This window comes from Propionispira arboris, assembly GCF_900109225.1.
Lineage (GTDB): Bacteria > Bacillota > Negativicutes > Selenomonadales > Selenomonadaceae > Propionispira > Propionispira arboris.
Window position 1 is genome coordinate 1 of record NZ_FNZK01000022.1, and the last position, 57,671, is coordinate 57,671.

59 protein-coding genes (1 of these 59 running past the window's edge) are annotated in these 57,671 nt (G+C 37.8%); 8 read left to right on the forward strand and 51 right to left on the reverse strand.

Features of this window, described 5'->3' with window-relative positions; all coding sequences use genetic code 11:
* A partial coding sequence (locus BMY14_RS17425; protein WP_177177586.1) for an ATP-binding protein occupies positions 1-269 on the forward strand: 269 nt, incomplete at its 5' end.
* Between the two features lie 160 nt (positions 270-429).
* On the opposite strand, the gene BMY14_RS17430 is transcribed toward BMY14_RS17425, so the two are convergent.
* The 4 genes from BMY14_RS17430 to BMY14_RS17445 all read right to left on the reverse strand — a co-directional run bounded on the left by BMY14_RS17430 (position 430) and on the right by BMY14_RS17445 (position 2,683).
* Positions 430-945, reverse strand: coding sequence for a hypothetical protein (locus BMY14_RS17430; RefSeq protein WP_091834678.1), 516 nt, complete (start codon positions 943-945; stop codon positions 430-432).
* 134 nt (positions 946-1,079) lie between these two features.
* Positions 1,080-1,463, reverse strand: coding sequence for a DUF4279 domain-containing protein (locus BMY14_RS17435; protein ID WP_091834680.1), 384 nt, complete (start codon positions 1,461-1,463; stop codon positions 1,080-1,082).
* Between the two features lie 324 nt (positions 1,464-1,787).
* On the reverse strand, positions 1,788-2,411 hold the full coding sequence (locus BMY14_RS17440) for a DUF3885 domain-containing protein (protein ID WP_091834681.1): 624 nt from the start codon (positions 2,409-2,411) through the stop codon (positions 1,788-1,790).
* A gap of 50 nt (positions 2,412-2,461) precedes the next feature.
* On the reverse strand, positions 2,462-2,683 hold the full coding sequence (locus BMY14_RS17445; RefSeq protein WP_091834682.1) for a DUF6966 domain-containing protein: 222 nt from the start codon (positions 2,681-2,683) through the stop codon (positions 2,462-2,464).
* Between the two features lie 149 nt (positions 2,684-2,832).
* On the opposite strand from BMY14_RS17445, the gene BMY14_RS17450 reads away from it, so the two are divergent.
* Complete coding sequence (locus BMY14_RS17450) at positions 2,833-3,282, forward strand: hypothetical protein (protein WP_091834683.1); 450 nt, start codon at positions 2,833-2,835, stop codon at positions 3,280-3,282.
* Between the two features lie 347 nt (positions 3,283-3,629).
* Entirely contained in the window at positions 3,630-4,817 is a 1,188-nt protein-coding gene (locus BMY14_RS17455; protein WP_091834685.1) for an arabinose transporter, read from the forward strand.
* Positions 4,818-5,273: 456 nt separating this feature from the next.
* Here BMY14_RS17455 and BMY14_RS17460 read toward each other — a convergent pair whose 3' ends face one another.
* Complete coding sequence (locus BMY14_RS17460; RefSeq protein ID WP_091834687.1) at positions 5,274-6,440, reverse strand: iron-containing alcohol dehydrogenase; 1,167 nt, start codon at positions 6,438-6,440, stop codon at positions 5,274-5,276.
* A gap of 248 nt (positions 6,441-6,688) precedes the next feature.
* On the opposite strand from BMY14_RS17460, the gene BMY14_RS17465 reads away from it, so the two are divergent.
* From BMY14_RS17465 to BMY14_RS21080, 3 genes are all read left to right on the forward strand, one after another.
* Complete coding sequence (locus BMY14_RS17465) at positions 6,689-7,063, forward strand: MerR family transcriptional regulator (RefSeq protein ID WP_091834689.1); 375 nt, start codon at positions 6,689-6,691, stop codon at positions 7,061-7,063.
* Between the two features lie 317 nt (positions 7,064-7,380).
* The gene (locus tag BMY14_RS17470; RefSeq protein WP_091834692.1) at positions 7,381-9,375 is read left to right on the forward strand and encodes an oxidoreductase; all 1,995 of its coding nucleotides are present in this window, start codon (positions 7,381-7,383) and stop codon (positions 9,373-9,375) included.
* Between the two features lie 160 nt (positions 9,376-9,535).
* Positions 9,536-9,670 carry a hypothetical protein gene (locus BMY14_RS21080; RefSeq protein ID WP_281246467.1) on the forward strand — a complete coding sequence of 45 codons (135 nt, stop codon included), beginning with the start codon at positions 9,536-9,538 and terminating at the stop codon, positions 9,668-9,670.
* Between the two features lie 45 nt (positions 9,671-9,715).
* On the opposite strand, the gene BMY14_RS17480 is transcribed toward BMY14_RS21080, so the two are convergent.
* On the reverse strand, positions 9,716-10,756 hold the full coding sequence (locus tag BMY14_RS17480) for an aldo/keto reductase (protein WP_091834695.1): 1,041 nt from the start codon (positions 10,754-10,756) through the stop codon (positions 9,716-9,718).
* 193 nt (positions 10,757-10,949) lie between these two features.
* Here BMY14_RS17480 and BMY14_RS17485 point away from each other — a divergent pair, with 193 nt between their 5' ends.
* Positions 10,950-11,588 carry a TetR/AcrR family transcriptional regulator gene (locus BMY14_RS17485; RefSeq protein WP_091834697.1) on the forward strand — a complete coding sequence of 213 codons (639 nt, stop codon included), beginning with the start codon at positions 10,950-10,952 and terminating at the stop codon, positions 11,586-11,588.
* A gap of 143 nt (positions 11,589-11,731) precedes the next feature.
* On the opposite strand, the gene BMY14_RS17490 is transcribed toward BMY14_RS17485, so the two are convergent.
* From BMY14_RS17490 to BMY14_RS17690, 41 genes are all read right to left on the reverse strand, one after another.
* Positions 11,732-12,457 carry an SAM-dependent methyltransferase gene (locus BMY14_RS17490; RefSeq protein WP_091834699.1) on the reverse strand — a complete coding sequence of 242 codons (726 nt, stop codon included), beginning with the start codon at positions 12,455-12,457 and terminating at the stop codon, positions 11,732-11,734.
* Between the two features lie 245 nt (positions 12,458-12,702).
* Positions 12,703-13,299, reverse strand: a complete 597-nt coding sequence (locus BMY14_RS17495) for a dienelactone hydrolase family protein (RefSeq protein WP_091834702.1) — start codon at positions 13,297-13,299, stop codon at positions 12,703-12,705.
* A 99-nt stretch (positions 13,300-13,398) separates the two neighbouring features.
* Positions 13,399-13,674, reverse strand: a complete 276-nt coding sequence (locus tag BMY14_RS17500; RefSeq protein WP_019554768.1) for a helix-turn-helix domain-containing protein — start codon at positions 13,672-13,674, stop codon at positions 13,399-13,401.
* Positions 13,667-14,032 (reverse strand): type II toxin-antitoxin system RelE/ParE family toxin, encoded by a 366-nt coding sequence (locus tag BMY14_RS17505; protein WP_091834705.1) that lies wholly within the window; start codon positions 14,030-14,032, stop codon positions 13,667-13,669. Before BMY14_RS17505 ends, BMY14_RS17500 begins: the two co-directional genes overlap by 8 nt.
* 289 nt (positions 14,033-14,321) lie before the next feature.
* Complete coding sequence (locus tag BMY14_RS17510) at positions 14,322-15,746, reverse strand: glycoside hydrolase family 1 protein (RefSeq protein ID WP_091834708.1); 1,425 nt, start codon at positions 15,744-15,746, stop codon at positions 14,322-14,324.
* 13 nt (positions 15,747-15,759) lie between these two features.
* Complete coding sequence (locus tag BMY14_RS17515) at positions 15,760-17,226, reverse strand: glycoside hydrolase family 1 protein (RefSeq protein ID WP_091834711.1); 1,467 nt, start codon at positions 17,224-17,226, stop codon at positions 15,760-15,762.
* A gap of 25 nt (positions 17,227-17,251) precedes the next feature.
* Complete coding sequence (locus BMY14_RS17520) at positions 17,252-18,565, reverse strand: PTS sugar transporter subunit IIC (RefSeq protein ID WP_091834714.1); 1,314 nt, start codon at positions 18,563-18,565, stop codon at positions 17,252-17,254.
* Positions 18,566-18,629: 64 nt separating this feature from the next.
* A complete protein-coding gene (locus BMY14_RS17525; protein WP_019554773.1) occupies positions 18,630-18,935 on the reverse strand; it encodes a PTS sugar transporter subunit IIB in 306 nt (101 codons plus the stop codon).
* Positions 18,936-18,956: 21 nt separating this feature from the next.
* The gene (locus BMY14_RS17530; protein ID WP_019554774.1) at positions 18,957-19,310 is read right to left on the reverse strand and encodes a PTS sugar transporter subunit IIA; all 354 of its coding nucleotides are present in this window, start codon (positions 19,308-19,310) and stop codon (positions 18,957-18,959) included.
* 2 nt (positions 19,311-19,312) lie between these two features.
* Complete coding sequence (locus BMY14_RS17535) at positions 19,313-21,217, reverse strand: BglG family transcription antiterminator (protein ID WP_091834717.1); 1,905 nt, start codon at positions 21,215-21,217, stop codon at positions 19,313-19,315.
* A 560-nt stretch (positions 21,218-21,777) separates the two neighbouring features.
* Positions 21,778-22,428 (reverse strand): hypothetical protein, encoded by a 651-nt coding sequence (locus BMY14_RS17540; RefSeq protein ID WP_091834719.1) that lies wholly within the window; start codon positions 22,426-22,428, stop codon positions 21,778-21,780.
* A 132-nt stretch (positions 22,429-22,560) separates the two neighbouring features.
* Entirely contained in the window at positions 22,561-23,178 is a 618-nt protein-coding gene (locus tag BMY14_RS17545) for a hypothetical protein (protein WP_091834720.1), read from the reverse strand.
* A 131-nt stretch (positions 23,179-23,309) separates the two neighbouring features.
* The gene (locus BMY14_RS17550; protein ID WP_091834721.1) at positions 23,310-23,972 is read right to left on the reverse strand and encodes a protein RhiA; all 663 of its coding nucleotides are present in this window, start codon (positions 23,970-23,972) and stop codon (positions 23,310-23,312) included.
* Positions 23,973-24,182: 210 nt separating this feature from the next.
* Positions 24,183-24,443 (reverse strand): hypothetical protein, encoded by a 261-nt coding sequence (locus BMY14_RS17555; RefSeq protein WP_143063194.1) that lies wholly within the window; start codon positions 24,441-24,443, stop codon positions 24,183-24,185.
* A 282-nt stretch (positions 24,444-24,725) separates the two neighbouring features.
* Positions 24,726-24,920: an AbrB/MazE/SpoVT family DNA-binding domain-containing protein gene (locus BMY14_RS21230; protein ID WP_091834723.1), complete on the reverse strand. Its 195-nt coding sequence runs from the start codon at positions 24,918-24,920 to the stop codon at positions 24,726-24,728.
* Positions 24,921-25,375: 455 nt separating this feature from the next.
* Positions 25,376-25,819: a GNAT family N-acetyltransferase gene (locus BMY14_RS17565; RefSeq protein ID WP_091834724.1), complete on the reverse strand. Its 444-nt coding sequence runs from the start codon at positions 25,817-25,819 to the stop codon at positions 25,376-25,378.
* 90 nt (positions 25,820-25,909) lie between these two features.
* A complete protein-coding gene (locus BMY14_RS17570; RefSeq protein WP_091834725.1) occupies positions 25,910-26,374 on the reverse strand; it encodes a GNAT family N-acetyltransferase in 465 nt (154 codons plus the stop codon).
* Positions 26,375-27,283: 909 nt separating this feature from the next.
* Entirely contained in the window at positions 27,284-27,820 is a 537-nt protein-coding gene (locus tag BMY14_RS17575; RefSeq protein ID WP_091834726.1) for a hypothetical protein, read from the reverse strand.
* A 32-nt stretch (positions 27,821-27,852) separates the two neighbouring features.
* Entirely contained in the window at positions 27,853-29,949 is a 2,097-nt protein-coding gene (locus BMY14_RS17580) for a type VI secretion system Vgr family protein (RefSeq protein ID WP_091834727.1), read from the reverse strand.
* 44 nt (positions 29,950-29,993) lie between these two features.
* Positions 29,994-30,305: a DUF4280 domain-containing protein gene (locus BMY14_RS17585; RefSeq protein WP_218144929.1), complete on the reverse strand. Its 312-nt coding sequence runs from the start codon at positions 30,303-30,305 to the stop codon at positions 29,994-29,996.
* 29 nt (positions 30,306-30,334) lie between these two features.
* Positions 30,335-30,862: a hypothetical protein gene (locus BMY14_RS17590; protein WP_091834755.1), complete on the reverse strand. Its 528-nt coding sequence runs from the start codon at positions 30,860-30,862 to the stop codon at positions 30,335-30,337.
* A 54-nt stretch (positions 30,863-30,916) separates the two neighbouring features.
* A complete protein-coding gene (locus tag BMY14_RS17595) occupies positions 30,917-31,528 on the reverse strand; it encodes a hypothetical protein (protein ID WP_091834758.1) in 612 nt (203 codons plus the stop codon).
* Positions 31,525-33,045 carry a hypothetical protein gene (locus tag BMY14_RS17600; RefSeq protein ID WP_091834761.1) on the reverse strand — a complete coding sequence of 507 codons (1,521 nt, stop codon included), beginning with the start codon at positions 33,043-33,045 and terminating at the stop codon, positions 31,525-31,527. Before BMY14_RS17600 ends, BMY14_RS17595 begins: the two co-directional genes overlap by 4 nt.
* Positions 33,045-33,674 (reverse strand): hypothetical protein, encoded by a 630-nt coding sequence (locus BMY14_RS17605; protein WP_091834764.1) that lies wholly within the window; start codon positions 33,672-33,674, stop codon positions 33,045-33,047. The genes BMY14_RS17600 and BMY14_RS17605 overlap by 1 nt, the downstream gene beginning before the upstream one ends.
* Before the next feature lie 112 nt (positions 33,675-33,786).
* The gene (locus BMY14_RS17610) at positions 33,787-34,563 is read right to left on the reverse strand and encodes a hypothetical protein (protein ID WP_091834767.1); all 777 of its coding nucleotides are present in this window, start codon (positions 34,561-34,563) and stop codon (positions 33,787-33,789) included.
* A gap of 124 nt (positions 34,564-34,687) precedes the next feature.
* Entirely contained in the window at positions 34,688-37,336 is a 2,649-nt protein-coding gene (locus tag BMY14_RS17615; RefSeq protein ID WP_091834769.1) for an Hsp70 family protein, read from the reverse strand.
* 21 nt (positions 37,337-37,357) lie between these two features.
* The gene (locus tag BMY14_RS17620; RefSeq protein ID WP_091834772.1) at positions 37,358-38,053 is read right to left on the reverse strand and encodes a hypothetical protein; all 696 of its coding nucleotides are present in this window, start codon (positions 38,051-38,053) and stop codon (positions 37,358-37,360) included.
* Positions 38,050-39,333: a hypothetical protein gene (locus tag BMY14_RS17625; RefSeq protein ID WP_091834775.1), complete on the reverse strand. Its 1,284-nt coding sequence runs from the start codon at positions 39,331-39,333 to the stop codon at positions 38,050-38,052. The genes BMY14_RS17620 and BMY14_RS17625 overlap by 4 nt, the downstream gene beginning before the upstream one ends.
* A 31-nt stretch (positions 39,334-39,364) precedes the next feature.
* A complete protein-coding gene (locus BMY14_RS17630) occupies positions 39,365-41,488 on the reverse strand; it encodes a PP2C family protein-serine/threonine phosphatase (protein WP_091834777.1) in 2,124 nt (707 codons plus the stop codon).
* Positions 41,489-41,516: 28 nt separating this feature from the next.
* Positions 41,517-42,359 (reverse strand): PP2C family protein-serine/threonine phosphatase, encoded by an 843-nt coding sequence (locus BMY14_RS17635; protein ID WP_177177654.1) that lies wholly within the window; start codon positions 42,357-42,359, stop codon positions 41,517-41,519.
* A 15-nt stretch (positions 42,360-42,374) separates the two neighbouring features.
* Entirely contained in the window at positions 42,375-42,881 is a 507-nt protein-coding gene (locus BMY14_RS17640) for an FHA domain-containing protein (RefSeq protein ID WP_091834783.1), read from the reverse strand.
* A 15-nt stretch (positions 42,882-42,896) separates the two neighbouring features.
* Positions 42,897-43,505 carry a hypothetical protein gene (locus BMY14_RS17645; protein ID WP_091834786.1) on the reverse strand — a complete coding sequence of 203 codons (609 nt, stop codon included), beginning with the start codon at positions 43,503-43,505 and terminating at the stop codon, positions 42,897-42,899.
* Between the two features lie 13 nt (positions 43,506-43,518).
* Complete coding sequence (locus BMY14_RS17650) at positions 43,519-43,962, reverse strand: J domain-containing protein (protein ID WP_091834789.1); 444 nt, start codon at positions 43,960-43,962, stop codon at positions 43,519-43,521.
* Between the two features lie 83 nt (positions 43,963-44,045).
* Positions 44,046-44,486, reverse strand: coding sequence for a membrane-associated protease 1 (locus tag BMY14_RS17655; RefSeq protein WP_245741467.1), 441 nt, complete (start codon positions 44,484-44,486; stop codon positions 44,046-44,048).
* 51 nt (positions 44,487-44,537) lie between these two features.
* Positions 44,538-44,963: a membrane-associated protease 1 gene (locus BMY14_RS17660; protein ID WP_091834794.1), complete on the reverse strand. Its 426-nt coding sequence runs from the start codon at positions 44,961-44,963 to the stop codon at positions 44,538-44,540.
* Positions 44,964-45,059: 96 nt separating this feature from the next.
* Complete coding sequence (locus tag BMY14_RS17665; RefSeq protein ID WP_091834797.1) at positions 45,060-47,231, reverse strand: transcriptional regulator; 2,172 nt, start codon at positions 47,229-47,231, stop codon at positions 45,060-45,062.
* A 1,454-nt stretch (positions 47,232-48,685) separates the two neighbouring features.
* Complete coding sequence (glmS, locus tag BMY14_RS17670) at positions 48,686-50,515, reverse strand: glutamine--fructose-6-phosphate transaminase (isomerizing) (protein WP_091834800.1); 1,830 nt, start codon at positions 50,513-50,515, stop codon at positions 48,686-48,688.
* 33 nt (positions 50,516-50,548) lie between these two features.
* Entirely contained in the window at positions 50,549-50,731 is a 183-nt protein-coding gene (locus BMY14_RS20760; RefSeq protein WP_218144930.1) for a hypothetical protein, read from the reverse strand.
* Between the two features lie 285 nt (positions 50,732-51,016).
* On the reverse strand, positions 51,017-52,192 hold the full coding sequence (locus tag BMY14_RS17680; protein ID WP_091834805.1) for an MFS transporter: 1,176 nt from the start codon (positions 52,190-52,192) through the stop codon (positions 51,017-51,019).
* Positions 52,193-52,259: 67 nt separating this feature from the next.
* Positions 52,260-53,177: a PHP domain-containing protein gene (locus tag BMY14_RS17685; protein WP_091834808.1), complete on the reverse strand. Its 918-nt coding sequence runs from the start codon at positions 53,175-53,177 to the stop codon at positions 52,260-52,262.
* Between the two features lie 15 nt (positions 53,178-53,192).
* Positions 53,193-54,200, reverse strand: coding sequence for an ROK family protein (locus BMY14_RS17690; protein WP_245741470.1), 1,008 nt, complete (start codon positions 54,198-54,200; stop codon positions 53,193-53,195).
* A 170-nt stretch (positions 54,201-54,370) separates the two neighbouring features.
* Here BMY14_RS17690 and BMY14_RS21085 point away from each other — a divergent pair, with 170 nt between their 5' ends.
* The gene (locus tag BMY14_RS21085) at positions 54,371-54,496 is read left to right on the forward strand and encodes a hypothetical protein (RefSeq protein ID WP_281246468.1); all 126 of its coding nucleotides are present in this window, start codon (positions 54,371-54,373) and stop codon (positions 54,494-54,496) included.
* A 185-nt stretch (positions 54,497-54,681) separates the two neighbouring features.
* On the opposite strand, the gene BMY14_RS17695 is transcribed toward BMY14_RS21085, so the two are convergent.
* The 4 genes from BMY14_RS17695 to BMY14_RS17710 form a co-directional block, all read right to left on the reverse strand.
* A complete protein-coding gene (locus BMY14_RS17695) occupies positions 54,682-54,960 on the reverse strand; it encodes a hypothetical protein (protein WP_091834814.1) in 279 nt (92 codons plus the stop codon).
* Positions 54,961-54,993: 33 nt separating this feature from the next.
* Positions 54,994-55,602: a hypothetical protein gene (locus BMY14_RS17700; RefSeq protein WP_091834820.1), complete on the reverse strand. Its 609-nt coding sequence runs from the start codon at positions 55,600-55,602 to the stop codon at positions 54,994-54,996.
* Positions 55,603-55,620: 18 nt separating this feature from the next.
* The gene (locus BMY14_RS17705) at positions 55,621-57,162 is read right to left on the reverse strand and encodes a type VI secretion system Vgr family protein (RefSeq protein ID WP_091834822.1); all 1,542 of its coding nucleotides are present in this window, start codon (positions 57,160-57,162) and stop codon (positions 55,621-55,623) included.
* A gap of 125 nt (positions 57,163-57,287) precedes the next feature.
* Positions 57,288-57,671, reverse strand: the 3' portion of a protein-coding gene (locus BMY14_RS17710) for a hypothetical protein (protein ID WP_091834824.1). The gene runs 282 nt beyond the window's last position; the window shows 384 of its 666 coding nt (coding positions 283-666); the start codon falls outside the window, past its right edge; its stop codon occupies positions 57,288-57,290.

Genomic DNA, 57,671 nt, shown 5'->3' on the forward strand with positions numbered 1-57,671 from the left:
AGTTTGATTTGTTAATCTGTGATGAATGGGGTTATGTGCCATTGGACAGAGAAGCTGCACAATTGCTGTTTCAAGTTATTTCCGACAGCTATGAGCGCAGGAACGTTGTTTTGACAACCAATCTTGAGTTCAGCCGCTGGGTGAGTATTTTTTATGATGAACAAATGACCGCAGCCATAATTGATCGGCTGGTACACCATAGTTATCTCTTGCTTTACGATGGCCCTAGCAACCGCATGCGCGATTCGCTTATGCGGCAAGATGGATAAAATTCCCCACCCATATAGGTGAGGAAAAACTTTTGCAAAAGTGAGGAATTTTCACTTGCAAAATACAGGCTTTTCCTTAAATACTGAATATGTTTTCTTTACATTGAATCCAGCATATTTATCTTTGGAATAATCAAACCTGGAAATTATTAATGTTTCTTCATACTTTATAATTTAACATTTTATGTAATTCTCTAAATCTCTCTATAAACCCTTTACAATTTCTATCTCTTGAATATCCCTTATTTCTTGATAAAAGAAATTCCTTTAATAATTGGCAATATATCGTTTTTATAAAATAATCCTCATATATTTCAAAACTATATTCCAAAAATATATCCTCTTCTTTTGCTTTATAGTAATTTTTCAATTGTTTCAAATTAATGTTCAATTTATGATGTTCTTTAGAGTTTCTATTTATTATCCATAAAATACTTCCTGGTTCCTCATACCAAATTATTTTTATTTCATTTTCTCTATTAACCAACTTAATTAATCCATCAATCAAATCGTAAGTTGGGTCTGAAAAAACATGAGTAATCAGAAATTCTATTGCAATATTATTACAAACTACTTCACACTCTGTCCAACCATGTTTCTTGATTGAATAATGAAATTCAAATTCTTCAATAAAACCAAAATCTCTATTATTGTCTTTTTCATCAAATAACCCCATTTTTTAATACCTCGTATTATTCATATATTTTAGATGCAAGCAATATACACCCCATTAATTTCCAGATGCCATTTTTGATGTATCAATATTGCATCTCACATCCATATCTTCTTTTCATGATTCAGTTTTACCATTTATTCGAGGTCATTGCCACCTGCATATAAATCAATGTCAATATCTAATCCTAAATCGGATAATTTCTTAATGATTTTCTTATCAAAATGAAAACCCCACATCTCATCTTTATATCCATAATATGTAACCTGTATTTCAACAGATGCAACATCTGAAAGCTTGCTAATCTCTTCTTTATAGGGTAACAATCTATTTAATAAATTGGTTAGCTTATCTTCTACTTCTCCAGTCTTTTTTTCTATAGGTTGATATATAATTCCGCTTTTCTTCCTTTTTCCACCAAACTTTGTTTTATCGTTTATATTCCATCTTTCAGTTGGCTCAAACCCTAAATAACCAACTAATTCTTCAGTACAAGAATTTCTGAACAAGCAAATAAGCAAACTCTATTTCCTGCTGACATACCCATCCAATTTACTTCTAGGTTTTCAACATAAATTACAAAATAGAAATTTTCTTTTTTTATCGGAAAGTAAACAGCCGCTGTGTTTGCATCTCTGTCTATTTCAACATCATCAATCTGAGGGATATTGTTAGAAAAGCATCATTCATTCGCTTGCAAATATTGTTTAGTTAATTCAAATGTTGGATTTAATACTTCATTAATAGCAATTTCTTTTAATCTACTAATATCCATCATATCTCTTCTTTCCACAACAATTTAGAGAAAATTATTTGTGATTAAAGCTCCAGTCTACAAATCTGAGTTATTTGCCATTAAATATACTATCGATAGAATCGCGCCAATAATTGACTATCCAGTTATTATATTTATGATACATATAAGCTAATTTATCCGATGAATTCGAATAAACAATACAGCCTCTATCATCGTACATATGAAATAAAATGTCTTTCTCAAGATTAATGAAATAAACAGCTTGGCTGATTGATGGTTCCCGTCCTTGTTCATAATGTGCCATACCTTTAAGTATTTCTTTATACGGAATTCCTCCTAAACGTTCATACAATAACCTGACATTGTATTCTTGCGTAATTTGTACTGTGTTACCCATTTCATCAATATCTTCATCAACTTTGTACAAAACCTTTTCCTCAAGAACATGGTTTGCAAGCAAACGATATATATAGTTTGGTGTTGTATTACCAAACATTGGGTCATTTATTATATCCCAATCCTGAATATAAATATATATATCATCTTCCGCATCAAATAAATCTTCAAATATTGAAATCACTCTTGTCATTACTTGATTGATTCTCTCCTCAGAACCATTTTTAAAAGGTTCACCTAGTTCATATCTTATATTAATTTCATTATGTAAGTTAGGAAAATTCTCATCTATATATTTAAACAAATTATCTTTCATTTGATTTCTCTTATTAAAGAATTACGCTTACTTCCGAACCTATAAAAACATTATAAATGTCCATTTTGGGTACAAATAATCAAATCACTTAATGACCCCATTCCACCGTAAGCAGAAATATGATGATGAACAGACTTTTCATTTTCACATTCATCTAAATCTTTCTCAATCCATTTTGCCCAATAATGCACTTCTGTTTGCTCAAAAATAAATTTCAAAGCACGTAACGATTGACAATAATGTATTTCAATATCATTTCTGTTAAAGTTCATTTTAATTACCTCCGAATCATTCCCATTCCTAATTCCAATATTAAACAAAACTGCATATTAATCCTGCAAATATAAAAATCAGCACGCAAATGCTGATTTTTACTAAATGTATTATAATATAAATAAAGTCTAAGTATATGGGGGCAAAAATGAAACCGAACTATTCTAATTATGGGTTGTCCATTTCTATGGGAAAACGTTTGAGAAAAGAAGTTGAAACACAACTAATAAATGATTTAACAAAATACGGTATAGATAATAACGAGCTACTTTTTGATTGGTCTGATAGTTGTATTGAAGGCCGTTGTGCAAACTATTTAGATGGTTCAGTTGACTGTTTTTCTGGAATAAAACTATTTGATACAAATGATAATTTAATTGTTGACGGATGGATGGACTTTATATCTGAAAAATCTTACGATATCTTTATCGTATACTGGGACTTTCTAAGTATCTACGAAAATGAGAAAAGATTAAAAATAAAAGAGACCTCAGAAATTCCATCTCATATCATTGAAATATTGCCAGCTAAATTAAGAGAAAATTTTGCGCGCTGGGATGGAAATGTACATGTTCGTTGCAAGCAAGTTTATCCTTAACGGCCCAAGTAGCAGTATCGGTGTCATGTACTGAAAAGCAGTAGCGCTCATATCGGCAGTTCGCTGCTGAGCATACAAATTATTGACCACTTCCACTGCTTTGCCTGATGTGTTATTTTATAGATATTATCAACATAGTTGAAAGCTTTGAACGGTTTTTTTTAATATTCGATTGCAAAACAGCTGTATGTAAAAAATGATTGCTTTTTTGCAAGAAAAGAACTATAATTTATATCATATTTAATAACGTAAGCGTTCACGTAAGCCAACGCACTGTTTGCCATGTGGCAGATGGTGCGTTTTTTTTGTACCATTTTACTAGGTGGTTTATAGTCTAAGGGGGTCATATGTCTCAAGTATCATTAAAGCAAAGTCTCGCAAAACTTGGTTTTGCAATTTTCCTCACCTATTTATCCGTCGCGATGGCACTTCCTGTTGTTTCTGTATTCGTAACAGAAGAGCTCAAACTTCCTAACTGGTTAGGGGGAGCCGCTGTCGGTGTCTCCTTCGTTGCAACGATTCTTTCCAGAAAGCACGCGGGAAATTTTGCTGATGCGAAAAGTAGCAAAAAATGCTTTATGCTCGGTTTTTTCTTCTACATGGCTGCTGCACTTGTTTGCATGGCTGCCGATACAAGTGGAATGAGTGCCTCAATCGCATTCGCAATTCTTATCGCAGGACGGCTCCTGCTCGGCATAGGAGAAAGTATGGCAACCGTCGGGCTTCTAAGTTGGCATTTCTCACGCCTCGGCCCTAGCCAGTCAGGAAAGATACTCTCGATTTTGGGGATGGCAATGTACGGTACATTTGCATTAGGCGGTCCTGTGGGACTTACACTCTATAAGTATTTCGGTTTTAGTTCGGTCATGCTAGCGTCATCCATTGTGCCAATTCTCGGCGTTATCATGTTTCTCACCTCTCCTGAAGTTGTTCCTCATAAAACTACCGAAGCGAAAAAATCGTTTCTCAATCTTTTGGGAACAATCTGGAAACAAGGATTTGCCGTTATGCTTCAAGGAGTCGGTTTTGCGGTTCTCGGAGCGTTTATCTCGCTTTATTTTAAAGATCAAGGATGGCCATATGCCGGTGTCGGTCTTTCGTTATTCGGAATCGGATTTGTGATAAGCCGGATTCTTTTCGGTGCTCTACCCGATAAAATTGGAGGAGTAAAAGTCGCTCTCGTTTCGCTTGTAGTTGAAACGGTTGGGCAAAGTTTACTCTGGCTTGCACCTCATTATAGTCTTGCATTGATTGGTGCTCTACTTACCGGTCTCGGCTGTTCAATGATATACCCGGCTATGGGTGTAGAAGTTATAAAGATGGTTAGCCCTGAACAGCGCGGCACCGCTTTCGGAGGATTCTCAATGTTTCAGGATATTGCTTATGCCTTTTCTGCACCGATTGCAGGCCTTCTTGCCGATAAATTTAGCTATTCTTCAACCTTTCTTTTCGGTTTTATTGCTGGAGTCGTTGGTATTATTATAGTTCGTTCAATGCGCATCAACAATTTGCCAAGCAACAGTACCGCGAATTAGCATTCTCGGTATTGTTGCTTTGACTCTTGCGTTGATTTTCGTCCGAGAATACGGCAATTGAACATTTCTTCCCGTACATGGCATTAAAAATCACATTTTTCAGGCTCTGATCCCATACGTTGTATGGTTTCGAGTCTTTATCAATGTACTTCCATGACATTCCAATCTGCATAATTGAATCAAAAAATAGACATTAGACAATCATTTGCCTAATGTCTATTTATATTGGCATCAACAAGATTATTATCTGTAAGCCCCAGACACCCCAAAGGTACTTGTGCCCATTCCACTAATAAAAACTTATAATACCTCTATATTTGAGTTAGGTGTTGTTTTTTTGTCTTTTAAGTAGCTTAAAAGTGACTTTCTTCCCGTTACACATTAACCAATTACTACTGTTTCGGTTGAAAAAAGCGAACCCACAATCACAGCTTTTTTTGCATTTTTTGCTCTTTTCTATAGCGCATTCTCTAAAATTTTACGGCTCACATCCAGCGAAAGATCTTGGGTTTCTGAGAGTGCGGTCATGCCATGCGCCTTTAACTGTTTAATGATAACCAGTAGTTGATCTTTGCTAATATTATAGTCGGACAGCCGTGTTTTTACACCTAGGCTTTCAAAGAATTCACGCGTTTTTTGTATCGCTGAATTTATTCGAACAGCTTCGCTTCCTTCCGTTATGTTCCAAACACGTTCGGCATATTGTAGAAGTTTAGCATGTTTTTGCTCACGGCGGATTTCCAGCAATGACGGTAATAGGATGGCTAATGTTTGCCCGTGATCAATGCCGTATAAGCTGGTCAATTCATGTCCAATCATATGAGTTGCCCAGTCCTGCGGAACACCTGCACAGATTAATCCGTTGAGTGCCAGTGTTGCGCTCCAGACCAGGTTGGCACGCGCATCATAATTTTCCGGTTCGGCGATTGTGTTTTCACCTATTTCGATCAATGTTTGCAGGATACCTTCCGATATACGATCCTGAATTCTGCCATCTACAGGATATGTGAGATATTGCTCCGTCGTATGTACAAAGGCATCAATTACGCCGTTTGCTACTTGGATCTTGGGTAGTGTAAAGGTGAGATTTGGATCCAATACCGAGAAACGAGGAAAGACTAATTCACTGAAAACTGGGTATTTACCTTGTCCGTAACTAATTACACCACCGCAGTTCATTTCTGAACCGGTAGCGGGTAGTGTCAGTACGGTACCAAGTGGAATCGCTGTTTTTATAGTATCCGGGCCAATGGGCGTAAAACCGTAATGCAAAAGATCAAGTGGTTCTCCTTCGTATGAAGCGGCAAGAGCAATGAATTTTGTTCCGTCAATGACAGAACCGCCGCCGATAGCAAGTAAAAAATCAATGCGGTTATGGCGCACTGCCTCTACGGCTTTTAACAGGGTTTCATAATGAGGATTTGGCTCTATACCTCCAAAGTAATGAATTCTTCTGTTTCCCAGTGCGGTTTTTACTTTTTCCAGCGTCCCGTATTTTTTTGCACTTTCGCCTCCATATGTAATTAAAACATTTGCGTCGGCTGGAATAAGTTGATCAATGTTGTTAAGCATGTCCTTACCAAATAAAATGCGCGTTGGATTGTAAAAATTAAAATTTAACATAATAAGCACTCCCTTTCTTTATATATATAAGGATAAACCGTTATAGAAGCTCTAAGTCAAGCATCTTTTTTTAGTAAAAAAACAAAAACAAAAAATCCCCACGAATTATATATATCATAGCAACTGATATATATAATTCGTACTTACAAATCCAAGTTTATCGCATATATTCTTGTTGGAAGATTCATTTTATGATAATATCTACATAGAGTCACTCTAAGATATCCTTTCGATTAGGAGATGAATCAATGGCAATTTCCATCAAGCAATTTGCAAAAGAAACAGGTGTTTCCGAGTATACTTTACGTTTTTATGAAAAGGAAGGCGTATTGCCTTTTGTAGAGCGTAATAAAAATGGCAATCGAATATACGACGAACAAAATTTCGAGTGGATATACTTTATTATATCTTTGCGCGAAACAGGCATGCCTCTTTCCGAAATCAAAAGGTATGCGGAATTATTTAAACAAGGGGATAGTACAATCTCGGAGCGCAAACAGATGATGCTGGAGCATAAAACGAAAGCAGAGGAACAACTGACGCAGATTCTAAAGCATCTGGAAAGAATCAACTATAAGCTAGCATTATATGATGTAATGGAAAAGACAGTTAAATTCCCATAATCCAGGTTGGTTTACTCCATATAATTATTGTTCGGTCTTAATGATGGATACAATAATAGCACTTATTGTTCAAATATAAAATGTTACTTTGATGGATGTGGCACCAATGACATGTAATAGACTGCCTCAAAATTAGTCACCAATCAACCAGTTTCTAATAGAGCACTAGCTACTACTAGCAGCACACCTGTCCCTTTGTTTTAAATTACTATAATTATGGATTCCACTTGCAAAACCCTTAATTGACAGAATAATTATATTATTATAACATTAACTCATCTCACTGAATGCATTCAATTAAATAGGGGGAGTATACAGTGCAAAAATACCAAAAGTTATTCGAACCAGTAAAAATAGGTTCCATCAAAATTAAGAACCGTTTTGCCATGGCTCCAATGGGCCCTTTGGGCCTCGCAGACTCGGAAGGCGGCTTTAATCAGCGTGGCGTCGAATATTATACGGCGCGGGCACGTGGCGGAGTAGGCCTTGTTATTACAGGCGTTACCTTTGTTGATAACGTAATCGAAGAACACGATGTCTGTCATGTTCCTTGCTCTACTCATAATCCTGTTCATTTTATCCGTACCGCCAGAGAAATGACGGAACGTATCCATGCCTATGACGGCAAAGTCTTTCTTCAACTAAGTGGCGGATTTGGCAGGGTAACCATTCCTACAAATTTAGGTGATCATCCTCCGGTTGCACCATCTCCTATTCCTCACCGCTGGCTTGATAAAGCCTGCAGAGAACTAGCTGTTGATGAAATTAGACAGATTGTACATAAATTCGGCGAAGGCGCTTACAATGCCAAAAGAGCTGGCTTTGACGGTGTCCAAATTCATGCTGTACATGAAGGATACTTAATCGATCAGTTTGCCATTGCTTTTTTCAATCAGCGTACGGATGAATACGGCGGTTCTTTAGAAAATCGCCTGCGTTTTGCCAAAGAGATCGTCGAAGAAATCAAAAAAACCTGTGGAGCAGATTTTCCGGTAACGATGCGTTACAGTCCTAAGAGCTTTATCAAAGATTGGCGTGACGGAGCGCTTCCGGGGGAAGAATTTGAAGAAAAAGGCAGAGACATCCCTGAGGGAATTGAAGTAGCCAAGCTTCTAGCAGCGTTTGGTTATGATGCCCTTGATATCGATGTAGGCTCCTATGATTCCTGGTGGTGGAGTCACCCGCCGATGTACCAGGCAAAGGGTCTTTATATTCCTTATGCTAAGATTATAAAGGACGTAGTCGATGTGCCTATTATCTGTGCCGGGCGCATGGATAATCCTGATTTAGCATTAGGTGCGGTAGAGGATGGCGCTTGTGATATGGTAAGTCTTGGGCGTCCCCTACTAGCTGATGAAAGCTATGTAAACAAGTTGCGTAGCGGAAAAATAGCTAATATTAGACCATGCTTGTCCTGTCAAGAAGGCTGCATTGGACGTATTCAGGAGTTTTCTTCCTTAAACTGTGCGGTCAATCCTAGAGCTTGCCGGGAAAGAGAAACGGAACTTATGCCGGCACTGAAAAGCAAAAAGGTACTGATTATAGGTGGTGGAGTAACAGGTTGTGAAGCAGCCAGAGTTTTAGCCCTTCGCGGACATACACCCGTAATTTATGAAAGCACCGGGCGTTTAGGCGGCAATTTGATCCCAGGCGGTGTGCCGGATTTTAAAGAAGACGACCATGCTTTAATCGCTTGGTATGAAACTACGTTAAAAGAACTCAATGTGGAAGTTCACCTCAATACCAAAGCTACCGCTGAATTGATCCGTAAAAATCAAATAGATGGGCTAATTATTGCCACAGGCTCCAAACCAAAAATGTTTAACCTTGGCGATAATAGTAAAGTTTACTCTGCTGCCCAAGTGTTGCTGAAAAATGTGGATGCTGGCAACAAGGTCGTAATTGTTGGTGGCGGACTTGTTGGCTGCGAGCTAGCTCTTTGGCTGGCTGATCAAGGGAAAAAGGTTACAATCGTAGAAGTACAAAATAAGTTGCTGGCAATAAATGGTCCACTGTGCCATGCTAACTCGGAAATGCTGAAAAGATTGGTTCCCTTTAAAGGCGTGGAAGTACTAACATCCGCTAAAATCATAAAAACTACAGACAAGGGTGTCTTGTTGGAAGTCAACAACCAAACAGAAGAACGCCCTTGTGACAGCGTAATCCTAGCTGTTGGGTATAGCTCTGAAAATTCTCTTTATAATGAACTTAAGTATGAATTTTCCGATATTCATGTAATTGGTGATGCCCGTAAAGTTTCAAATATCATGTATGCCATTTGGGATGCCTTTGAAGTAGCCTCAAGAATGTAACCCCTTATAATTTAAATATCCCCTGATAAGATCTTTTGCTTATCAGGGGATATTTGTGTGCTGCTATTCTTTTATTTATTGAAAATGAAATTTGAATTATATATAATTAGGCTAATTGTAAAAAGCCCCAAGCAGTTCTTACTATATTACGATGTCTTCAATGGAGCTAACCAATATGCTTTTCCTGGTTGGCCGTGGTGTGGTATTTGATTGGTGTCTGCGTGATGGTGATATGAATCTAAGGGAAAAGATGCGAAAAGTGATAGCTATTATGACAACGAGTCACTTGTTTTAATAGTTATATGTTCTATTTTCACTTAGAAACTGCTTCAAAAAAGGCTCATAAGATTTCATTGGTTCGTTTCCGACGGGAAGAATCCAACCATTCCGGTGTCCAGGTTTGTTCTTTGTCGTCAATTCTTTTGCCTGGAGGCACGATTGTATCAATAATATCCAATAAATCTGAGCTGAGTCGCAGGTCTACTCCAGCAATGTACTGACGTAACTGCTCTGGCGTACGTGGTCCCAGAATCGTTGACGTTATAGCTGGATGATTTTGAATAAATGCTACAGCCATATGTGCAAGTGTTATACCCGCCTGATCGGCAACTTGTTGCAACTGCAGGATTATATCAAATTTATGCTTATTTTCCGGCAGTTCTGGATTAAGTGTAAGGCCAACTGCTCCTTTTAAAAATACAGCCCGCGAATGACTATCTGCTGCATGACCGGCCGTATATTTGCCCGTCAACAGTCCCCCTGCCAGCGGTCCATAAGTCAATATCGCCAGATCATAGCGCCGTGCCACTTCTGTAATGTCTTGCTCAATACTGCGATTGATAAGTGAGTACGGCGATTGTTCACTGACAAACCTCTGCAGATGATGACGCTCACTCACCGCTTGTGCTTCAATTATTTGCCATGCTTGGTGGTTAGAGGTACCAATATAACGAACCTTACCCTCCTGAACCAGATCGGTCAGCACGCCCAATGTTTCCTGAAATGAAGTGTCTGAAAAGGGATGATGCAGCTGATAGAGATCAATATAGTCCGTCTGTAGTCTTTTCAGGCTTTTCTCTACCACTTGCCGTACCCAGCGACGTGAAGATCCATTTTGATTTAACTTGTTGTTAGGTTCAGCTCCAAATTTGGTAGCAAGAATAACATCATCTCGTCTGCCTTTAATCGCTTGACCAATGATTTGTTCAGATTCTCCATCTGCATACCGACTAGAGGTATCTATCAGATTAATTCCAGCATTTATAGCCTCATGAATCATTTGTATGCTGTCCTCTTTTGTTGTCAGTGACCCAAACATTCCTCCACCTAAGGCATATTGACTAACCTGTACACCTGTGTGTGCTAAATTTCGATAGTTCATATAATTTGCTTCCTCCAATTATTTCTTGACCTCGTGTCCTTTTATGAACACATGTTGATTATTATTTCTTAATTAATTATAATAAGAATAACTTACTAATACAATCATCACTAAAGGTAGAGTGTCCCATAAAATACACAATCCTAATATTGTTGATTAACTCACATTCTTGAAACCTGGAGGAAATACAAATATGATAACTGAAAAAACCGATCTACGTGTGATCCGCAGTCGTAAGCTAATTGAGCAGGCCCTACTAGATATACTTAGCAAGAAAGGGATTAAAGAATTAAACGTTAAGGCTTTAACACAGGTAGCTGGAATTAACCGTGGTACTTTTTATCTGCATTATAAAGATATTTTTGATCTGATTGAGCAGACCGCATTGATGCGTGGGCTGCTGGATATTTTCAAGCCAATTCAGTTAAATGAACTAATGCAGCAGACGTATGAGGAATCACCTTATCCTTCAATCACCGAAGCTTTTGAGTATATGAATCATCATTCTTATTTTTTTAAAGCATTATTCCATTCGTCCGCTCCCACCGAATTAAGAGATCGGCTACAGTTCTTAGTTGGAACCCGTTTATATGAAAATCTGAAAGAGGATCATCCGAGATCTTATTGGTCCGTTCAGCCTGCTAGTTATGTTATAGCTTATCTGGGTAGTGCTCAGTTCGGTTTGATCCAGCACTGGTTTATGATGGATAGATCTCTTCCTCCTGCTGAGATTGCACTGCTCCTAACTAGATTTATTCGGACAACACCATGTATTTCACATCATTTACCTGCAGTAGAACAAACTAGCGAGAACTTGACTCATCCTATTTAATATCCTTGCTTTAATCTATTGCATTATAAAAGAATATAATAGATAATGTTTAATAAAATTCATTGTGATCAATATTAGGCATAACGTAGTGTCAAAGACTGTTATATGGTTAGGAGTGTATATATATAACCTAAGCACGCCATTCAAAGGACTTTAGCAATCAACTGAACAAGATTAAAATACTTTCCACCCTCAGCCTTCATCATTTTGATGTCCTCTGCGACAATGGGATGATCCCCTGTTTGCCATTCTTCCCAGGCCTGTCTGCAGCAAGCCATTTCACGACTGTCCACCATTTCAATGCCCTCAGTTCTCTGCCACAAATCTTTCCACCAAGCAAGAGAGTGCAGGGTTCTTTCCATCTCGCTATTCCAAAACGGCTGCATATCATCGGGAACATTTTTCCCAAATTCGTATTTTAATCCGGGAATAGCCACGGCGATATAGCCGCCCTTTTTCACAAAAGGAATAAGTGACGGGAGCATTTCTTCTGTATCACCGAAATAATGGTAAGCATCCACGGTAAACAGCAGGTCAAAATATCCGTTTGCGAAAGGCAACCCTTTGGTCGCGTCTACTGAAATCGGAACGGCTTTATCGTCAATCCCGATCGCTTTGAAACGCTCATAGTTTTCAGTCGGTGAAATCCACAAGTCGGCGGCAAAAACTTTTGCGCCGTATTTTTGTGTCAGCAAGAGCGTGGAAAGACCACACCCACAACCGAGGTCCAGTATACGCATATTCTCATTGATGTTTAGGTAGGACGCTAATTCCTCTGCTACTCGCATGGCATTAGGCCCCATCATGGAAGCTTTCAAAAATTCCATGTTATTCTGACTGGAAATAAATTGATTTGTAAATGTGTACATACTATTCTTCCTCCAATAATCTTTTATCTTACTGCTATAAATCAATTATAGGAGTTGTATTATGACAATGCACCCTGTAAGATATTTCAGAAACAAAAAAGCGACACGGCAAAATCACCATGTCGTTCTCACTTTTCATATAAAACTGCATTTAAAGATTCTAACGCTTAACAATTCCCCGTAAAATCAGTTACATTACATGGCACGTTCCTAATAGTATATACAAAAAAAGTATCAGCATTACGCTAAAACTTTTTAAGAAATAATAAAATATCTTTACTGGCTATAAGAGTTGATTTATTATTATAGTTCTTCGAAAATTGGTTGGCAAAGCCATGCTTACCATATATTTTTATAACCTTGGTATTATTTAAACAATTTAATTTCACAGTCAAATCGTTCACATCGAAAGCTATTTCTTCAGTAGGAAAAAACAGTAAGACAGGGCATTTAGGCTCTATCTCAAGATAATCTCGTATCCTTGAACCATAAAATCCAACATTAAAATTACATAAACCAGTTTCACTACACAACCACGCAAGTGTAGCACCTACGCTATAACCAAGCACGTAAACCTTTTTATAATTGGCTCGTATATTATGTAGAACTTCTTTTACTTGATTAAACGCACTCTCAATACCAATATTATTCATAAAATAATGATATGCTACCATTTCTTGGTCATAACTAAATGCCCCTCTACCATTAAGCAAGTTAGGAGCAATGACATCATATTTATATTTTGATAATTTTTTACATACATTCACGATATGTTCATTAATCCCATAAATTTCATGAAGAACAATAATTACTGTATCTGATTGATTATTATGAGTCAGCATTGATAACACCTCACTCTAAGAAAAGTTTGAATCGTCAAGCCGTTCGCAATGTATTCAGCGATGATTTTCGTCCACTTTTGCAGACGATATCGATGATGTTTAAACAAAATCAAATTTAACACGTTTGTTAAATTTGCTAGCAATTTCTGTAAGTGTTTTTGTGGATGGACTCATATTGCCGTTTTCTATTCTGGCAATTGTTGATTGTGGTTTAGCAACAATATTAGCAAATTCTCTTTGAGATAATCCATAGGATTGTCTAAAGTTCTGCAGAGCAATTGCTATATCAAGATTACTTGATTCTTTAACAATTCTATCGTAAATTTCCGGATCAGTTTTAGCTTTTTTATCTATATATTTTCTAATGTCATTCATTTAATAGTTCCCCCTTTAAATAAGCATCCAGTATTTGTTTAGCATGTTTTATATCTTCAGCAGGTGTCTTTTGTGTTTTTTTAGTAAGTCCATGCGTAATAATATATCGATTATTCACAACATGAAAATAAAAAGCTCGTTGAATGTTACTAGCACGTTTAGAGCGAACTTCAAAAACATTATCAGTAAGTTTTTTAACCCATTCCATTTTACTTGCTGTTATAATACCAACTTCCTCAATTTTTAATATTAATGCTAATAGTTTATCTCTATCTGGATTTGGTAAACTATCTAAAAAATCTTCAAATTCACAGGACCCATTTTTTTTACGTGCAAACTCAAAATTAATATTTTCCATAACTTAATGATAGCATATACGCTATCATCAAGCAACAAATAATCTATATTTAAACTAAACAATTGACGAGAGAAACATTTATTGTGAAAACATTTCCCAGAAAAATTCGTATTAAACAGACATAATTAAATGGGAATTTTTAGAAATCAATTATAGGAGTTGTATTATGACAATGCACCCTGTAAGATATTTCAGAAACAAAAAAGCGACACGGCAAAATCACCATGTCGTTCTCTCTTTAGCATCACTTTTCATATCAGCCCAATATTTAGGAAGACAATAGGGCTGTTTATTTTTCCGGCAAAGCAAGATCCGCACCATTTGTACTAATAATTTTTTTATAGTAGTCAAAAGAGGCTTTTTTACGACGTTTCAATGTGCCATTTCCATCGTTGTCTTTGTCAACATAGATAAACCCATACCGTTTCTTCATCTCGCCGGTACCAGCACTTACGATATCAAATGGACCCCACCATGTATAGCCAAGAATATCACAGCCGTCCGCTATCGCTTCACGCAATGCAGCGACGTGTTTCGCAAGATATTTCATGCGGTCGAGGTCGTAGATACTGCCATCTGCAGCTATGGTATCCACTGTGCCAAGACCGTTTTCGACAACAAAAATCGGCTTTTGGTAGCGGTCATAGAGTTCATTGCAGGTATATCGGAAACCAATCGGGTCAATAGCCCATCCCCAATCAGATTTTTCAAGATAAGGATTGTCAATACCGACGCTGCCACCCGTATTGTATTTCATCTCCACGTTAGAAGCAAAGTTAGAGGTACGATAATAGCTGAAGCCAAGATAGTCATTTGTATATTTTGCGATAAGCTCAAGTTCACCTGTTCTGATATCTAGCTTGACACCCATTCCCTCCATCATTCGCAGTGAGTATCCAGGATATTTACCTCGCATCATAACATCCGAGTAAAAAAGCGAGCGCCGGCGAAAATTATAAGTTTCAAAGATATCCTCCGGTTTGCAGGTATTAGGATAGACGTTACTCAACGACAGCATGCAGCCAATACGTGCATTAGGCATAAGTTCATGGCATAGTTTCACCGCCTTAGCGTTAGCAACAAACATATTATGACTGGCCTGAAAGGCATCTCCAAACCAAGAAGTATCGTTGTTTTTAATATCGATGGCTGCCGCCAAATATGGAAGACGAAGCGTATTATTAATTTCATTAAAAGTCATCCAATACTTGACCTTGCTTTTATAACGTTTAAAAATAGTTTCACAGTAATGTTCAAAGAGCGGAATGAGCTTTCGGCTTGCCCAGCCATTATATTTTTGTGCGAGATAAAGCGGTGTTTCATAGTGTGAAATCGTGATGACTGGCTCGATGCCATATTTCAGACATGCGTCGAAAAGTTCATCATAGAATCTCAGGCCCTTTTCATTTGGCTCTGTTTCCTCACCAGTTGGGAAGATACGTGCCCAGGAAATCGAGGTGCGAAAACATTTAAATCCCATCTCTGCCATGAGTTTAACGTCTTCTTTATAATGATGGTAGAAGTCAACAGCTTCATGCGATGGATAGTAATTTTCCTCGTCAATTTCCGCTACAATGTGCGCAAAACGATCACTGCCACCCGGAAGTACATCTGAGATATTTAATCCCTTGTCATCTTCCAGATAAGCTCCTTCACATTGGTTAGCAGCAACTGCACCACCCCAAAGAAAGTCTTTTGGAAAAGTTGTTGTCATTTGAAACCCTCCTCTACTCCAGATCATCACCATTGGAAGCGATGACTTTTTTGTACCAGTAAAATGATTTTTTGCGTGAACGGTTATAGGTTCCCCTGTTCTCATCGTCGAGATCAACATAGATGAAACCATAGCGCTTGCTCATTTGGCAGGTTGACATACTCACCATATCGATACAGCCCCAGGGTGTATACCCCATAATATCAATGCCATCATCAATGGCATCAGCAATAGCCTGAGTGTGCTGACGGAAATAATCAATACGATCATCATCTATAATGCTGCCGTCCGGCTGCAAAACATCTTTGCTGCCAAGTCCGTTTTCTACTATAAAGAGTGGTCGGCGATAGCGATCATACATATCGATAAGTGCATAGTGCAGCCCTGTCGGATCGACCTGCCAATTCCATTCGGTTATGTCAAGGAATGGATTCTTAACCCCTTGTGAAAGATTGCCATTAACCTTTTCTTTTTTTGCAGCGTCGATACTCGAAACCATTGACATATAATAGCTAAAGGAAACGAAATCGACTGTATAGCATTTGATAATCTCTTCATCACCCGGTTCCATATGAATATGGATGTTTTCTTTTTTCCAATAATTTTTTATGAAAACCGGATACTCACCGAAGACCTGTACATCGGAATAGAAATAGTTATTACGATTGTCTTTAAGTGCCAAAAGGCAATTCTTGGGATTGCAGTTTTCCGGATAAGTAAGTGTGCGCGTTACCATGCATCCCATTTTGGCATCCGGAATAATTTCATGCAGGTATTTCGTAGCGAGCGCACTACCGACAAATTGATGATGTAGTGCCTGATAGATAATTTCCTCCTGCTTTTCCTTCGGATAACGGTCTGTTACCACGCCTATGGTCGTAAATGGATGACGGAAGACGCTGTCGATTTCGTTGAAGGTCAACCAATATTTGACAAGATTTTTATAGCGCTTAAAAACAACCTTGCAATACTTTACAAACAGATCCGTGACAGGACGCTGGTACCAGCCGTCATAATGGTTAACGAGGTATAGAGGCATTTCGTAATGATGCAGCGTAACCAGCGGCTCAATGCCGCGCTTTTTCATTTCGCTAAAAAGGCTTTCATAGAAGGTCAGTCCCTTTTCGTTGGGTTGATCCTCAATTCCATTCGGAAAAATACGTGTCCACGCAATCGAAACACGCAGAACTTTAAAGCCCATTTCAGCAAATAAATCAAGATCCTCTTTATAATGATGGTAAAAATCAATGCCATGACGTTTCGGATATTGCATAACATCATCTGTCTTCATAGCCTTTTCAATATCAGCGGCGGTAATGCCGTGCTGAGCCTTGTAGTCTTTGGGATCTGCCTTTGGTTTGTAGTTGCTGCAATCAGCAACAGACATACCCTTGCCATCTTCATTCCAGGCACCCTCGCATTGGTTGGCCGCTGTAGCGCCACCCCATAAAAATTCTTCTGGAAAATTATTTTTTCTCATGCTATATATTCTCCTTTTGATGTTTTTAGACTTCTTCCGCTTCAGCAGCCTTCTTCATTACTTCTTTCTCCGCTTCCTTATTTGCCATAAGAACAAAAGGAATCCATGTAACGACAGCTACTGCAATACTGATAATTTGAACGATCGTTCCCTGCCAACCGTGGCCTATAAAGGCTCCTAGAATTAATGGCACACCGAAGGGAACGTCAACAATATTACATGGCATGAAGCCAATTTTAGTAAAGAAAAGTGCAATGGCACAGGCAATACCGGAGTTGAAAATAAACGGAATAGCAAAAGTTGGGTTTAATACCAGCGGCAATCCAAATACGACCGGTTCACTAATGTTGAAAATCGCCGGGCCCAAACCAAGTTTTGCAATCATACGGTGGTCTTCGCGTTTCGAAAACATAAAAATTGCCAAAATGAGTGAAAAAATCATGCCCGCGCCACCTGCTACAACAAAGTTCATCCAAAAACCATAAGTAACGGCCTGATCAGGAACCTGACCATTGGCGGCCGCGGCAATGTTTGCAGCGATAGCAACAGCCATGAGCGGATTACGGATTGGTGAAATGACGAGCCCGCCATGTATACCGAGGAACCAAAAAAGCTGAGAAAAAATGACAATAGCAAGAATACCAGCCGGACTCTGAAAAACAATCTCAAGCGGTGCTTGCAAAACCTGATAAACAAACTCATTTATGTAGACACCGGTTGCAAGATGAAAAAGCGCTCCGGCGACACTTGCTGTGACGAGCGTAACCATAATAGGAATGAGCGTATTAAATGAAGTTGTAATGCCTACCGGCACAGATGGCGGCATCTTAATCTTAATAGCATTTATTTTGGTAAGTTTCGAGAACAGTCTGACAATTACAATCGTAAGCAGCATACCAACAAAAAGACCTTGTGCGCCAAGCGCTGCACTGGGAATGCCAGCGGCTTTTCCCGTTACACTATCCACGGTTATAGTTACAACTTCCGGGATAACGGAACAGTAGGAAGCTACAGCAACAACACCTGTGATGTATTCCGGATTTTTATCGTGTTTGGCAAGATTCATTGCAATAAGAAAAATAACAGGAATACTCATAATACCTAATGTAGCAAAATTCATTGCCGTAAAAGCTACACTCAAATTGCTCAACCAGGGAATCCACTGTGCAAGGCCCGTTTTCGGGCTGCAGAGAACCGAATTGAGCAACACGGCAAACGAACCGGCGATAACAAAGGGCATAAATACAGTGAAGGAATCTTTTACACTATTGAGATATTTATTCTCATCGACTTTTTCAGCAATAATCATCAAAGTATCTTCAAACTTTTTTGAAAACATGATATCATCTCCTTTTTTCAGTGACTTAAAGCAGAACCGTATGCTTCTTTGTAACCATATTTTATTATTTTTTATTTACTAACTTCTCTGCTTGTTCGAGTACCGCTGCCCCATCACAGCGTCCATAAGATACAGAATCAATAACATCGACCGGAACTTGTCCGTCAAGGATTTTTGTGACTCTTCGCAGCATATGGCGTACCTGCGGTCCAAGAAGCAATACATCGAAATTACCAAGTTCTGCTTCGATTTTTGTCTGGTCAACAGCCCAGATTTTATAGACCTTCCCTTGTGCCTTAGCGGCTTCTTCCATTTTACTGACAACAAGATTTGTCGACATTCCTGCACAACAAGCTAACATAATATTCATAATGAACACCCTTCCTTTTTGTTAATCTTCCACAATATTTTCTATTCCTAATTTATCGGTTACTTTTTTAAGCATTTTATAGATATGAATAAATTCTTCAGCATTCTTGGTAGTTTCAATAGCCATCGTCAAATGATCCTGCGCATGAACGAGAATAATATTAAGGACAATAGGCTTCCCAGCGGCCTCTTGCTGGAGCATTTCAGTCTGGATACGATGCGCCTCGCAGATGGCCTCCGAGGCTTCTTTCATATTGTTTTCTGCTCCGACAAAATCAAATTCTCGAGCCGCTTCGATGGCCATAAGAGCCGACGAACGTGCAGTACCAGCACTCGTGATCAGCTGAAACGCAACGGTATAATTTTCTTCTTCCATATTCATTCCTCCAGTTCGTTTTCTACCTCGGCAAGCAGCTGCTGCAATGCCGAATAGCTTTTTTTCTTGATAAGCTCTGTAATGCCTTCTTTATTTAGAAGAAATTTTGATGTTACACGATAGAATTTTTGCAACTCTTTATCGGGTTGCTGTCCGATGGATACAAGAAATACAACTTGGACCTCCTTGTCATCCCACCATACAGGCTTTTTAAGAATACCAACACAGACAAATGTATACCGGGTAAGTGCCTTGTAAGGATGTGGCATTGCTACACGATTACCAAACGCTGTACGGGCGAGTTTTTCACGCTTAAGAATAGCCTCCAAAAAGTTTTCCGGAAGCTCTTGATATTTTTTAATATGCCTGCACATAAAGTCAAGAATTTCTTCTCGCGAGCCTGTTGGAACCTCTGCTATAAATATTTCTGGACTGAAATAACGTTCACATATACCGGATGGTCCTTGTGCAAGAGCTTTCTTCATAACCTTGATATCCTGATCATCCAGGAAATATTTAATTTCCATAATTGGAACAGGAACCTTGGCAGCAATCGGTACCGTAGTAAATATATAATCAATGTCGGAAAAATCAACGTTGGCTACAGAATTGACATTTGATGTTCTGACTTTTTTAATCTGGTCCTTGAATTTTTCCTGGTATTGATATGCCAGAAGCTTTGCGCTGCCCTTGCCAGAAGAACAAACAAGCAAAATGTTTTTCTTTTCCCTCTTCCTATTTTGGCGTTCCAACGCCAATGCAAAGGAAAGAGCAATATAGCCGATTTCGTCATCCTTAAGTAGCTTTTGATAACGATCAGCAATAATGCTGCTGGCCTGGCTCGCCATCGCATAAGCAAGGGCAAAACGTTCTTTGATATCCTTTAAAAGAGGATTGCGAAAATTCATGCCACATTGCACACGAACCTTAAGCGGTATAAGATGCTGGCAGAGTGCCATTCGAAGCTCAAGATCCCCGCTAAAATCGAACTTGAAGGCCTCATATACGGACCTCAGCATTTGAATAACCATTTCACTTGTTTCATGATCAATTACGATGTTATTACTGCTTTCGTCACCCAACGTGCGCTTCCCGGCTAAATGCAGTGCAGCATAGCGCACTTCTGACTCTGGAAAAGTTAGTTGAAATTTATCCTGGATTTTCCCAACAATATCTTTAGCGATATTATACTCTTCCTGCCCGTAGATTACAGTAAGCCATTCCTCTTCGAGCAGCACATAATGATCTGTTTCAATTCTTTTCACGGCAATAAATAAATGCACGATGAGACTTTGCATGGCTACGTCCGAAAGATGGTAGCCAGATTTTTCCAGACAGCTTAGCACGCATTCAGTTATTACATTTATACCGCTTCCCCGAATAATTTTTGTGAGCGAGTTCTGTGCAACGTAGTTCGCGAGGCAAAGTCGAAGATTTACTTCTTTTCCCTCAATTTTGATACCATGCTTTGGCCTGCGAATGAGCTCAATCTGATATTCATGCAAAATAGCTTCGATTTCTTTTATATCATTTGTCAGAGTACGCTTAGCGACATAAAGTGCTTCGCTCAAATCATCAATCCGTATGTATTCCTTTCGATGCGATAAATATTCCAGAATATACTGAATTCTTTCCTTATGCGATTGTGGCAGCCCAAGCTGCTCAAACTGCTGGCGGGATGTAAGGAAAAATTGATCCCAAAGGTCTTGGTTATAAACCTCAAGCCTATAGCCCACACTAGCCTTGGATTTAACTCCGGCTCCATGATGTTTAATTTCCTTATCAAGCTCCTTTAAAAGGTTTCGTACAGTTTTACTGCTCACATGCAGCTTTTCGGCAAAACATTCTGCCGTCTGGTACTGGTCTGAAAGAGCTCTAATTAATACATACAGGCGATTGTCACTCATTTAGACCCTCCCCTTATCTTTTCCGTAATTTTATTATAGCAAATAAAAAAATGAAACTCTACGACGACTTTTTCCATTATAAAGGTGGAAAAACATGCGCGCATAATTCCATTCACTCTATCAGTTAAACCTTAATTATTCACGTAAATTACAAAATTCAATGCAATACCAATAAATTCAATCATTATACGGTTTGTCGTTTTCCTAAATATTTACATTTTGCCCAACACAAAAATAGGCGACTGAAACCATACCCGCTAGCCATTCAGTCGCCTTATAAAAGCCCTATGATAAAAGCTGCTGCATCGTTAATTCTCGAAAGGATTCTTACTGTCCGTAACCTCTGAGTTCCAAATATTGTTTTCATTGCTAAAGGAACTATCCCATGCCATGTTCTTGATATCAATTTTTATTAAGTCTCTTATTAAACATAATTCATCCTGAATTATTCATCGTGAAGCTAATCGAAAAAGCAGTGCCTTCGCTCGAATATATCGAAGATCTGCGAACTGATTATCATCATATGGAAAGTTCATCTGTAATTTTTGAAACCATATATGTTAATTAATTTCCCAAGTATTGTCCTCTTTAAGTACTGCTGTCAACTTATAAATATTTTCACCAAATGTAACTTGTATACTTTGAGGAATTGTCTGCTCTAAAATAGTTCCTTTCTCAAGATCATTATTACTTACAGCCACATAATACATAATCTTAGGATTATATTTTTGAGGTGTATTTATGAAAGCCGCCTGTACAATGGTACCTATTTCAGACATCCCAATTCCTGTAGCAAAATCTCTATTAGGAATCATTTTACCTCCCTGAATTGTAAAACTCCCTGCTTCTCCTTTATTTGTCGGTACAGAAAATTTAGGAACCCCATTTAAAAGATCAAATGTAGTGAAATTCTCATTATTTACAGAACAAGACTCATACCCACCTGTAAAAAATGTATTTCCAGGCTGCAGCATTGTCATTTTAGCATCATACCAAACAAAACAGTATTCTTCTGTCCATTCAAATCTTATTTCACTATTAGGTGCCATTTTATAAGGACTTACAAGCCATGCAAGTGAAAAAACATCGTCTGACTGCTGTAATAGTTTTTGGTACATATAAAATGTCCAATCACATGAACTGCTGTTTTTGCAAGTTAAACTATATACAGGACTGTCCGTATTGGATAACGTAGCATTTAAAATATACATAAAATTTCTCCTTTAAGTTGCTAAATTAATTACAGTCATAACCAAAAAAGTTTATGTAATATTTAATTACACAAACTTTTTCAAAATCCTATTAATTTGTTACAAATAACACTAATAGAAACGTTTTTTCTATTAATCACATTGTAAATAGTTCTTAAGTAGTATACAGTTACCATCGGATTTAGTCTTCATATAAAACCCTGTTCCATTTCCCGTTCCATTGCCACATACGTAACTATTGTGATGCTTACAAATAGGGATTAAATTTACTGTACCACCTGAACCCACTTGGGTAGCAATTTTTTGACCTAAAAGGACATGCCCACCTACCATATTTAATGAACCCGTCGAACACTCACATTTGGCTCCACTTTTATTCTTATCATATTTAGTATCATTACTGGGATCATAAAATTTACCATCTGTAACACATTCCGTACAGGCAATACCATTATTCGTCAAAAGTTTTAGCCATGACGAGCTTGGGTTCGGATCAAGATTACTGCCAATAATATTTGCAAAAATGCTACCAACAACATACTTTTCAGTATCTCCAAAAACGGAACGAACTGGCACAATAATATATTCTTCATTATAATCATTGATCGGATTCCATAAATCATGAAACCTGTATATTTTGGGATCATCCGTCTTTTTATAAACTACTTTACATAAATGTTCTTGTTCATGAGTTAATTTTAAGCTTTCCCCCGCTTCGGTTGAAGGTAAATAAATATGTTTATTTTCCATAATAATTACTCTCCTATATTCGTTTTTAAGATTAATAATTGATTTAATGGTCATATGGTATCAAATCAAATAGAGCCTTGTTATTTTAACAAAACTCTATTCAATTCAATTCGATTTTATTTAATTTTATTTTATTTTTTCATAGCTGCAAGTAATCTTGCATTACTTGCTTTTAGAGTTGTACTTTCCGACCAAGTATTATCTTCATTAAATGTCAAAGACTTAGAATATACATTTATCGGATATGCAACTTTCATTGTTTCGCTAACCGCATTTAAATCGATAACTACACCTTCTTCATAACGACCAAATGCAACCCAATATTCTGGATGCGGCAAGAAAGAAAAGTTGAAGTTTGGTGTTGCCGGTATCGCAAAAGTAGGATTTCCAGACATTCCTATACCAATAGAAGCTTCACCATCTGGTATTGTCGCATCTGTAAATATAGCTAAAGATCCCGCATTGGCTGATTTTGTAGCAGCAGTAAACAAATATGCACCATTTTGTTTTGAAAATCCAGTGGTATTCTTACTTGTATCTGATGGATCACAATCTTTTAATTCTGAAGCATCAAAATAAACGCCTGGTGACAATATCCCCGTTTCACTCCACGCAAAACTATAATCAATTGTCCATCTAAATTTAAGGCTTGTTCCAGGATGGCATGATTTTGAAAACCACGCAAGTGAATATAAGTTATCATACTGATCTTGATTCGGGCATTTCTGATAAACAACGACACTTCCACTTTGTTTAGAACTGTTTGTTACATTTAAAGTATACTGGGTTGACATAATAAACCACTCCTTTTAAAATAAAATTATTTTTATAAAAAATGAGTTTCCCCATTTTCTAACAGGATAAGACTAAATCTTTTAAATAATCTTTTTTATTAAGGTTTATCTATTATCAAAATAAAATCAGTAATGATTATATTTATTACTTACTCTCTATGCATGCAGTATAGCATTATCAATCGGAATAAAATTGGAATATTTTCCGATTTATTCTCGTAAATATTCTAAAATATCTTCAGCGGCTTTTTTTAATCCTTTATTTTCATAGTAAGTTGCTAATTTATCCAATAATTCTAGATAACGAAAATCATAATATGCTTCTAATACCTCTGTCCATTCATAAAAATCTTCCATCAAAAGAGGTCCCCTATAAAGCCCTAAAGCTTGTTTCCAAGCCTCTTGATTCTCATTTTCTTTATACAGTGCATCAAATTCGATAATATCACATTTAAGATTTTCTAAAACCAACGACAATTTACCATATGTCTCTAAAATAATTTTTTTTTAAAACAAGAACGAATATATTGACAGATTTTATACAAACTATCTAATGCATGTCTTGAATCAACATCTGGCCATAATCTTTCTGAAATAATTCTTTTTTCTACACCAACTCCACGTTCACACACTAATAATGCAATCAATTCTTCAGCCTTTTTATGCTTTAAACAAATAGGCTTATCATCTACAAAAATGCCAAAGTGTTTAAAGCACTGTATAAATATTCCTTCATTATAGATTTTTATGCTTTTATAGTCTGAAAATTTTTTTATTGGAATCTTTTATACTATCGTTGCATTTTTTCTGTTCAAACCTAACTGGTGATAATACAATATCATTTTTTTCTATTCTACAATTTATTTTATCTCCTCTATTTAAGTTTAATTTATGAACGATTATAGCTGGAATAGTAACTTGTGATTTACTCCCAAATTTTATTATCATAATAAATCAGTCCTTTTTAAATTTTTAGTTGAATATTATTTGATAACTTGCATTCAATTTAGATAAATTATGCATTCCCCCTATATTGTCACTGTTACTAAATATTCACACTTTTCACAGCACAAAAATAGACGCCCAAAAGAATATTACCTATTCGTTCAGTCGCCTTATAAAAATCCACTATATCGTAAGTTTTTAATTTCACCTATTTGCCAAGCATCTGCCATTTCGCCACTTCTTTTCGTATAGATTGCTGTACATTTTCTTACAAAAATCGAGCAGTTCCTACTTCAAGTGTTACAATGATTCTTGATGTCGACATTAAAATTAAAAAACTTACATTTTAAAATTATTCAAAATAATTAAATTTTATTCAATTATAAACCTTTCGTTTTGTGATTTCAAGTAAATACTAGACAAAAACTTGCATTCAATTATTGCTTCATTCTTTTCCTTTATTCTAATGATTTTATAAAAAAGTACATAGACTGACCTTGCGGACTTATCCATTCACGATATATCTCAAAGCCTAATTTCTTTTGTAATGCAATACTTGCGGGATTATCGCCTCGTACATTTCCAGCCGCAATTTTATAACCAAGATTTTTCGCATATTCCAGGGCTAACTTTTCCCCTTGAAAACCATAACCCTGCCGATAATATTCCAGAAAAATTTCAAGACCAATGCTTACAGCCGAACTCGTATGCTGATAAAGAGAAACGGTTCCTTTTATCTTTTGATCTTCTGTAATCGCAAACATTTCAAAATAACGCCCTTGATAGTCTTTTTTATTCCACTTTTCGATCATAGTTTTTACCTCTTCAACCGGCTTATCATAGGTCGGTTGCTTTTGTAATATAGCTATATCCTTGAATGTAAAATTTCGAATAGAAACCATGGCTGTCTCCTTTTTATGGTAGTAATTATCTACCAATTTCTGTTTATTACTATGTTTATACTAAAATCTGTTGTTTTATAAAATTTCTATCTAGATCTTTTTGGTATACATATGCCGCTGCGAAACAAATCTCATATTCTCATAAAATTCAATCGCTTTTTTATTGAAGTCCCAAACTACTAAATTTAAATATTGGATGTCTAACCCAGCTAATGTCTTTTCTACATACTGCAAAAGTTCTTTTCCAAAACCATTCTTTCTGCATTCCGGGATTACGTAAAGACTTTCAATATAACCTATTTGCTGCTCAATCATACAAGCATTTTGAATTTGCTTTATCGACGCAAAACAAAATCCAACAACTATATTTTTTTCTTCTGCTATGAGGCAAATATTTTGATTATTTTGCAACAATTCAATATATGCCTGTTCACTATAAATATGTTCTGTATCTTTATGAAATTCTGGACATCCCTTTACATGCAATAAATGGAGATCATTCATCATCTTATCTACCTTTGGATAGTCACAGTCCATCATTTTCCTTATTTTCATCAACAAAAACTTCCTCTACCGCAAAATATGTAATACCAATAAGATCGTTTCTTTTTTATATTTTGCTAAATATTAAAATCAACAAATTTAATTCTTTTCTCATAGCTCTTGTTTTGAATATAACTCATAATATATTTTCTTATTTTGCATAAGTTCAAAATGAGTTCCCATTTCTAAAATCTCGCCATCAACAACAATCTTTAATGCCCCTATCCAAGACTTAAAAATCTAATAACTTATTTTTCATTTTTCTCACCAAAAACCATAAGTCCATCTTTTTATTAGCATAATATCTTACCTTTTGATTTTCTTTTGATCTGTTCTACATATAAAAAAACTTATACAATTTCAGCAACATACCTTTCACAGTTATGGCTTTCGACTTCGAAACAAGTAGATTCATTTTCAACAAGACTCAGATTACGATTTTAGGGAGACAAGGGGACCGTTTATTTTTTGTCATATCCTTCTAAAAATTTACATTTTCCATAACGCAAAAACAGGCGACTCAAAGAATATTATTTATTCAGTCGCCTTATAAAAATTCCACGATATCGTAAGTTTTTGAGTCCACTCTTTTGCCAAGCATCTGTCATTTTAACACTGCTCTTCGTATGTTCATCACCACTTTTTTATACTTAACTTTAAAGTTCTTAGCCTTGCTCCCCAGCATCTACCAAGGGACTAAATATCTCTATTTTCTTTTATTAAGTAATAAAAAAATTGTCCCAAACCTTTTCAGTTCGTTATTCTCTTATTAGCACATCTATTTGTGAAATAATTCTGGTCTATATTGTTTCATTAAATAATATTTGTGAATACAATTAATACCTAATGACATTAGATATCCCAAAACCACAAGTGCGATAGCAAGACCTAATGTTATTGAGCTTTGATCCCCCTTGAAATTTACAATAAAAATCTTACCAAGCACGAGTCCCCCCCTCCTCCTAAAAGTCCTAAAACTCCAATCACACGCCAAAATAGATTCGTTTTGCTCTTCTTCTTTTTCTTGTATTTGGAAGAATACCTTCCCTCTTTCAAAGCATTCCGCTGATATTTAAAACACATCAGCAAGAATAATATCTGTAATGTTATCGTTACAAAAATATATAATAATCCATATTCCTGATGATATAATCTAAAAAATCTATAGCCAGCCATTATGCAAAGTATCGAGAGAATCAAAAAGTATATACCTTGAAATAAAGTATATACTACTTGATATTTTTCCACATTCAATCTTATAACAGCAGCCCAGATATTAATAAAAATAATGGGAATAAGCATCATCTTGATTATAATGCTAGGATTTCCAAACAAGACCGTAGGTAACCCTATAATATCAAGCATTAATAGCAGTCCCAACAAATTACCTGTTATCATTGTAGGATGGTCTGGATATAAATAATCTTTTATCTTTTCAAAACTGTATTCTTGAACCATGCCATCTCCCCCTCTAGCTGCAGACCTTATTATTAAGGACAAAGTGAATCTTTAGTCCAGCCTTTTATTGTTTTTCCGTTAATCGTAACACCTTCTGTTGCAACACTATATACCCACCCAGCTACTAACCCAGCTGCAGCACCTGCAGCTGTTCCTACGACAGGAACAGCTGAACCTATAGCAGCACCTGCAACTGCTGTAGCTGTTATTCCGCCTACCCCAAAAGTAACATCCACTGCAGCATCACTGGCAACTTTTCCTGCCCCTTTACCAGCCTTTATATTTTCCCTCATATCATTAATAGTGTCATATGCCACTGCACCATAGCCAAGCCTACTCCCCACACTTTTAAAATTCAAGGCATCTGTTACAGCAGTATTCATTTTAACAAATTTAAATACTTCCGGATATTTAGCAGCGTTACTATAAGCATATCTTGTTCCGCTTATGCCCTCCCCTAATGCCGTGGATTTACGAGCACCTTTAACAATTGCATAATCACCTTTTTTCGCGACATTGAACCCTTCTGTTATATAAGCCTTTGAATACTTGAAAACAGTATTTCCACTATATGCTGTTCCAGCCCCAAAAGTCACCCCAAAAACATCCGGAGTAAAGCCTATTATGATTGGCACACTACCATCTAACGCCTTTACCATATCACTGTTAGTTGTGAAAGTATTTAAAAAATTGAAATTTTCTTCAACTAACGGAAACTCCGTTTCATCCGCACATTCAATAATAGTCTTCATACTCGCAAAATGTATTTCATTTTCCATAGAAAATCCACCCGTTGGTGTGACCATTTTTATTTGATTCGGCGAGCTAAATACGACCTTTGTCTTGGAATCGATAATGATTACTTCTTTCGCTTCGAGCACGATTCCTTTGTGACTGGAGATAGTTACACCTTCTTCGTCATCGAAGGTGAGTACTAGGTCATTGCGTCCTGCGGTAAAGTAAATACCGTCTGGTGCGAGTTTCATTTCTTGCCCATATTCCGTGGCAAGGTAACGGGTACTCGGATCACTGGTCTGTTCACATTCTGCACCATTGGTTCTTACACAGCCAGTAATGATGGCGTTTTGTTCCATTAGCCCTGGTATGTAGAGACTTGCATTTGTACCGATTTGCGGCATAAGGTACAGCATATCTGTGGTTGGTGGTACAAATGGATACCAGTAGGCTGTAGCTTCATCTTGTTCTTGGTCAATATTTAGATGCAACTTTATTTCTTGATTTTGCACAGCGAGTACGGTGCCTTCTATGCTGTTGCCTTGTATTTTTTCGTTGTAGATTGGATTTTGCCGAATTGTTTCCTGTCTTACTAGGGTTGCATTATAAACCAATAGCCCTTTTTTGAGTTCAATCGTCACTTCACCGACATACATTTCGTAGTTATGAAAGGTAACTTTATCGCCAAAGGTGAGTTCATCATAGCTTTCGACTTCGAAATAAGTATATTCATTTTCAACAAGATTGGGATTATAGTCGTAATCGGTATAATAGGCTTTAATGTCTTTCCCGCTACTGTAGGCAATATCGTCCGGCAGTGTCTTCTCTCCATAAACTTTTGGATAGCCATAGGCAAAGATTTGATTGTCCATGGTAACATCCGGCACGATGACCGTTTCCTGATAGGAGGCTAATCGTTTGATAAACTGCCAGTCGGTTTCTTGGTATTGAATAAGGGGACCGTCAATAGTTACTGGATCGGCTGTCAGTTCAAAGCTTTTTTCTGGGTAGTCTTCCATAATTTTAGCTGCTATATCATTATATGTAAGGCTGGTATCTTGAAAAGAGCGGTTTTTTTGTTCACTGTCAAAAACGGAGGTTTCGGAGAGGAAAAAGGCTGTTATCGTATACAGTCCCGTTCTGACGCTGACCTTTACGTTTTTAAGCCGTCCTTTAAATAGCCAGCTTTTAGTTTCACCATCATCGGTATAGACTTTTATCTGGTCTTCGGTTGTTTCTTGCAGACCTAACTTACTGGCGTCACTTTCATTTATCAGTGCAGTCAGACGTAATTCAGCATGATTATTTAGTGTTTTCTTTATGGAAAGTTCATAGATTGTCTGGATAGTCCATGGACTGGTAATTTTTATTTTGTCATAGGTTATGGCTGACATTTATGTTCATCACCACTTTTTTCAATATTTAACTTGAAAAGGCATTAACTTTGCTGCCCATCATCTACGATTGTTATGACACCACCCACGGCACAGCTTAATGTTGATGTCGCTAATAATGCGGGTCTGCCTTTTACTAAGGTAGTTTCTTTTGCCTTTTCCCACTTGGGAGCTAAAAAAAGGTTACACCTATCAGCAATGCTGCAGTGACCAAAGGGCATAACATTACTGTTCTCAACACGATCATGATCGTTTAATACCGCTTTTTCATTGACATAGAATCCATGACTTTTTGGCAGGTTGAGTCTACTAGTATCCCTACCTTTATTGCATTTAACCGTTGCACCTCGGACCACATATTTTGTATCCATTTTGTCCTCTCTTTCTATTCATCTAAGTCTACACGGTACATTTTTATACCCCGCATATTCCGTCTCAAAATGCTTTCAGCCGCATCGAGGCGAACTATAATAATGTTCTCAAATTTATGCTGAACTTTAAAAATAGCATTACGTCCTATCGCAGCTTGTTTGAGCACCAGTTGTTTGACACCTCTTTTATCTGGCGTCAATATACTCTTCTCGGACAGGCAGTCTATTGGTGCAAAAATTGGCAAATGATAGGTTTGCTGCAATTTTTGTGCTGAATTAAACACGATCACTGTTTTATAATTCAGTGTTGGGGCATACAAAGTAAAGGTTTCTTTGAGTAAGCTAGATACCAAAAACAATTGCCTGTCTAATAGGTCTATAAACTCTGGGGTATCCTTGCCAGCTAACTGAAATATGGTTATTTCAGCAATTCTTTGAGCCTCTTCAGGGTTAATATACCGCCAGTCAATTTGTTTTATTACGTTAGGAATTACTAGCGCATCAAAGTATTCTGGTTTTTGTTTTATACGAAAATACTCCATGGTATTTGTTCCTTTTCACTTATACTTTTTATTTTTAAGCAGTCGGCCTAAATTTTACATAGCTTTAATCTCTGATTGTTCTTCATATAACAGTATACTTTTATCCATATATTCACCCATTAAGATTTTAAAAGTTGGAACTTTGCGTAAGTTGGTGTATTCTGGTGTCTTAATAGCTTCTTCAATCACTAACTTAGTACAGAACATCGCGATCTGATGATATTGCTGCGCCATGTCTAATTTGACCTGTTCTAGATGCTGCGGGTGAACTTTATTCGCATACATACTGGAAGAGCTGACCACCTTAATCAATTGATCCAGCCTAGCTTTTAAGTAATCCCAGACAAAGTCGATCTCCCAGCAACTTGTACATTCGGTCCGGTCTAAATAGAATTTTTCATCATAGATATCCAGACGGTATTGCCAGCGATCATCAAGAATATTGGTTCTGAGGAATGTTAGGCAAAGATAGGCAGCAGAACCTTTTCTGCCATTCTCTTGTTGCTGGCTGGCCTGACGGCATAGTGAGCTGATAACAGCTGATAAACTTTCCGTTATTTCACCGTGTTTTACGGAAAATTCCCGCTGCATCAGCGGTATATCTTCTTCCAACCAGCCTTCGGTTTGTTTTTTTATAAATTCCTGTACCATTTTTTCTTGGATCATGGCTGTATTTTGACCTTATTCCCTTTGATATTAATATCATTTTGAATGTTGATTTCGCTGCTGCCTTGACTAAGGCTGATTTCATTTTGACCGGTAACGAGCACTTTGCTGGTTTTACTGGTAATTTCTATATCTTCTTCTGCTTCCAGCGTGATTTTTTTATCGCTTTTGATACTCACACCGCCTTCGTCTGTCAGGGTCATGAGAAGATTGCCATTGGCAATCACCTGAATGCCACCGGGCGTGAGGAGGACTTGTTTACCATACACGGTACTGAGGATTTTGCTGTTGGGGTCTTGTCTTTCGCCTCGTTTGGAAGGGGTGAGGTTGACAGAGCTAGCGGCCACGGCTTCTGCTTCTTTGCTATTGGAAAAATAAACCCGGACATTGTCGCCAATCTCCGGCATGCAGTACCAGCCGCTGCCATCAGGGGATGAGTAGATTGTAGTATATGGGTAAAACCAAGTTGCACCATCATCCCAGGTATCGTCAATCTCGGTGAGATGGACTTTTACCTGGTCTTTGGTAACTTCTTTTACGATGCCATGCAGGGATATTCCCGCCAGTTTTTTATTATATAGGTCATCTTGCATGAGGCCTTGCTTGGTTGCAAGGGTATATGTATTGTTTACCGCACCTTTTTCCATGATCGTCTGGATGTCTTTAACGTACCAGGTCAGTCCTAAAAAGGTTACTTTTTGTCCGAGCTGTAGAAGATCCAAGGATTCGGCTTCACAGTAGGTAAAGTCGTTTTCGCTAAAAGCTACGCCGCTGTTTGTACGATAGTTACTGTTAGAGGTGGCAAAGGCTGCCGTATTTCGATAAATTTGATAGTCTGATACATTAAATGCCGGACCTGCTTCGTCTTCTTGGGGATCTGGCGGTAATCCGAAATAAACTTTTGGGCTATCAAAGGTTATATCTGGCGTCAACCCAATGTTGAAGTGCGAGGCAAGTCTTTTCAAGAACAGCCAATCCGTTTCTTGATATTGGATGATAAGGCGTTCGGTGGTTTGTTTATCTTGGTTATCTTCGGCAGTAACCACATCGTCCTTTAAGTTTGGTATGTATTCACGGGCAAAGGAGTTGATTCGTTCAAAGATATAGCTGTAAGGTTCCCCTTCTCGTTGAAAGGAACGACTGATTTTTTTAACGTCAAGCAGATAGCTGTAGCTGATGGCTTCTATATCTAAGTGCTTGAACCCGGCTACGGTTCGTTGTTTTATATTGGTCACGACACCTTGAAAGAGGCATTTTTCATTGCCTGCTGCATCGAGGTATTTTAAGGCTACTGGTGTATTTTGATTCGTGTTTTGAACATAGTCTTTGTTTTCTTTGTCAGCTATATCGGTCAGTGTACCGCTGATAAAGAGGTGTGCATGTTCGTTGATGCCCTGCGTGATTTTCATCTTCAAAATATTTTTAAATTCATAAGGGGTAAAGATTAATCGATGCCAGTTGATGGCTTTGCCTTCGCTAGGCAAGGCTATTTTTGTTTTTTCGTTATCATCAGTCATTATTTGCCCCTCCTAGTGTCTGGATTTTCAGCAACTGTTTCTGAGGTTTTAGGGCTTATTCGCATAGATTGCATGATTTGGCGGGCGATTGGTCGCCATGCCCTATGTTGACTATATGGACAGTTAAAGACCCCCATCATTACATTATGATTGAGTTCTATAAAAAACATAATGTTAAACAATGCATCACCCAAGGTAGGGCTTTTAAATTCAAAAAAGCCCACGGGTTTTTCCTCTATCGTTTCCACACCTTCTTCGAGAAATAAATAGGAAGGGTTTAATCGTTTAAGAAGATCCTTCATCGCTTCCTTCACTGCTGGAATTTCTTGATCCTTTATGGTCTGGGAAATAAGGTTCATCGTAATGTTAATACTGCCCATATCGTCCGTTTTGATAATCTGCGGACGATCACTGGAAGGGTATTTTAATCTGGCAAATTCATCTGGCATGTCAATAAAATTAGTGGGAATTTGGATTTTCAATGTATCGTCGAAAAAATCCAGCTCTTTAAATTCATAATATTTGTCCATGACCGTGATTCCCTCATAGATATTTTGACTTTGGATTTTCTCCTGTTCTTCCACCTGATTGATTACATAACGGATTTGTTCATCTGCGTATTCAGTCATAACCTTTTCATGCTCCTTTGCATACGTTTACCAAAATTCATCGGTTGCTTGGGCTTATATAGATATCTTGATCTGATTTTCTTCTATATATGGCTATTTCATATTTTTTAACTTAATCAACCAGTACCTTGCGGCCGCTGCTTCTTCTTGGGGCAGTGGCCATATTTTTGCCCTGCCGAATATCGCTTAGGATATTGGTCAGGTGACGAAACATGTCCTGATGAGAGCTGTCGTTTGTCACGAGACCTAATCTGGCTGCGGTGTAGGCGGTAATGAGCATGCGCGCTACGGGTTCACCGCCAGCGCACTGGCTGACAAAGGCATAGTCAAAAGGCTGCATGAGTTTATTTTCTAATGCTTCTTGGGCAAAGTAGCGAGTGATATGGGGTGATAAGGTTGGTTCATACGGTGCGGCATAAAGCACATTAATGGTATTGATGGTGTCGTATTCCGTAGCCAAATCGGCAAAGTTTTGATAGTCGCCCCGTAGTCTGGCTCCTGTTTTTAGTTTGAATCGGCAGAGTTCTATTTCGTTTTCAGCCAATTGGGTTCCCGGCACCAGCATAATATCCCCCTGCCCAATGACATAGTCTCCATCTGTTTTTTCTTTTTTAAAGTAAATTTTTAAAATAGCATCCTGCCCCGTGGCCGTATAGGGTATATTGACACTCTCATTCATCATATATATTTTGCCCCGATAGCGAACCATACCAGGCTCGATGGTGATCGTATCGCTGTTTATTACCATCTGGCAGCCAGCCAGCAGTCCGTCGGAGTGACCACGATATATTACGTCAACATAATTGCGCGGATAGTCCCGCAGCAGATTGAGCATATCGTGTTTTAGCACCCGCCCGGCTGTGAATTTTGGGTATTTATCTATAAACAATGTTACACTTCCTAGCAGAGGCTGGTTCCAAACGCCCTGATGCCATTTCACCTAGCATCGGAGTATATTAGACCAGCCTCATTAAAATATAGTGGCGTGTTGTTTGAAACACGTTATTATTTTTTTATTTCAATCCATCAAAGAAGTTATTTTCCCATAAATCATTTTCAAATGTAAACACTTCACTGCGGCCTAGATATAGACTGCCGCCTTGTCGTAATACGGGCACTACTTCAAACCCCCATTGACTTTCTTTATACCAAACAAAATATTTGATTTCGTTTTCAATAATGTTATCTGTTTCGTCCTGAATAATGTTGTCGCTGTATTTTGCCTGGATATCTTCATAGGTTACCGGACAAAAATCTTCTCGACGATTTTCATAGACGTAAGTATAGCGCTCTTCGCCTCTGAGATTTTTCAGATGCAGTTTTAAAGCCACACCTTCCGCAAAGCGGGAAATGTTTCCGCTTAGAGTTTGATCACCGTCTCTAGCAACCAATACTTTTTCTTCACCGATGTGAGTTTCCGCGGTAATAATATAAGGCAGAACGGCCGGTCTGTGCCGCATAGTGACTTCCGCATAACCGCCTTTTTTTGCTTTTAGATATTTGATAGCTCCTCGTAGACAGGATAGTTTGAGTTCCGGTCCATCCGTACCTTCACGTCCGCCAAATTCAATGACACGACCCGGGATAAATTCTTTGAGGGCATCTTGAAATAAGCTGATTTTACAAGATTGACCGGTTAGTTTTATCACACTATAGTCCATGAGTTGTCCTGTTTCATAGGGTTCTTCAATAAACTTGCGCACAATTTCATAGATATCGGCTTTTAAGAGCAGACCCACATCATAACGGGTGAAGCTAATAAGCGGTGTATCACGAATGGTCTTTAGCTCGCCTCTTTCTTGCGTGGACATGCGCCAACGACCCGGATAGATGAGTTTTTCACCACTTCTCAGCTGCTGTTGTTCTTCGCTGTCGATAACAATACGCTGATAACGATGTCGAGCAAACATTTCTGTTTTAATGTCGTCGGCCAATTGAAAGAGGAAATAGAAATTGTTTTTCACTTTGAAATATTCTTGGGGACTGCCGCTTTCATAGTTTTTGAAGCGAGTCGGAATAAAGATTTCGGCTTCTTCATACGCATTGTCCAACATTTTATATACAACGCTGATACCAGCCTGATCCACCTCACGATAGGTGTCACTGTCAAAGGCAGCTAGGATATCCTGTGCTTTGGCTCCCGTACCAGTCAGTTTTTCCATGAACATCACTTTGATGAGCTGCATAATCCGAAAGGTCAGATTGTTGCCACCAAAGTCAGTATCGCCATTTTCATAGGTAGTTTCAATATCGATTTTATAGGATACGCGACGGCTTTCGATGCTAAATACGCAGGAAGACAGATCCGTCGTGCCGCCGCCACAGTCAATAACCAAGGCTTGATGCTCCTCTTTATCAATGTGCCGACCCGTATTCTTTTCTAAAAAACCAGAAATTGTATTAAATAGTACCGCCGCGCCTTCATCCAGCATATTTTCCGTTTCCAGATTCCAAGCGGACAGGATTTCTCCGAAAAGATCCAAAAAGCGTTGTTTTTCTTTCACCGGCGAGGAGAGATGTAATGTTGTGAATTTGCATTTAAACCGTTGTTCGGCAATCCTAATAACATATTCCAAAAATACTTTGATGATTTCTTTACGTTTTTTAAATATGCGTCGACCTTTACGGTCCGTGATTTCCTCTTGGCGTTCAAAATCACGAATCCAGCGTTTTATATCAAAAAATACACAAAACCCTTCATGGATATAATTGGCTCTAGCCAGCTTAATAGCTTCATACCCAAACACATAGTCTATATCATCTTCAGCCGTATCCTTGATATTCCATATTCCTACCACGGAAGGAATAAGTGGGGTCAGTATTTCACCATCATCCGTATCGCAGAACACTTCTACCAGATTTATGTCTTCCGACTTTAGGAGGTTTTCTTCCGCACCGCCTTTGTCAATAAGACTGTATAGTTCTCTATCAATGTATAGACCGGCCGTGGTATTGGTTGTACCAAAATCAATAGCTAAAGGCTGCGCGGTTTCGATCGGCTGCTTAATTTCAAAATTTAGAAGCGGCAGCTTGTAGCATTTCATACTTTGCGGCAGAAGCATGTTTTCATCATTATAGATGTTATACAGGATTTCCGATTCTCGCTTCGCAAAATACAGCAGGCTATAATTTTTGTGTTGTGATTCTTTGGCTGGCAGCTTGCCATTACGGACTAAGTAAAATCGACCTGGTTTATTTTTGTCGGCGATTAGATTAAAAATAGCACACAATTCTTTATCACCACTGACCAAGAGAACATTGGATTCTTCCAATATGCTGGGGGCATGAACAACATAGCGATCGTATTTGTCAGTATCTAAACCTTCATATATCACAATTCTGGAAGGATTTTGGATGGACTTGTTGTTTTCTAGAAAAATATCAATATGCTTCGTAATTTTTTCTAGTCGTTCTTGTCCAGTGAGCAGGTATTCTGTAATCAACATATTTTCGGTGGCACCCCGATAGCGCATGATAAGTTCAATTAATTCATAGCGATCCAAGGTTCCCAGCATGCTTTCTACCAGTTTCTCTTTGATACAAATTTCTCGGAGCTGATGCGTGGTCATCAGTTCCAGTTCCCTGCGTATATATTGCTTGTTAGGCAGAGGTTTTGATACTTTTTCGTTGTTTTTATATAGTTTATAGGTATAGCTTGCCATGGTCTTCTCCCTTACTCTTGGTTAATAGATAACAATATGGTTAACACTCATGGTTGATTCATAACCGATGAGTCCAAAATGATCTCGCCAGTACATACGATACTTAAACCCTAATGGTAAAAATAATGCCAGCAGCGTGCTGATCTTTTGCCAGCTTATTTGCGTCTCGTCTGTTCCTAGGTAAATCAGCATTTCCGGAGTATCTTCACTTCGATAATAGATGATGCTGTCCGTAAATATGCTGCACACGACTTGTTTAAACAGTTGAATGGAAGCTTGGGTTGAATACAAGGTAAGAATATTATCAATGATCAACTCAAACTCATCTATAGTAAAGGCGGGTATGCTTTCCTTGATTTCTTGACCAAACACACCGTTTTCTATATCATTACGGATAAAATTGCCATAGTATTCACGTTTATTGAGGCCCTGCTGACAGTCAAGAAATAGTAAATGGTGAATAATCAAATCAAATAAGACTGCCCTCAGTTCCTCATGACCAATAAAATTTATATCTAGAAATTTTTGAAAAATATCACAGAACCGATAATAAGGGTTCATTTCGACCCTTAATGGTGCTGTTAGCTGTGTCGTATTAAGATTATCAAATGCTAATTCCATATATGGACTATAGCTGCTGCCGAAGGAAAAGGTGATGTCTTCACGTTTTATTCCCTGGCGGACGGCTTTTATAGCCGTATCCCAGATGTAGTTCATAACAAGACGCCCTCACATTTATAATCAGGATAATGCCACTGAACTTCTGATACAACAAAACTCATAAGATCGCAGTTCAAGAAATTTTCGGCATCCGTCGTAGTAAAATATAACATAAGTTTACTTTGATAGTCGGAGCGACGAATTTCATCCGTAATGAAAAAATTCATTTCATAACTTTCGCCGATGTCTGCCTCTTTTGCTTTACGCGAAACAATCTCGATACGAGAAAGTTGCAAGTTCTTTGCAGCGACAAAAGAAGCGATCAACCGTCTAATTTCTGCTTCTGTACGAATGACTCGCAAACTTCTTTGCGACAAAATATCAGTAAACTCCTGACGTTTGGCATTCGATACTAAGGAGTAATCCTGCTTTTCGTTTTCCCCCTGTGTTGGCCTGATAATCCGCACAACCGACCAAGTTTCCTTACTGGCAGCCGAAGCCGTAATATTTAAAGCTGTCCTTGTACGGCGGCTGTAGCGAATAAGGTCTTGAAACACGGTTAGATAGCCATCTTCCACTCCAGTGCCATCCAAGTTTATGGTATGTTCAAAATTAATTTTATCTTGGCAAGGCATAGGAAAGCCGTTCGCTTTAAGTTGCAGGGTTTCAACATTCCATAGTGGTAGAACATCGTAATGAACATATTGTCCAAAGTCACCAAAGTCTACTTTAATCTCTTTAATACTCTCGTCTTTATCCGGCTGCCGTTCACATTTTTGCAATATGACTTCAGCAAAACGGAATATATAAGGGTGGTTAATGGTTTTCCAGGGTACATTATTGTTTATAAAATCTTGATACAGTTTTTCCACTTGTTCTAAATAGCTGGTATCCTGCCGAATCGTAAAGGTCGCTTCCAGGCTGCCTTCGTTGGTAATGATTGCACCATGAAAAACTGGACTGCCGGTAAGCAGCTGTTTCAATTTCCGGTAATCGCAGCTAAAAAAGACTTTCATCAGCGGAAATGGTTTCATGCTCAGCGCTGTTTCTGCGATACGTTCCATATCGTACTGTTTTTCCGTCAAGTCTTCCGTCCGCATAGGTCTAAGAAAAGAATGAACCGGATCAATATTTCGCCGCAAAACTGCCGTGGTATAAACATCATAGCAATGAGGAGATTCCTCCATTTCGGCAAATACTCGATCTTCTAACTGCCGATACATCGTCTCACTGTGTTCATACATTTGCAAAAACACCTCATTTAGGACATTCTTTAAAATCAGTCTGTCCTCCAGATTACTTATACCATTTAATTTTGCAGCGATTTGATTTTTCACGGTGCTTCCCCTCTCATCTTGGTTATACTGCTCATTTAGAAAGTCTGTTTAATGCTTTTATTTTTTCATTCACTTGCTGTTTCTCTTCCTTCAAGTGAAGGGTTTCATAGATATCATGGGCTAGTAAGTATAGATATTTAGCATTTTTAAAGTCGCCGGCTTGCGTTTTCGCATCTGCGTCAGCAACATAGGCAACAGCCTTACTTTTTTGTGCTTCATAGGCTGTATTTTTTTGATCAAGCAAATCAATTTTGCTTTGAACCGTTGTAACGTTATTCGATAACCCACCTGCACTATAGGTTGCCAGAGCATCCGCATAGGAAATTCTAGCATCATCAAATTGGTTTTGAGCTACTTTTAAATCTCCATCTTTTTCCATGTCATGGGCTCTGCTCTGTAGGTCAGATTTTGAGGCATCTTGCTGTTTGCTATTTAAATTAGCAATTTTAGACTGTACTAATAACGCACTATCCTTGTTCCCACTTTGTTTATAGAGTGTACGGGCATATGAATATTGATCCTGCGCATTACTATAGTCACCATTCGCTAGTGCCTGATCACCTTCTGCTTCATATTGCTCAGCTTGCTGAGCTATTTTTTCATTTAAAGCTGCTTTTTCCCCAGCCGTCATTTTATCTTCAATACTATCAATCTTCTGTTGAATGGCTGTGGATTTATCCGTTTTGCCAACTTGGTCATACATGCCTGAAGCAATAGACAGCATCGAAACGGCCCCTTCAAAGTCGCCTTTTCGAGCCATAGCATCGCCTTGTTGTACATAAACAGCAGCTTCTTTTTCTTTGGCTTGATTACCGTCTTCTTTCATTTGATCATTTAATTTGGCCAATTTTTCAGCAGCCTCTTTACGGCCTTCTTCAAAATATATTCTCGTAGCAAGAACTTTGGCTTCCGTATAAGCAATACGAGCCTTGATTAAATCTTTTTTCTCCAAACTTTCATCGCCACTTTGTATAAGTTCTGACACTCTCATATAATCGATAAGTGCATGTTGCTGTTTGGATATATAATCGGCTCCCAAATTATCAGAAAGATAAGAAGAAGCCATTGCATCATTATATTTTTCCATTGCTTTGGTAAACTCTTTTTGATGCATAGCCGTATCCGCATCAACAATTATAGTAGATGTTTTATAATAACTTTCCACTTGTCTTTGTTCATTCTTGAGCTTTAATCTCTGAGCGATATCCAACGCTTCTTTATATTCGTCAGCAGCTTTAACAAAATTATCTTGTTCACTCAACATTTGCGCCTGTTTTAGATGCCCACTCATGATATCAACTTGCTCCTGCCTTTGGGCCTGGGTAATATGAGAGAAAATTAACAGACCGATGATAATGAGCAGCACGGGAATTGCCACAGCCAATATTCTTTTGATTAATATCTTGCGTCTGCCTGGATCCTGATATAGTTTATCAATAAAAATACTAGCCAATGTGTAGTTATCCAAATTAGCAGGTTGTTTTGACAAGAGCAGATCTTCGACATTGTTTAATACTTCCTGTGGCTCTCTAGCATCGCTAACAGCATCCGTTATTTCACCATCATCTACATTTTCCCAAATGCCACGCGTAAACAGTGTAATAATATCTCCTTCGACCAGTTTAATCCGTGAAGAAGTTTCAGGTTTAAAATCATATGGCTGCCCTAGATAGCAATATAAATTATGCCGTTCTAAATGGCTGGCAACTTTATCTTTTGATATGACGCCTCTTTCCATCAGATTATTACTCAAAGAATGATCTGACGTCTGATGAATTAACGTGCCTTCTCTAAACAGCATTAATCTGGTATTTCCGGCCATACCATACACCATACTAACGTAGTCAGTGACCACCACTGTTACAGAAGCCTTGAGCCGCTTCGTTCGACTAAGAGCCAAGAGTTCCTTGTTGGCCGTCTTTAGCCAATTCTTAATTGAGCGTTGCCCAATGGCTGGTTTTTCACTAAATTGACGAATGATACTGGCCACAGCGATTTTAGCACTTTCCAGTTCAATATCATCCTCAATTCCATCAGCAATAACATAACAGGCAAAATCATCCATTTCTACAAAAGCAAAATAGTCTTTATTCTGTAGTAAACTGCCTGCTTCTGAAATAAATGCTGTATTAAATTTTGCATTGATTTTTCTCATAGTTTGCAATCCTCCCGGTATTGTTTTTTTATTCTCCGTTATACCGTAGTACAAACAGGCTAGCATTATCTTTATTTTGCATTGGATTTTTGTTGAAAGCCTCAATCAGCTGCTCCGCTATCTGTTGTGGCAATAATGGTTGATTTAAGATCGTTTCCATCTCCAAACAAGAAATGCATTTATGAAAACCATCTGTCATCAATACAACGATATCGCCTGGAATAAGCATAATCGCCTCGCGGCCTATTTCAATATTCTTAAAGCCATCACGACCTATATAGTTTGCTTGACGATCTGTTTTACTAATGGCCAGAGCCTGTTCTCTATCTAATACCCCATTGTTATATCCCCGCAGAGCAGCTGTTTTCATGGTATGTCCATCATTGACAGGAACCAATTCTTGCTCGCGCAGTAAGGAAATTTTCACATCGCCTACAGAAGCATAGTAAAGATAACCTTTACTAATCAAAGCTGCAGCGGCACCGGCTCCACCTTTAGAGCCTTGTAAACGTTCCAGTATTTCCCGATTACTCTGATTAAAAGCTTGGGTAAAAAAATATGAAGTATTTCCGGTAACATCCTCACTACTAAATAACTGTAAGAATGTCCGTACCGTGACAAGCGCAGCATTCCTTCCGGCTTGTCCCTTGCCGATCCCATCAGCCAATACGGTCAAAAGGCCCCAATCTTTTTGCGCTGCCCCACCAGCATCTTCTTGTACTTCTATACTGCCAATCGCATTTTCTTCGCCTATTTCTATTACTGGAGCTTTCTCCGGCAACAGTTCAATCGATAAACGATAGCGGTAAATCATCAAACCAAACACAAGCAAAGGACAAGCAACGGCCAATATATATGTGATGTATATCATGTTCCACTCCATCATTTAATTTTCATCATTATCTTTCCATTCAAAATTATCACCGCAAAAAGGAATAAATAAAAATTTACTTTTTCCTAATTCAATAATGTCATAAGCTCCCAATTCTTGTGGAATATATACTGCGTCGCCATTGAGATAGGCAATACCGGAAGATTCCCCCGGGAGCAGCACTGTATTGCGGTTTTTAGGATCATATACAATAATGGCATGATTTCGCCGGGAAATTGTATTATCGCGTAATATTTGAATATCCATATCATCCGCACGACCAATAAAGTTTTTACCAGTACGGATTTTATAATCCAAGCCCCGCTGTACCCCTTCAATACACACTAACCAACCACAGACCGGTTCAATTTCTTCATAATACAAGTCTTCCTCTAATTCAGCCTCTTGTGGAGCAATCTCCGGTTTTGCTCTGGTAGCAGTCTCTAAATTACAATAAGGACAAACTGTCCCATAACGTCTGGAACTAAACATATGTCCATTTTCACATCTAGTAAGGCTCATTTTTTTCCCTTCTTCCTACTTTATCAATAGCCGCGTATGAGCTATATATACAATATCACCTGGATCTAACTTACAAGGCCTATTGTCCGAAAGCCGATAGCGCATCCCATCCGTACTTTTTTTAATACTGACACTACTTGGCATATGCAATCCTTCTATGTACCAGTTGCCACCGGCAAAATTCATTAGAGCGTGCTCGTCATGAATTAAGGCATCATACGCACTATCACTCAAATCTATTTCAACCTCTTTGTTTTTGGTGTTTTTTCCAATGATTAACGCTACCAACCCATGAACATTCCATTCTTTCATATATACACCATTCTCATTGAGCATAACAATACCGCTGATATCACTTTTAACCTCGGCAACAGCAGCAGGTGGCAGCTTCTCATGTTTTGGTGTTATTAAATGACTAGCATAATACATGCCAATAGCACCAAAAATACATAGTAAAACATATTTTTCTAAGTCATATTCATGATTGGGATAATACCCATAAATAAATCCGCAAATAACTGCTACTAAGAAAACAATACTTATATCGATCCGTTGCAAACGTTTTTTGCGTATTTCTTGTTCGTCAGGCAGCTTAGCCAAACATTCTTCTTTTGTCTGTGTCAAAAAATCAACCCCATTATTTCTTTTTCGGTTTAAAAAAATCTTCGAAAATATCAGATGTATCTAATGGATTTTTAGATTGATTTTTAGTCCCTCCAGCAAAATTCCCACTTTTGGTTTTATTTTTTGGATCAAAGCCAAAAAAATTTCCAAACTGCATGCGAACATTGCCTATATCAAATCCATCCATTGAATCTGGCTGTATTTTTTGCTTTTTTTCTGCAGTCCGATGTTGTTGTTTTTCGGCAGAAGTTGCATTTTTCTTGTCATATTCTAATCGCTTCTCCACACTGCTAAGTACGGAATAGGCTTCGGTAATTTCTTTAAAACGTTTTTCCGCAATTTTATTTCCCTGGTTTAAATCAGGGTGATATTTTTTCGACAAGCGGCGATAGTTTTTTTTAATTGCTTCAGCACTGGCGCCAGAATCTACTTCTAATACTTCATAAAAGTTGTTCATGATCTATTCCCTTTTGTAAATATCTAGAATTTTTTTCATAAGAGAACAACCTAAAGAGGCAATGCCCCTTTAGGTTGTTTCTATTATCCTTGATAGCCGCCTTGAATGGTCAAATCAGTCAATTTATCTTTTTTCTGTTTGATCACCAATTCAAATGTACCCGTACCTTCGGTATCACCAAATGATTCCGTGTAATCTACCACAAAAGCATTTGGGAAATAGAACTTTCTTACCACCTGATCAGCGGCATCCACTTCTATCGTCGCTTTTCTGTAACAATCAGCTTTTTCCGCTGGTACAAGTGACCATTTAGCCAGTTTCATCGTATCGTCAGCACTACCGCCATTAGCAGCTGCCAGTATTTTACCAGTAATGGTCACACTAGACGCTAAATCCGCAGAACGCGCGTTAGAATCATCCGGTATATCGGTTAAAAATTTTACTGTTTTAATATTTTCTTTTTTCAGATCAATCGTTTCTGAACCTTCAATTTTCAATGTAAATCCCATCGATATCAGCTCCATTTATATAATTTTTATACGATCCGCGGCATGTTTTGTTAACACACTCCAACCTTATGCCGAATAACCGCCTTCAACTGTAACATCCGAAAGTTTATCTTTCTTTTGCTTCATGTGCAGAGAAAAAGTACCAGTGCCTTCTTCATCACCAAAGTTTTCAGTATAATCAACCACAAAAGCATTCGGAAAATAGAACTTTCTCACCACTTGATCAGCAGCGATTACCTCAATGGTAAGTTTTCTATAACAATCCGCTTTTTCTGCTGGAACCAATGACCAGTTACCCATCTTCATTGTTCCATCAGCTTCGTCTCCACCTACTGCAGCCAGTATTTTACCAGTAACGATAATGGATGTGCCCAGGTCAGTGGAGCGAGCGTTAGAATCGTCGGGTGTATCTGTTAAAAATTTTACTGTTACAATACTTTTAACCCCTAATTCGATGTTTTCCTGGCCTTCAATCTTAAGTTTAAATCCCATGAAAATTTTCCTCCTATTTAGTCGTTAATTTATCTATGTTAGACAAAGGTTTCTTGTGTTTTGCCTAAAAAAAGATCGCTGAATGAAATGTTATTCCTACGCTCTAGCCGCAGTATTTTTTGTAATTGCAACTTCCAGATTTTTCACATTGCCATTAAAGGTAATATCAATTTGACATAGTCCATTTTTATCATCAATGGCATAGTTAATATCATCGCCCTCTTGGATGATGGAGTTGATGTAATTTTTGGTAGATAACCAAATGCTTTTTTGACTGCTAGGGTTTTTGCTAAAAAACCACACAATATTATCTTGTTTAAAATCATTGCTGCTAAAACGCAAGATTCTTTCAATATAGGTACTAACGGTCGTTTTGTAGATCGAATCAAATTCATCACCATCGCCCGCTAAACTTCTAGCCTTATATACAGTGATTTTTTTTATATCTTTTCCCTGTACCTGTGCATTTTCCGATGAAAAGATGAAACCAAAATTTTTCCTATTAATCGCATTTTTGATATTATTGGTGAAACCAGATATTTCTTTCGCCATCGTGGTCGTAGTCCGCAAGGCATTGTCGCCAGATTCTATGTCAAAGCGTACACCAGGATAGTCTTTATTTGTATTTTTAAATGACTCCTTTAAAAAATACGGACATTGATATGACGCGACCAAACCTGCGGCAATATAGGAACTGCCAATATAAACACCTTCTATCCAAAGTTTCATAAGATCTTCTTTCTCTTTGGACAGTTCAGCAGCACCGACTCCATTAATTGTCATTTTGTTATCAAGGATAACGCCTGATTTATCTTTCGGAATAATAGTGAAATTTGGTATACATGGTATAGCGTATTCACTATAATCCTGACGAACTAACGCAGAACATTTGTCAATAAACCGGTCTATACCAGCAGTTGCTATATGACTAAAGGTTGTTTCCTCTTTACCTTCAAAGCTGAAAAAGATTTGAATCTTATATTCTTTAACAGCGTTTAGTAAGATAGCCAATGACTCCATCGTATTCGCGTCATTGCGGCTGCTATGTTCATTCCCTTTAAACCGTTCACGGCTTATTTTTACTTTGGTACCTAATTCCATACTTACTTCAGGCACAATGCCAAACCATACCGTGTTTGTAAAATCATTTTTGGCATTCACTGTGTTTAGAAATGTATCCAAACGAGAAATATTACTGCTTTTTACAATCATTTCTAATTTGGTATTTGTCACCAGTAAAGTAGGCTGCATACCTTTGTTTTTCAAGGCATATTGATCGAAAAACATTTTGACGCCAATAATTTTTTCCACTAGTGGTTTTACAGTCTTAACAAAATCATCTTTGGCATTTTTATAAAATTCAAGATATGTATTATAGTTTTGTACTTCGGTTGAAACATCAACTTCACTCTGCATCGTTGATGGCAGTGGACAAAAAGTTCTAACTACCAAACTCTTTACATAACCGGATGATATGTCACTGACAGCTTCATAATCTTCTTCGAAAGCACTTATCAGTCCAGTATTTGCCTTGTCATCAAGAACAGTCAGGGCCGTAGTCTCACTCTTCGGTGCTTCAATGATTTTTAATTCACCATTCCCCCCCATACTAAGCACACCAATTTGGAGAAGTTCATTCGAACCTTTTTGATCACCATTACCTAACAGAAGCCTTGTTTTGATATCTTCAATAGCTAAAGGTAACATAGCCATAATGTTATTGTAATTTTGACTGGCCTCTTCAAACATGTAGTTTAACTTGTCCCCAACATCCAATTTTTGGGGATCGCCTTCTTCTATTGCTTCGTATTGATTATAAACATAACGAATTTCTTTCCTGGACTGCCGAATATCATCCATTACTTTTTTCGGCGATATCATATCAAGCAGGTTTTCAAATTTGAAGTCCACATTAGCTGTCCCTTGCGCACTTTTTGCATCAATTAAGGTAATCAGCATTTTGACAAAATCATTTTGCTTATTAATTGGAATTTCAGTAATACAATTATCCATAATATTTTCTGGTTTTTTTAATGTGTATAGTACTTTTTGATTCGCTGCATTATAAAATGAGTAAATTACTGGAGAAAATTTATCCAGAAACTCATCAAAACTCTTTACCAGCAACGCCTCATTTATTTCTTTAATCTTTTCATCACTTAAACTTTCTACCCCTTTGGTATCCCCTACCATGGTAAGCAGATCAAGTTTTTCTGGGTTAATTTCTTCAAACAAAATTGTTCGATTGGTTTGCTCAATTATTTCCATTCTGATATTCCTTTCCAACTCAATATTTTTAGATTTATTTCCTGTGCTTGACCAACAGACATAATTATAGGCATAGGAACAATGCATTATGTAAATGCAACAGTAAAAATACTACTGAAAGCTTCCCTTAAGTCTTCAGTAGTATTCACAATGCAACTTGCTGCACCTGTCTTATGGGCAATTTCTTGAAGTAAAACAACCCACTAAATCTATAGATCCAGTTGAATCAACCCTTCGGTTAAACTCCTCTGTCCTTTATCATTTGTTACCGTTGTCAATGGTCTAAACATTTCTACGAAACCGTTATAAGCTGCAAATCTATTTCAATATGGAATCGATAACCAATATCGGTAACGAATGTCCGTAAAAGGTTCAGCATTTCTATACTGATTTTATTCTGATCCGCATCGTTCTTCTCTTAATCCAAAATGCTAATGCAAAAAAATATGTTATTATACTTTAAATATATTGTTATACTTTTTTAAACTTTTTATTACAAAACGCCCCTTTCTCTATTCAACGAGTATTCTTTGTGAAATCATTCTCAAAGAACACCATACATTTTATAACATTATAGCAATGATGACATTTTATTACAATACAGGATGATAGTCCCTTTTTTGTTATTTTTCAGTACTTTTGTCTTAGATAAAAGCATTAAAATCATGAAATTGTCAATAAAAAAAGAATTTTATTAGTTATAAATTTCCAGTTTTTTTCTTGGTCCAAGTCAATTATCTATATGGACAAACCCCTGCGGGTCCTGCGTTTTTTATAGTTTGAAGAAAAAATTTTTATGATTTTTTATAGATATCATTACAAAATTAAAATTTTTACCCAATTCGCCCATATTTTTCATATATATTTTTCAGAGAAATAAGTTGTAATATTGAAATTATTTCTCTCAATATTCCGTTATAAACTCTGTTTGATCAGTATTTATAGGCTTTTTTAGCACAATACCCCTTATTATTCTGTTTTATATAAATAAAGACTGCCAGACTGTCCGAATTTACATTTGGACAGTCTGGCAGTCTTTAGGATCATAGTTTTGCGTTCTTATTTTTCAACAAAACTGCTATGAATTCATTATTTTTTATAAATTATAGTCGTCGTAATATAAAAATATTTCTTTATATCTAGGATGAAACTCTAAATATAAGATATTTTTTCACCATTTTTTATAAATATAATAAATTATAAAATTTGTTATATTTATAGAAAACGTATGATTTTTGCTTTTCAATAGAGCATATAAAGCTGTTATATGCTCTATTGACACTGCTCATCGGGTTTGAAATGCATCCTTTTGAGCTAAATATCACAAAATTTCTTGACTAATATTTTTCGTTTTTAACATAAAAAAACCACCTTTCATAATAATTATTGTATTACGAAAGGTGGTTTTCAAACTTTTTACAAATGTGCTTTTATAACAAAATCACTGCACTCAATTATTCAACTGTTACTGATTTTGCAAGATTACGTGGCTTATCTACATCACACTGACGCGTAATTGCAGCATAATAAGCAAGCAATTGAAGCGGTACTACCGTTAAGATCGGAATCAAAAGTTCATCGGTTTCCGGAACTTTAATTACATGATCGACATATTTTTCCAGTTCTGAATCATTAGCTGAAGCAATACCAATTACAACAGCATCGCGAGCTTTTACTTCTTTGATATTGCTCAAAGTTTTTTCATAAACATTTTTCTGTGTTGCCAAAGCAATAACAGGAACACCTTCGATGATGAGCGCTAACGTACCATGTTTGAGTTCCCCTGCTGCATATGCTTCCGCATGAATATAGGAAATTTCTTTTAACTTCAAAGAGCCTTCCAAGGCTACAGCATAATCTAAAGAACGACCAATGAAGAACACATCTTCATTAAAACCATATTCTTTAGCAAATGTCTTGATCGGTTCTACGTCTTCTAATGTTTCACTGATCTGCGCTGGAATCTGATGAAGCTGCGTAAGCAGTTCTTTCGTGCGTTCTGGCGTAACAGTACCTTTGATGCCAGCCATATACATTGCTAACATGAACATCGTAATAAGCTGCGTTGTATATGCTTTAGTTGATGCTACAGCAATTTCCGGACCTGCCCAGGTATAGATAACCTGATCCGCTTCACGAGCGATTGAAGAACCAACTACATTGGTAATAGCCAATGTTTTTGCGCCTAAACGTTTTGATTCTTTAAGGGCCGCTAAAGTATCACTTGTTTCACCAGATTGACTAACCACGATTGTTAACGTACGATCATCGATGATTGGGGAACGATATCTAAATTCCGAAGCAATATCGACTTCAACCGGAATTCGTACTAATTTTTCAATATAATATTTACCAACGAGCGCTGCATTATAAGCAGTACCACAAGCTACAACAAAAATCTTCTGGAATGAATCTAAATATTCTTTATTCCATTTGAGTTCCTCCATAATAATGGCACTATGATCTTTCGCAACACGAGCTGACATTGTTTCACGAACTGCTTTTGGCTGTTCATGGATTTCTTTGAGCATGAAATGTTCATAACCGCCTTTTTCAGCTGCTTCTGCATTCCAGTTTACTTCAAATATTTTTTTCGTTACTGGCTGACCTTCACGATTTGTAATCCAGATTGAATCTTTTTTAACTACAGCAACCTCACCATCATTGATGATATACGTTTTGCGAGTCCGTGCAATAATAGCCGGGATATCGGATGCAATGAAATTTTCACCATCGCCAAGACCAATAACCAATGGATTATCTTTTTTCGTGCAAATTAATTTATCTGGATCATTTTTGGACATAAATACCAAAGAATATGAACCGTCAATACGTTTTAATACTTCACGCACCGCAGCTTCAAAATCACCAGTATACAATTCTTCCAATAAATGAGCAATGACTTCTGTATCTGTTTCTGATTTAAATTCATGGCCTTTTTTAATAAGCTGTTCTTTAAGCGACATATAATTTTCGATAATCCCGTTATGAACCACAACAAAATCACCAGAACAATCCGTATGCGGATGTGAATTACGATCCGAAGGACGACCATGCGTTGCCCATCTTGTATGACCAATACCTACACAGCCTACCGGTACGTGTCCTTCAAGTTTTTCTTTAAGCGCAGCTAAACGTCCCACTGTTTTTTCAACATTAATTGTTTCACCATCAAAGACAGCAATTCCTGCGGAATCATACCCACGATATTCTAATTTTGTTAAACCTTCGATAAGAAATGGCGCTGCCTGTTTTGTACCTACGTAACCAACGATACCACACATAATATATATCCTCCAATAATTTTTCGTAATTTTTTACATTTTAATAAGATGCTGCATTTTCAGCATCTTTGCCAATCTTATCCTGTTTGCCTGCCATTTATAAACCGTATTGTTCCACAAGTCACCTTGCGGGTTTATCGGCTTTTTTCGACTATGGCTTAGCCGAGAGGCATCCGCTGATAATTCGACAACCTCTTCCTCGTCCTCTTGCTTCACAAGCAAGAGCTAGCGCTAAAGTTTTCACTTTTTCCGTAAACTCTTTTTCCCTCCAGTCCCTATTCATCAAAATAAACAACAGGATCAATTTAATTCAATTTTATCATAACATTACAAAAGAGCATGCAGGTGCTCCTTCGCATGTTTCATATTCTAATATATCTTGATCAAATAATCAAGCCCTAAGATTTTTAAACAGTTTGCTCATTAAGGAAAATTTCTCATATTCTAATTTTTAATGACCGTAACGCTGAAAAAGATAACATAAATTCACTTTAATTTTTATTAAAGCACCTTTCGAAAAACATATTTTGCAGCAACGGCCTGAAACAAGAACAAAATGGTAAGCATTCCAAAGGCAGCCGTCAGACTAGTCCGTTGTGCGACAAAACCTATCACAGCCGGCCCCATAAGTATCCCCAAATATCCCATAGTCGTAACCGCAGAAACCGCGATTGGAATTGGCATCACCTTTTGGCGGCCTAACAAAGAATAAAACACCGGAACGATATTTGCAGCCCCTGCACCAACAAAGAAAAATCCAGCCAGCGACAAGATTGCCCCAGGTGCCAGCATCGCCAGTAAAAATCCAAAGCCGGCTAAAACACCGCCACCAATCACAATGTATTTTTCGCCAAATTTCTGCACAATTCTATCACCAGCCAGCCTTACAATTAACATTGACCCTGAAAAAGCTGCATAGGCAAAACCAGACAGCGATAAATCAAAATCACGCACCGAAGTCAAGAAAACGCCCCCCCAGTCAAGAACTGCACCTTCTGCTAAAAAAGAAATAGAACATAATATCCCGATGACAGCCACAATTCCTTTTGGAAAGGCAAGTGAGGACGAAGCGGGGCCATCACCACCATAAGGCAGCAAATGAGGCACAAATATACCTAATACAACAAACATAATAATCACAATACTCAAGATCGTCGTGATCGGAGATAACCCCATATACATAAGCATACTAAAAATAGCCGCCCCCATAAAACCACCGACGCTCCAAAGTCCATGCATTCCCGACATCAACCGTTTACCCGAAGCCTTCTCAACAAGCACAGCATGAAGATTAACTACAACATCCAAAGTTCCCATCGCTGCACCAAAAATGAATAATGCTCCAATCAGCATTGTCAGGTTTGTCATCAAACTGATAGCAAATAAAACCAAGGCATACAAAATACCCACCAAGCCTAGAACCACTCTACAGCCAAAACGTGAAGCCATAAGGCCAGCCAAAGGCATTGTAACCGCAGACCCCAGACCAATACATAAAAGCAGCAAGCCGAGTGTATCTTCCGCCAAGCCAAAACGGATTTTGATAAAAGGAACGAGCGGTGCCCACGCGGCAACACCAAACCCAGCAATAAAAAACAAAGCTTTTGTCGCTCGCTGCTGCCAGATACTCGATGGCACACACTTATGTTGTCTTACATTCTCGATAATTTCTTCCATAATAATCTCCAATATATATATATTTTCAATCTCCATTTTTTCCTTTATGTCGTAATAAAATAATCGACTAGAGATCACTTTTTTTATTATGTTCCTGTCTATCATGGATCAGCCTAAGTAGGCGAGACAAGATTTCGGGTTCTTTTTCCATTCCCATTTCCCCCAAATGAATAGCTGGTTTTGTCGCACCATGAAAATCACTGCCAATTGTTGCCAAAAGGTCATATTCTTTACATTTTTTCCGATAAAACTCTACTGTTTCTATATCATGATAACTACTATACACTTCGATGCCATCGATACCCTCATCAATGATCCCTTCGGCTAGTTTTTCGTCCACACCGATATTAGCTCCCGGGTGAGCCAGTACCGCTGCACCACCAGTATCATGGATGATTTTAATTGCTTCACCTAATTTCATGAACTGCATCGGTACATGTGCCGCCTTTCCCTGTGCACAAAAATCCCAATAAAAATTCACATATGGATTATCACTGCGACTGCCACCAGACCGATAGGGCTGCAGCAATATATTTTCATCATTTCTTCTATCACTTAAAGCAACCTCTGCAAGTATTTCAGCCGTAACAACACCACGAACAGCAAGTTTCATAACTTGTTGTTCATCAAATACAATTCCCAAATCTTTTATGAGTTTCATATATTGACGTGAAGCTTGTTTTTCCTGTGCATGAACCGTCGTTTCAATTTTAGAAAAAATCTCTGCTGAACTATCAATCCCGTACCCTAATAAATGCAAATTACAGCCTAAATATGTACAATCTAATTCAATACCAGTGATCAACTTCATACCGAATTTATTTGCTGCCACTTCAGCGTATCTGACACCAGAAACCGAATTATGATCTGTAACAGCTACTGTTTTTAAATTCGCAGCCGAACAGGACTCCATAAGCTGTTCTGGTGAAAACTCACCATCATTACTGTTATTCGAATGCATATGCAAGTCTAACCAATATTCCATACAACAACCTGCTTTCTATTTTTTAATGGGTTTTACATTTTCCGTCAAATTTTCCAATGCAAGCTGACGGATTCCTCTGGCAAAATCTTCATTAAAGTTTTTATTTATAATCAATTCAGGTAAAAAGGCTTGGTTTATTGATTGTTCACACAATCTTAAAATTTCCTGCTCCATCCCTTTGGAAAAAGCTTCCCCGTATAAAATAACCTTTGACGGATTGTATAAACTGGTAATAGCAAGAATCATCCGCTGTGAAGTTTCTTGGAGGGGAAAATTCGTAGGCCCAATCTCGTTCCACTTAATCCCTATGGGCAGATATTTAATCTCCCCGGCAAAACCATCCCGCCCTTTATAAATTTTCCCATTTATAAAAATCCCGGCTCCTGGTGGATAGTTTGTTGGAAAATAAATGCCAACCACACATTCATCCATAAATTTTTTTTTGTTAGAACAATACCCAATAACTGCAGCACAGACATCATTTTCAAAAATGACTGGCAAATGAAATTGTTCTTTGAAATGATCCGTAAACGCGATGCCGCGTAGTCCCCTATAATCAAAAATGGAGAGCTTCCCATTTATTTCTCTGCCGGGTATGCCACAAGCAAGCAAGCTGATTTTAGGATATTTCTGCAAATAAAATTCAACGATTTTATCAAAATCATCGATTTGAATATTCATCAGTGTTTTTATCTCTGTTTCAACACTTTCACCGAATAAATTATCAACAGAAATAAACGCGGTGTCTTTGCCGTCTACTTCACGCATATAAATCGTTAAGGCCAAGCGATGATTTTCATTAAAATGATATTCTGCTGCGGGTCTGCCACCAGTGGCAGCTATTGTAGAACCCTCAAAAACCTCACCATTTTCTAAAAGTATTTTAATTAAGGTATTGATCGTAACCACACTAAGTCCGGTTAGCTCCGCTAGCTGTGGCTTAGATGCCCGTTTACAGCGCTGCAGCGTATTACGTAATACATTGAGATTCATTTCTCTCATAAGCGTAATATTTACACTCATTATCAAAGTTCACGTCCTCTCCGCTTAGTAAAGTATGTTTATAAATATACTTTACTAAGTAAATTATAAAATGTCAAGCTTTTGATAAACCTATATTTTCGCGTAACGCGTAGCCACCTCTATATAAACGCAAAAAAGCTCGCACAACCTGTGGGGAGCTTAAATTTAAAATGATGCGGAACCCACGACGTGAACCTGCACGTCGTGGGACACTAGATCCTAAGTCTTATTTAGGTACTTATAGTATAGGGCTTCCTCCTTGTATTACAGGGGTTAAACAACATATCGCCACGTAAAACAGCGTAAAAAAGTAGTCAATATCTTTTGTTTTCTTTCATTATAATATGTACAAATAACTGCCAAGGTAAGTACTTCATATTCAACCCTATCAATGTACCAGTCATTTTTTATCCCCTTATATCTTAATTACTTTAAATTATTTTAGGCAGTTAGGGTAAATCTGTACTTTTTTCTAATGTCCTCATAATAAAAAGAAAATCAAAATTATTGTTATACAAGCTAAAATCCAATATGTTGGTTCTATAATAGGTAAATATTGTGCAAAAATACCTGTGTGTGTTGCTAACGTTTTTATTCCAGAAAGAAATGTCGAAATAGCACCACAAAAGAAAAAAATATTTATTATCTTGCCCTTACCTTTTAACGTTAATGCATAATAAATACCGCACACGGATAGCCCAAACATTATTAGCATCGATAGTAAGTATTTTAAATTCATGCCGAAAAATATACCCGTCAATTATCTATCCTCCTACATTTTAATTATCCCGAATCATGCTTGATCTGTAGGTATACGAATATCCGTACTTCCATATTTGGTTTCATCAATACAAAGTGCATCTTTCACTTTATCAGTCACATCGCCTATTAATTTACCTGCAAAAGCACCACCGGCAACAACAACACCTGTTGTTACACCGATGCTCTCAAAACCACGTCCGATTCCAACTCCTCCTAACGTACCTGCTCCAGTTAAAAGCATTGCCCAGATTCGGCTATCCCCTGAATACTTAGTACTATCTTTGTAGAGTCCATAAAGAGTTGTACCAGCAGTTCCTAGTGGGCTATACTTATCAACAAAATTCGCAATTTTCCCACCTGTAGTTACTGCTTTAGTTTGAAGAATTCTATTCCCCAGCTTGTCTTCTAGTCCTATATTTTTAAGAGCTCCCATTTCCTGTAGACGCTTTCCCGTCATTGCATCTACAGCCCCCGATATAGAACTCGAATAACCATTATCATCTAGAATGTCTCTAGTTTTTTGCACCATAAAATCACTTAAGTCGGATAATGTAGCTCTAGCCCCAAGAGCGGCCCTATGTAGACTGCTCATATCTATCTGATTGGATTGATCCTTTTGATCATTCTCTTCATTGTCCATGTTTAATTTCGATATCTCCTATCTTACAGGTACAGCGCCAATAGCAGTTTGGCTTATTTGGCTCCAATTTATCCCTGACACTTCCTGCTTTTTGTTAATAATGAAAGCTTCTGTTTTTTTAGGTTTTGGCTGTTCAATTGCCGGCAGCTCAGTTTCATCTGCACAGTCAATAATAGTCTTCATGTTTGCAAAATGTATCTCATTTTCCATCGAAAGTCCACCAGTTGGTGTAACCATTTTTATTTGATTTGGAGAACTAAAGGTTACTTTTGTCTTGGAATCGATAATGATTTCTTCTTTCGCTTCAAGCACGATTCCTTTGTGGCTGGATATAGTTACGCCTTCTTCGTCATCGAAGGTCAGTACCAGGTCATTGCGTCCTGCGGTAAAGTAGATACCACCAGGCGCGAGTTTCATTTCTTGCCCGTATTCCGTAGCAAGATAACGGGTACTCGGATCACTGGTCTGTTCACATTCTGCGCCATTGGTTCGTACACAGCCAGTAATGATGGCGTTTTGTTCCATTAGCCCTGGTATGTACAGGCTGGCATTTGTACCGATTTGCGGCATAAGATACAGTATGTCTGTGGTTGGTGGTACAAAGGGATACCAGTAGGCAGTGGCTTCATCTTGTTCTTGGTCAATATTTAGATGCAGCTTTATTTCTTGGTTTTGTACAGCAAGTATAGTGCCTTCTATACTATTTCCTTGTATTTTTTCGTTGTAGATGGGATTTTGCCGAATGGTCAGCTGTCTTACTAATGTTGCATTATAGACCAATAGCCCTTTTTTGAGTTCAATCGTCACGTCACCGACATACATTTCGTAGTTATGAAAGGTAACTTTATCGCCAAAGGTGAGTTCATCATAGCTTTCGACTTCGAAGTAGGTATATTCATTTTCAACAAGGTTGGGATTATAGTCGTAATCGGTATAATAGGCTTTAATGTCTTTCCCGCTACTGTAGGCAATATCATCCGGCAGGGTCTTCTCTCCATAAACTTTTGGATAACCATAAGAAAAAATTTGATTGTCCATGGTGACATCCGGCACGATGACTGTTTCCTGATAGGAGGCTAACCGTTTGATAAACTGCCAGTCGGTTTCTTGGTATTGAATAAGGGGACCGTCAATGGTTACTGGATCGGCTGTCAGTTCAAAGCTTTTTTCTGGATAGTCTTCCATAATTTTAGCTGCTATATCATTATATGTAAGGCTGGTATCTTGAAAAGAGCGGTTTTTTTGTTCACTATCAAAAACAGAGGTTTCGGATAGGAAATAGGCTGTTATCGTATAAAGTCCCGTTCTGACGCTGACTTTTACGTTTTTAAGCCGTCCTTTAAATAGCCAGCTTTTAGTTTCACCATCATCGGTATAGACCCTTATCTGGTCTTCGGTTGTTTCTTGCAGACCTACTTTACTAGCGTCGCTTTCGTTTACCAGTGCAGTCAGGCGCAATTCAGCATGATTGTTCAGTGTTTTCTTTATGGAAAGTTCATAGATTGTCTGGATGTTCCATGGACTGGTAATTTTTATTTTGTCATAGGTTATGGCTGACATTGATGTTCATCACCACTTTTTTTATATTTAACGTTAAAGACTTAACTTTGACCAGGGTAGTATCTTTGGCTTCTTCCCACTTGGGAGCAAGGGTACATTGCTGTTCTCAACACGACCATGATCGTTTAATACCGCTTTTTCATTGACATAGAATCCATAACTTGTTTGTCCCTCCTAGGGTCTGGATTGTCAGCAACTGTTTCTACAGTTTTAGGGCTTATTCTTATAGATTGCATGATTTGGCGAGCGATTGGTCGCCATGCTACATGTTGACTATACGGACTGTTAAAGCCCCCCATCATTACGTTATGATTAAGTTCGACAAAAAACATAAGGTTAAACAATGAATCATCAACGGTAGGGCTTTTAAATTCAAAAAATCCCACAGTTTTTTCCTCAATCGTTTCCACGCCTTCTTCGAGAAATAAATAGGAAGGGTTTAATTGTTTGAGGAGACTCTTGACGCCTTCCTTCACTTCTAGAATTTGTTGATCTTCTATGTTCTGGGG

Bases quoted from the DNA above. Each gene is read 5' to 3' on its own strand.
- BMY14_RS17655 (WP_245741467.1), bottom strand. From the start codon at position 44,486: ATGGAGCTGATATCGATGGGATTTACATTGAAAATTGAAGGTTCAGAA.
- BMY14_RS17450 (WP_091834683.1), top strand. From the start codon at position 2,833: ATGAAACCGAACTATTCTAATTATGGGTTGTCCATTTCTATGGGAAAA.
- BMY14_RS17565 (WP_091834724.1), bottom strand. From the start codon at position 25,819: ATGGTTTCTATTCGAAATTTTACATTCAAGGATATAGCTATATTACAA.
- BMY14_RS17680 (WP_091834805.1), bottom strand. From the start codon at position 52,192: ATGGAAGAAATTATCGAGAATGTAAGACAACATAAGTGTGTGCCATCG.
- BMY14_RS17700 (WP_091834820.1), bottom strand. From the start codon at position 55,602: ATGGACAATGAAGAGAATGATCAAAAGGATCAATCCAATCAGATAGAT.
- BMY14_RS17575 (WP_091834726.1), bottom strand. From the start codon at position 27,820: ATGGTTCAAGAATACAGTTTTGAAAAGATAAAAGATTATTTATATCCA.
- BMY14_RS17595 (WP_091834758.1), bottom strand. From the start codon at position 31,528: ATGATCCAAGAAAAAATGGTACAGGAATTTATAAAAAAACAAACCGAA.
- BMY14_RS17570 (WP_091834725.1), bottom strand. From the start codon at position 26,374: ATGAAAATAAGGAAAATGATGGACTGTGACTATCCAAAGGTAGATAAG.
- BMY14_RS17520 (WP_091834714.1), bottom strand. From the start codon at position 18,565: ATGTTTTCAAAAAAGTTTGAAGATACTTTGATGATTATTGCTGAAAAA.
- BMY14_RS17500 (WP_019554768.1), bottom strand. From the start codon at position 13,674: ATGAATGACATTAGAAAATATATAGATAAAAAAGCTAAAACTGATCCG.
- BMY14_RS17430 (WP_091834678.1), bottom strand. From the start codon at position 945: ATGGGGTTATTTGATGAAAAAGACAATAATAGAGATTTTGGTTTTATT.
- BMY14_RS17635 (WP_177177654.1), bottom strand. From the start codon at position 42,359: ATGATATACATCACATATATATTGGCCGTTGCTTGTCCTTTGCTTGTG.
- BMY14_RS17495 (WP_091834702.1), bottom strand. From the start codon at position 13,299: ATGCTGACTCATAATAATCAATCAGATACAGTAATTATTGTTCTTCAT.
- BMY14_RS17580 (WP_091834727.1), bottom strand. From the start codon at position 29,949: ATGTCAGCCATAACCTATGACAAAATAAAAATTACCAGTCCATGGACT.
- BMY14_RS17510 (WP_091834708.1), bottom strand. From the start codon at position 15,746: ATGACAACAACTTTTCCAAAAGACTTTCTTTGGGGTGGTGCAGTTGCT.
- BMY14_RS17505 (WP_091834705.1), bottom strand. From the start codon at position 14,032: ATGGAAAATATTAATTTTGAGTTTGCACGTAAAAAAAATGGGTCCTGT.
- BMY14_RS17630 (WP_091834777.1), bottom strand. From the start codon at position 41,488: ATGAGAAAAATCAATGCAAAATTTAATACAGCATTTATTTCAGAAGCA.
- BMY14_RS17530 (WP_019554774.1), bottom strand. From the start codon at position 19,310: ATGGAAGAAGAAAATTATACCGTTGCGTTTCAGCTGATCACGAGTGCT.
- BMY14_RS17665 (WP_091834797.1), bottom strand. From the start codon at position 47,231: ATGGAAATAATTGAGCAAACCAATCGAACAATTTTGTTTGAAGAAATT.
- BMY14_RS17525 (WP_019554773.1), bottom strand. From the start codon at position 18,935: ATGAATATTATGTTAGCTTGTTGTGCAGGAATGTCGACAAATCTTGTT.
- BMY14_RS17490 (WP_091834699.1), bottom strand. From the start codon at position 12,457: ATGTACACATTTACAAATCAATTTATTTCCAGTCAGAATAACATGGAA.
- BMY14_RS17620 (WP_091834772.1), bottom strand. From the start codon at position 38,053: ATGAACTACATCTGGGATACGGCTATAAAAGCCGTCCGCCAGGGAATA.
- BMY14_RS17515 (WP_091834711.1), bottom strand. From the start codon at position 17,226: ATGAGAAAAAATAATTTTCCAGAAGAATTTTTATGGGGTGGCGCTACA.
- BMY14_RS17460 (WP_091834687.1), bottom strand. From the start codon at position 6,440: ATGTTAAATTTTAATTTTTACAATCCAACGCGCATTTTATTTGGTAAG.
- BMY14_RS17535 (WP_091834717.1), bottom strand. From the start codon at position 21,217: ATGAGTGACAATCGCCTGTATGTATTAATTAGAGCTCTTTCAGACCAG.
- BMY14_RS17550 (WP_091834721.1), bottom strand. From the start codon at position 23,972: ATGTCAACCCAGTATACTTTAAATGTAACAAACAGTTCTAAACAAAGT.
- BMY14_RS17600 (WP_091834761.1), bottom strand. From the start codon at position 33,045: ATGACTGATGATAACGAAAAAACAAAAATAGCCTTGCCTAGCGAAGGC.
- BMY14_RS17455 (WP_091834685.1), top strand. From the start codon at position 3,630: ATGTCTCAAGTATCATTAAAGCAAAGTCTCGCAAAACTTGGTTTTGCA.
- BMY14_RS17690 (WP_245741470.1), bottom strand. From the start codon at position 54,200: ATGAGTGTAAATATTACGCTTATGAGAGAAATGAATCTCAATGTATTA.
- BMY14_RS17465 (WP_091834689.1), top strand. From the start codon at position 6,689: ATGGCAATTTCCATCAAGCAATTTGCAAAAGAAACAGGTGTTTCCGAG.
- BMY14_RS17545 (WP_091834720.1), bottom strand. From the start codon at position 23,178: ATGGAAAATAAACATATTTATTTACCTTCAACCGAAGCGGGGGAAAGC.
- BMY14_RS17540 (WP_091834719.1), bottom strand. From the start codon at position 22,428: ATGTATATTTTAAATGCTACGTTATCCAATACGGACAGTCCTGTATAT.
- BMY14_RS17605 (WP_091834764.1), bottom strand. From the start codon at position 33,674: ATGACTGAATACGCAGATGAACAAATCCGTTATGTAATCAATCAGGTG.
- BMY14_RS17440 (WP_091834681.1), bottom strand. From the start codon at position 2,411: ATGAAAGATAATTTGTTTAAATATATAGATGAGAATTTTCCTAACTTA.
- BMY14_RS17660 (WP_091834794.1), bottom strand. From the start codon at position 44,963: ATGGGATTTAAACTTAAGATTGAAGGCCAGGAAAACATCGAATTAGGG.
- BMY14_RS17445 (WP_091834682.1), bottom strand. From the start codon at position 2,683: ATGAACTTTAACAGAAATGATATTGAAATACATTATTGTCAATCGTTA.
- BMY14_RS21085 (WP_281246468.1), top strand. From the start codon at position 54,371: ATGATGCGGAACCCACGACGTGAACCTGCACGTCGTGGGACACTAGAT.
- BMY14_RS17615 (WP_091834769.1), bottom strand. From the start codon at position 37,336: ATGGCAAGCTATACCTATAAACTATATAAAAACAACGAAAAAGTATCA.
- glmS (WP_091834800.1), bottom strand. From the start codon at position 50,515: ATGTGTGGTATCGTTGGTTACGTAGGTACAAAACAGGCAGCGCCATTT.
- BMY14_RS17590 (WP_091834755.1), bottom strand. From the start codon at position 30,862: ATGGAGTATTTTCGTATAAAACAAAAACCAGAATACTTTGATGCGCTA.
- BMY14_RS21230 (WP_091834723.1), bottom strand. From the start codon at position 24,920: ATGATAATAAAATTTGGGAGTAAATCACAAGTTACTATTCCAGCTATA.
- BMY14_RS17480 (WP_091834695.1), bottom strand. From the start codon at position 10,756: ATGAACTATCGAAATTTAGCACACACAGGTGTACAGGTTAGTCAATAT.
- BMY14_RS17650 (WP_091834789.1), bottom strand. From the start codon at position 43,962: ATGAACAACTTTTATGAAGTATTAGAAGTAGATTCTGGCGCCAGTGCT.
- BMY14_RS17685 (WP_091834808.1), bottom strand. From the start codon at position 53,177: ATGGAATATTGGTTAGACTTGCATATGCATTCGAATAACAGTAATGAT.
- BMY14_RS17640 (WP_091834783.1), bottom strand. From the start codon at position 42,881: ATGAGCCTTACTAGATGTGAAAATGGACATATGTTTAGTTCCAGACGT.
- BMY14_RS17485 (WP_091834697.1), top strand. From the start codon at position 10,950: ATGATAACTGAAAAAACCGATCTACGTGTGATCCGCAGTCGTAAGCTA.
- BMY14_RS17705 (WP_091834822.1), bottom strand. From the start codon at position 57,162: ATGTCAGCCATAACCTATGACAAAATAAAAATTACCAGTCCATGGAAC.
- BMY14_RS21080 (WP_281246467.1), top strand. From the start codon at position 9,536: ATGGAGCTAACCAATATGCTTTTCCTGGTTGGCCGTGGTGTGGTATTT.